Source organism: Cetobacterium somerae ATCC BAA-474, assembly GCF_000479045.1.
Classification (GTDB): Bacteria; Fusobacteriota; Fusobacteriia; order Fusobacteriales; family Fusobacteriaceae; genus Cetobacterium_A; species Cetobacterium_A somerae.
Genome location: NZ_KI518180.1, coordinates 1 through 57,671, shown reverse-complemented (window position 1 = coordinate 57,671; position 57,671 = coordinate 1). Strand labels below are relative to the sequence as shown.

Annotated in this window: 53 protein-coding genes, 1 tRNA gene and 2 riboswitches (1 of these 56 running past the window's edge); of the genes, 19 read left to right on the top strand and 35 right to left on the bottom strand. The window is 29.0% G+C overall.

Annotated elements, in window-relative coordinates:
• From eutC to HMPREF0202_RS09370, 8 genes are all read right to left on the bottom strand, one after another.
• Positions 1 to 622, bottom strand: the 5' portion of a protein-coding gene (eutC, locus tag HMPREF0202_RS09405; RefSeq protein WP_023050574.1) for an ethanolamine ammonia-lyase subunit EutC. The gene continues 257 nt to the left of window position 1, outside the view; only the first 622 of its 879 coding nucleotides appear in the window; the start codon lies at positions 620 to 622; its stop codon lies beyond the left edge, outside the window.
• A 12-nt stretch (positions 623 to 634) separates the two neighbouring features.
• The gene (locus tag HMPREF0202_RS09400; RefSeq protein ID WP_023050573.1) at positions 635 to 1,999 is read right to left on the bottom strand and encodes an ethanolamine ammonia-lyase subunit EutB; all 1,365 of its coding nucleotides are present in this window, start codon (positions 1,997 to 1,999) and stop codon (positions 635 to 637) included.
• A gap of 27 nt (positions 2,000 to 2,026) precedes the next feature.
• Positions 2,027 to 3,457 carry an ethanolamine ammonia-lyase reactivating factor EutA gene (gene eutA / locus HMPREF0202_RS09395; RefSeq protein ID WP_023050572.1) on the bottom strand — a complete coding sequence of 477 codons (1,431 nt, stop codon included), beginning with the start codon at positions 3,455 to 3,457 and terminating at the stop codon, positions 2,027 to 2,029.
• Positions 3,458 to 3,558: 101 nt separating this feature from the next.
• Positions 3,559 to 4,953 (bottom strand): sensor histidine kinase, encoded by a 1,395-nt coding sequence (locus tag HMPREF0202_RS09390; protein WP_023050571.1) that lies wholly within the window; start codon positions 4,951 to 4,953, stop codon positions 3,559 to 3,561.
• A complete protein-coding gene (locus tag HMPREF0202_RS09385; RefSeq protein ID WP_023050570.1) occupies positions 4,950 to 5,528 on the bottom strand; it encodes an ANTAR domain-containing response regulator in 579 nt (192 codons plus the stop codon). The genes HMPREF0202_RS09390 and HMPREF0202_RS09385 overlap by 4 nt, the downstream gene beginning before the upstream one ends.
• A 4-nt stretch (positions 5,529 to 5,532) precedes the next feature.
• Complete coding sequence (locus HMPREF0202_RS09380; RefSeq protein ID WP_023050569.1) at positions 5,533 to 5,952, bottom strand: EutP/PduV family microcompartment system protein; 420 nt, start codon at positions 5,950 to 5,952, stop codon at positions 5,533 to 5,535.
• 3 nt (positions 5,953 to 5,955) lie between these two features.
• Positions 5,956 to 6,297 carry an ethanolamine utilization microcompartment protein EutS gene (gene eutS, locus HMPREF0202_RS09375; protein WP_023050568.1) on the bottom strand — a complete coding sequence of 114 codons (342 nt, stop codon included), beginning with the start codon at positions 6,295 to 6,297 and terminating at the stop codon, positions 5,956 to 5,958.
• 133 nt (positions 6,298 to 6,430) lie between these two features.
• Positions 6,431 to 7,423: a D-cysteine desulfhydrase family protein gene (locus HMPREF0202_RS09370; RefSeq protein WP_023050567.1), complete on the bottom strand. Its 993-nt coding sequence runs from the start codon at positions 7,421 to 7,423 to the stop codon at positions 6,431 to 6,433.
• Between the two features lie 168 nt (positions 7,424 to 7,591).
• Here HMPREF0202_RS09370 and HMPREF0202_RS09365 point away from each other — a divergent pair, with 168 nt between their 5' ends.
• From HMPREF0202_RS09365 to HMPREF0202_RS09340, 6 genes are all read left to right on the top strand, one after another.
• Positions 7,592 to 9,358, top strand: coding sequence for a hypothetical protein (locus tag HMPREF0202_RS09365; RefSeq protein ID WP_023050566.1), 1,767 nt, complete (start codon positions 7,592 to 7,594; stop codon positions 9,356 to 9,358).
• Positions 9,359 to 9,360: 2 nt separating this feature from the next.
• Complete coding sequence (locus HMPREF0202_RS09360) at positions 9,361 to 13,878, top strand: discoidin domain-containing protein (RefSeq protein WP_023050565.1); 4,518 nt, start codon at positions 9,361 to 9,363, stop codon at positions 13,876 to 13,878.
• Between the two features lie 150 nt (positions 13,879 to 14,028).
• Positions 14,029 to 14,104 (top strand) — tRNA-Met (locus HMPREF0202_RS09355).
• Between the two features lie 128 nt (positions 14,105 to 14,232).
• Positions 14,233 to 15,252, top strand: a complete 1,020-nt coding sequence (locus tag HMPREF0202_RS09350; protein WP_023050564.1) for an ABC transporter substrate-binding protein — start codon at positions 14,233 to 14,235, stop codon at positions 15,250 to 15,252.
• 15 nt (positions 15,253 to 15,267) lie between these two features.
• The gene (locus HMPREF0202_RS09345) at positions 15,268 to 16,965 is read left to right on the top strand and encodes an ABC transporter permease (RefSeq protein ID WP_023050563.1); all 1,698 of its coding nucleotides are present in this window, start codon (positions 15,268 to 15,270) and stop codon (positions 16,963 to 16,965) included.
• A 13-nt stretch (positions 16,966 to 16,978) separates the two neighbouring features.
• Entirely contained in the window at positions 16,979 to 18,052 is a 1,074-nt protein-coding gene (locus HMPREF0202_RS09340) for an ABC transporter ATP-binding protein (RefSeq protein ID WP_023050562.1), read from the top strand.
• A gap of 78 nt (positions 18,053 to 18,130) precedes the next feature.
• On the opposite strand, the gene HMPREF0202_RS09335 is transcribed toward HMPREF0202_RS09340, so the two are convergent.
• The 9 genes from HMPREF0202_RS09335 to HMPREF0202_RS09295 form a co-directional block, all read right to left on the bottom strand.
• Positions 18,131 to 18,580: a TSCPD domain-containing protein gene (locus tag HMPREF0202_RS09335; protein ID WP_023050561.1), complete on the bottom strand. Its 450-nt coding sequence runs from the start codon at positions 18,578 to 18,580 to the stop codon at positions 18,131 to 18,133.
• 382 nt (positions 18,581 to 18,962) lie between these two features.
• Entirely contained in the window at positions 18,963 to 20,444 is a 1,482-nt protein-coding gene (locus HMPREF0202_RS09330; protein WP_040407095.1) for a bifunctional metallophosphatase/5'-nucleotidase, read from the bottom strand.
• 95 nt (positions 20,445 to 20,539) lie between these two features.
• Entirely contained in the window at positions 20,540 to 20,833 is a 294-nt protein-coding gene (locus tag HMPREF0202_RS09325; protein ID WP_023050559.1) for a nucleotidyltransferase family protein, read from the bottom strand.
• Complete coding sequence (locus HMPREF0202_RS09320) at positions 20,834 to 21,235, bottom strand: nucleotidyltransferase substrate binding protein (RefSeq protein ID WP_023050558.1); 402 nt, start codon at positions 21,233 to 21,235, stop codon at positions 20,834 to 20,836.
• A gap of 96 nt (positions 21,236 to 21,331) precedes the next feature.
• Complete coding sequence (locus HMPREF0202_RS09315) at positions 21,332 to 23,083, bottom strand: bifunctional metallophosphatase/5'-nucleotidase (RefSeq protein ID WP_023050557.1); 1,752 nt, start codon at positions 23,081 to 23,083, stop codon at positions 21,332 to 21,334.
• 124 nt (positions 23,084 to 23,207) lie between these two features.
• Positions 23,208 to 24,170, bottom strand: a complete 963-nt coding sequence (locus HMPREF0202_RS09310; protein ID WP_023050556.1) for an ROK family protein — start codon at positions 24,168 to 24,170, stop codon at positions 23,208 to 23,210.
• Positions 24,171 to 25,082: an ABC transporter substrate-binding protein gene (locus HMPREF0202_RS09305; protein WP_023050555.1), complete on the bottom strand. Its 912-nt coding sequence runs from the start codon at positions 25,080 to 25,082 to the stop codon at positions 24,171 to 24,173.
• A 22-nt stretch (positions 25,083 to 25,104) separates the two neighbouring features.
• The gene (locus HMPREF0202_RS09300; RefSeq protein ID WP_211231174.1) at positions 25,105 to 26,070 is read right to left on the bottom strand and encodes an ABC transporter permease; all 966 of its coding nucleotides are present in this window, start codon (positions 26,068 to 26,070) and stop codon (positions 25,105 to 25,107) included.
• 10 nt (positions 26,071 to 26,080) lie between these two features.
• Positions 26,081 to 27,580, bottom strand: a complete 1,500-nt coding sequence (locus tag HMPREF0202_RS09295; protein ID WP_023050553.1) for a sugar ABC transporter ATP-binding protein — start codon at positions 27,578 to 27,580, stop codon at positions 26,081 to 26,083.
• 297 nt (positions 27,581 to 27,877) lie between these two features.
• A riboswitch (cyclic di-GMP riboswitch) is annotated at positions 27,878 to 27,953 on the top strand.
• A gap of 68 nt (positions 27,954 to 28,021) precedes the next feature.
• On the opposite strand from HMPREF0202_RS09295, the gene HMPREF0202_RS09290 reads away from it, so the two are divergent.
• The 11 genes from HMPREF0202_RS09290 to HMPREF0202_RS09240 all read left to right on the top strand — a co-directional run bounded on the left by HMPREF0202_RS09290 (position 28,022) and on the right by HMPREF0202_RS09240 (position 37,372).
• Positions 28,022 to 28,732, top strand: coding sequence for a hypothetical protein (locus HMPREF0202_RS09290; RefSeq protein ID WP_040407093.1), 711 nt, complete (start codon positions 28,022 to 28,024; stop codon positions 28,730 to 28,732).
• A gap of 21 nt (positions 28,733 to 28,753) precedes the next feature.
• Positions 28,754 to 29,392: a hypothetical protein gene (locus HMPREF0202_RS09285; RefSeq protein WP_023050551.1), complete on the top strand. Its 639-nt coding sequence runs from the start codon at positions 28,754 to 28,756 to the stop codon at positions 29,390 to 29,392.
• A gap of 54 nt (positions 29,393 to 29,446) precedes the next feature.
• The gene (locus HMPREF0202_RS09280) at positions 29,447 to 30,169 is read left to right on the top strand and encodes a hypothetical protein (RefSeq protein WP_023050550.1); all 723 of its coding nucleotides are present in this window, start codon (positions 29,447 to 29,449) and stop codon (positions 30,167 to 30,169) included.
• Positions 30,170 to 30,191: 22 nt separating this feature from the next.
• Entirely contained in the window at positions 30,192 to 32,798 is a 2,607-nt protein-coding gene (locus tag HMPREF0202_RS09275) for a hypothetical protein (protein WP_023050549.1), read from the top strand.
• A gap of 14 nt (positions 32,799 to 32,812) precedes the next feature.
• Positions 32,813 to 33,364 carry a hypothetical protein gene (locus HMPREF0202_RS09270; RefSeq protein ID WP_023050548.1) on the top strand — a complete coding sequence of 184 codons (552 nt, stop codon included), beginning with the start codon at positions 32,813 to 32,815 and terminating at the stop codon, positions 33,362 to 33,364.
• 2 nt (positions 33,365 to 33,366) lie between these two features.
• Positions 33,367 to 33,813, top strand: coding sequence for a hypothetical protein (locus tag HMPREF0202_RS09265; RefSeq protein ID WP_023050547.1), 447 nt, complete (start codon positions 33,367 to 33,369; stop codon positions 33,811 to 33,813).
• Positions 33,803 to 34,123, top strand: coding sequence for a LysM peptidoglycan-binding domain-containing protein (locus tag HMPREF0202_RS09260; protein WP_023050546.1), 321 nt, complete (start codon positions 33,803 to 33,805; stop codon positions 34,121 to 34,123). Before HMPREF0202_RS09265 ends, HMPREF0202_RS09260 begins: the two co-directional genes overlap by 11 nt.
• The gene (locus HMPREF0202_RS09255) at positions 34,107 to 35,630 is read left to right on the top strand and encodes a hypothetical protein (protein ID WP_023050545.1); all 1,524 of its coding nucleotides are present in this window, start codon (positions 34,107 to 34,109) and stop codon (positions 35,628 to 35,630) included. Before HMPREF0202_RS09260 ends, HMPREF0202_RS09255 begins: the two co-directional genes overlap by 17 nt.
• Before the next feature lie 32 nt (positions 35,631 to 35,662).
• Positions 35,663 to 36,370 carry an EAL domain-containing protein gene (locus HMPREF0202_RS09250; protein WP_023050544.1) on the top strand — a complete coding sequence of 236 codons (708 nt, stop codon included), beginning with the start codon at positions 35,663 to 35,665 and terminating at the stop codon, positions 36,368 to 36,370.
• 5 nt (positions 36,371 to 36,375) lie between these two features.
• Positions 36,376 to 36,819, top strand: coding sequence for a hypothetical protein (locus HMPREF0202_RS09245; RefSeq protein WP_023050543.1), 444 nt, complete (start codon positions 36,376 to 36,378; stop codon positions 36,817 to 36,819).
• A gap of 77 nt (positions 36,820 to 36,896) precedes the next feature.
• Positions 36,897 to 36,972, top strand: a riboswitch (cyclic di-GMP riboswitch).
• An 82-nt stretch (positions 36,973 to 37,054) separates the two neighbouring features.
• Positions 37,055 to 37,372, top strand: a complete 318-nt coding sequence (locus tag HMPREF0202_RS09240) for a hypothetical protein (protein WP_023050542.1) — start codon at positions 37,055 to 37,057, stop codon at positions 37,370 to 37,372.
• Between the two features lie 16 nt (positions 37,373 to 37,388).
• On the opposite strand, the gene pgsW is transcribed toward HMPREF0202_RS09240, so the two are convergent.
• The 14 genes from pgsW to HMPREF0202_RS09175 form a co-directional block, all read right to left on the bottom strand.
• Positions 37,389 to 38,348 carry a poly-gamma-glutamate system protein gene (pgsW, locus tag HMPREF0202_RS09235; protein ID WP_023050541.1) on the bottom strand — a complete coding sequence of 320 codons (960 nt, stop codon included), beginning with the start codon at positions 38,346 to 38,348 and terminating at the stop codon, positions 37,389 to 37,391.
• On the bottom strand, positions 38,345 to 38,773 hold the full coding sequence (pgsC, locus tag HMPREF0202_RS09230) for a poly-gamma-glutamate biosynthesis protein PgsC (RefSeq protein ID WP_023050540.1): 429 nt from the start codon (positions 38,771 to 38,773) through the stop codon (positions 38,345 to 38,347). The genes pgsW and pgsC overlap by 4 nt, the downstream gene beginning before the upstream one ends.
• A complete protein-coding gene (pgsB, locus tag HMPREF0202_RS09225; protein WP_023050539.1) occupies positions 38,766 to 39,896 on the bottom strand; it encodes a poly-gamma-glutamate synthase PgsB in 1,131 nt (376 codons plus the stop codon). Before pgsB ends, pgsC begins: the two co-directional genes overlap by 8 nt.
• A gap of 10 nt (positions 39,897 to 39,906) precedes the next feature.
• On the bottom strand, positions 39,907 to 41,040 hold the full coding sequence (locus tag HMPREF0202_RS09220) for a M14 family metallopeptidase (RefSeq protein WP_023050538.1): 1,134 nt from the start codon (positions 41,038 to 41,040) through the stop codon (positions 39,907 to 39,909).
• 15 nt (positions 41,041 to 41,055) lie between these two features.
• A complete protein-coding gene (locus tag HMPREF0202_RS15345) occupies positions 41,056 to 41,199 on the bottom strand; it encodes a hypothetical protein (protein WP_023050537.1) in 144 nt (47 codons plus the stop codon).
• Positions 41,200 to 41,214: 15 nt separating this feature from the next.
• Positions 41,215 to 42,486 (bottom strand): TRAP transporter large permease subunit, encoded by a 1,272-nt coding sequence (locus HMPREF0202_RS09215; RefSeq protein ID WP_023050536.1) that lies wholly within the window; start codon positions 42,484 to 42,486, stop codon positions 41,215 to 41,217.
• A 58-nt stretch (positions 42,487 to 42,544) separates the two neighbouring features.
• On the bottom strand, positions 42,545 to 43,075 hold the full coding sequence (locus HMPREF0202_RS09210; protein WP_023050535.1) for a DUF6305 family protein: 531 nt from the start codon (positions 43,073 to 43,075) through the stop codon (positions 42,545 to 42,547).
• A 15-nt stretch (positions 43,076 to 43,090) separates the two neighbouring features.
• Entirely contained in the window at positions 43,091 to 44,794 is a 1,704-nt protein-coding gene (gene ggt, locus HMPREF0202_RS09205) for a gamma-glutamyltransferase (protein WP_023050534.1), read from the bottom strand.
• Positions 44,795 to 44,939: 145 nt separating this feature from the next.
• On the bottom strand, positions 44,940 to 45,545 hold the full coding sequence (locus tag HMPREF0202_RS09200; protein ID WP_040407089.1) for a response regulator: 606 nt from the start codon (positions 45,543 to 45,545) through the stop codon (positions 44,940 to 44,942).
• A complete protein-coding gene (locus HMPREF0202_RS09195) occupies positions 45,535 to 46,842 on the bottom strand; it encodes an ATP-binding protein (RefSeq protein WP_023050532.1) in 1,308 nt (435 codons plus the stop codon). The genes HMPREF0202_RS09200 and HMPREF0202_RS09195 overlap by 11 nt, the downstream gene beginning before the upstream one ends.
• A gap of 107 nt (positions 46,843 to 46,949) precedes the next feature.
• Positions 46,950 to 47,480, bottom strand: coding sequence for a chromate transporter (locus HMPREF0202_RS09190; protein WP_023050531.1), 531 nt, complete (start codon positions 47,478 to 47,480; stop codon positions 46,950 to 46,952).
• Positions 47,477 to 48,013: a chromate transporter gene (locus tag HMPREF0202_RS09185; protein ID WP_023050530.1), complete on the bottom strand. Its 537-nt coding sequence runs from the start codon at positions 48,011 to 48,013 to the stop codon at positions 47,477 to 47,479. The genes HMPREF0202_RS09190 and HMPREF0202_RS09185 overlap by 4 nt, the downstream gene beginning before the upstream one ends.
• Positions 48,014 to 48,016: 3 nt before the next feature.
• The gene (gene ggt, locus HMPREF0202_RS09180; RefSeq protein ID WP_023050529.1) at positions 48,017 to 49,621 is read right to left on the bottom strand and encodes a gamma-glutamyltransferase; all 1,605 of its coding nucleotides are present in this window, start codon (positions 49,619 to 49,621) and stop codon (positions 48,017 to 48,019) included.
• 16 nt (positions 49,622 to 49,637) lie between these two features.
• Positions 49,638 to 51,146 carry an ABC transporter substrate-binding protein gene (locus tag HMPREF0202_RS09175; protein WP_023050528.1) on the bottom strand — a complete coding sequence of 503 codons (1,509 nt, stop codon included), beginning with the start codon at positions 51,144 to 51,146 and terminating at the stop codon, positions 49,638 to 49,640.
• A gap of 250 nt (positions 51,147 to 51,396) precedes the next feature.
• On the opposite strand from HMPREF0202_RS09175, the gene HMPREF0202_RS09170 reads away from it, so the two are divergent.
• Both HMPREF0202_RS09170 and HMPREF0202_RS09165 read left to right on the top strand, forming a co-directional pair.
• Positions 51,397 to 52,572: a hypothetical protein gene (locus HMPREF0202_RS09170; protein WP_023050527.1), complete on the top strand. Its 1,176-nt coding sequence runs from the start codon at positions 51,397 to 51,399 to the stop codon at positions 52,570 to 52,572.
• Positions 52,573 to 52,586: 14 nt separating this feature from the next.
• The gene (locus HMPREF0202_RS09165; RefSeq protein WP_023050526.1) at positions 52,587 to 53,129 is read left to right on the top strand and encodes a GNAT family N-acetyltransferase; all 543 of its coding nucleotides are present in this window, start codon (positions 52,587 to 52,589) and stop codon (positions 53,127 to 53,129) included.
• A gap of 38 nt (positions 53,130 to 53,167) precedes the next feature.
• Here HMPREF0202_RS09165 and HMPREF0202_RS09160 read toward each other — a convergent pair whose 3' ends face one another.
• From HMPREF0202_RS09160 to HMPREF0202_RS09150, 4 genes are read right to left on the bottom strand one after another with little or no spacing between them, the layout of a single operon-like run.
• A complete protein-coding gene (locus HMPREF0202_RS09160) occupies positions 53,168 to 54,652 on the bottom strand; it encodes a sulfatase family protein (protein WP_023050525.1) in 1,485 nt (494 codons plus the stop codon).
• Positions 54,633 to 54,779: a hypothetical protein gene (locus tag HMPREF0202_RS15340; protein WP_023050524.1), complete on the bottom strand. Its 147-nt coding sequence runs from the start codon at positions 54,777 to 54,779 to the stop codon at positions 54,633 to 54,635. Before HMPREF0202_RS15340 ends, HMPREF0202_RS09160 begins: the two co-directional genes overlap by 20 nt.
• Positions 54,776 to 56,272, bottom strand: coding sequence for a sodium:solute symporter family protein (locus tag HMPREF0202_RS09155; RefSeq protein WP_023050523.1), 1,497 nt, complete (start codon positions 56,270 to 56,272; stop codon positions 54,776 to 54,778). Before HMPREF0202_RS09155 ends, HMPREF0202_RS15340 begins: the two co-directional genes overlap by 4 nt.
• Before the next feature lie 20 nt (positions 56,273 to 56,292).
• Positions 56,293 to 57,408 carry an ROK family transcriptional regulator gene (locus HMPREF0202_RS09150; protein ID WP_023050522.1) on the bottom strand — a complete coding sequence of 372 codons (1,116 nt, stop codon included), beginning with the start codon at positions 57,406 to 57,408 and terminating at the stop codon, positions 56,293 to 56,295.
• Between the last annotated feature and the right edge of the window lie 263 nt (positions 57,409 to 57,671).

Genomic DNA, 57,671 nt, shown 5'->3' with positions numbered 1-57,671 from the left:
AAGCAGCAACTCTTCCATATTTCAAGAAAAATGGTGTTCCTGTATCTATTCCATAAGCTTTTAATCCATTTAATAGTGCTGGAAGTATATTTTCAACGTTTGCTTCTACTGCTGTTGAACTAAGACCATCTGAAACATAAACTTGAACTGTTGGATTTTGTTTACATCTCTCTTTTAAAACTTTCACAGCTTCATCTGATAATCTTCTTCCTAAATCTGGTCTTGTTATATATTCATCTTTAGAGTTACATCTTGTTTGAACTGTAAATAGATTATTTTTAGCTAATATTTCATCTGAAACATCAGTAAATACAGCATCTTGTGCTGAAGCGTGATCAGCTCTAAATCTTAACATTGTTGATGTTGTATATCTTGTTCCAGCTCTTCCAATTCCAACTCTTGCTGGTGTTTTTCTTTTATACTTTAATAACTCCTCTCTATTTTTTGGATTCACTACGTCTATAACTTCTCTTAAATCAATTTTAGTTATGTCCTCTACCTCTTCCAAATTAGAAAGTGTTTTTTCAACTCTCTCTTTTACTTTTTCTAAAGCCTTTCCCTCTCCATCCATCTCTTTTAAAACTTGTGATATTATATCTTTCAACTCTTTTTCAGAAATCATTATTCTCTCCTCCTATAAAAATAGTGATGCATCTCCTGCAAGATTAGTTAAATTTCCATCCTCATCTCTGATACCTACTTTTTCTAGCCACTCCTCAAACTCTTTTATAGGTTTAACATTTAATGTTTCTCTTAAAGTTTGAATATCATGATATCCTGTAGTTTGGTAGTTTAACATAATATCATCTCCAGCTGGAACTCCCATAAAATAGTTACATCCAGCTGCTGTTAATAAAACAGCTAAGTTTTCAATATCGTTTTGGTCTGCCTTCATATGGTTTGTATAACAAACGTCAACTCCCATAGATAATCCATGAAGTTTTCCCATAAAGTGGTCTTCTAATCCAGCTCTTGTAACTTGTTTACTATCGTAAAGATACTCTGGACCTATAAATCCAACTACGGTATTAACTATAAATGGATCATACTTTTTAGCAAATCCATAACATCTTGCTTCCATTGTTAATTGATCCACACCATTATGTCCATCTGAAGAAAGTTCAGAACCTTGTCCTGTTTCGAAATACATTACATTTGGTCCAGCTGCTGTTCCATGAGTTAAAGCTAATTGTCTTGCTTCCTCTATCATATCTCCAGTTATTCCAAAAGCTTCATTTGATTTTTGTGATCCAGCTATACTTTGGAATATTAAATCTGTAGGAGCTCCTTTTCTTATAGCTTCCATTTGAGTAGTTACGTGAGCTAGTACACATATTTGTGTTGGTATATTAAATTTTTTCTTTATCTCATCAAATCTTTGTAAAACTCTAACAACACTATCTACAGTATCATCAACTGGATTTAATCCTATTAAAGCATCTCCAACTCCATAGCTTAATCCTTCTAGTAGTGAAATCATTATTCCATCTGGATCATCTGTTGTATGATTAGGTTGCAGTCTAGCTGCTAGAATCCCTTTTCCTCCAATTGTTGTGTTACAATGTTTTTTTACTTGAATTTTACTCGCCGCTCTAATCAAATCTAAATTTGACATTAACTTTGTAACTGCTGATATCATCTCTGAAGTTAATCCTCTTCTTATCCACTGAATCTCTCTATCTCCATTTTCAGTAGCTAATAACCACTCTCTTAATTCACCAACAGTCCATTCTTTTATCTCTTCATATACCTTTAAGTTTAAAGCGTCTATTATAATTCTTGTAACCTCATCTTGATCATAAGGAACTGCAGGATTCTCTTTAAACTCTTTAAGTTTTATATTAGATAATACCTCTTTTGCTGCCACTCTTTCCTTTGTACTTCTTGCTGCTATTCCAGCTAACTCATCACCTGATTTTTCTTCATTTGCTTTAGCCATAACATCATATAAATTTTCAAATACATAGTCTTGGCCAAAAAGTCTTGTGTGTAATCTCATCAAACTCACCCCAATCTATTTTTTTATTTAATAACTTAAAACTAATGTCTTTACAATTACTGGTAATACGCTTCCACTTCCAAGAGGAAGTCCAATATCTACAAAGTCACCATCATTAACTTTTATACTGTCTATACAAACTATTGGAATCCTATTTTCAGATTCTAATATTAAGCACTGTCCTAAAACTTTTCCTATGTCTTCCTCTACTATAATTACTAGTCTTTTAAATCTTTTCATCACCTCGTAAATATTTTTAGACATCTCTTGTATATCTTTATATTTAAGTCCTTTTCTACCACTTAATCCAATAGCTACATCTTGATATCCATCATCTGCTTTAAACCACTCTAATTTTTTTTCTAAAACTTTTACTAAATCTTTATAATCAAAATTTTTATCTGCATCATTTATTTTCAATATAGGAAGATTTTTTATTGGAAGAACCTCTTTAGCATAACTTATTGTACTTCCACTTATCTCAGTTGTATGAGAACCTGCTCCTACAACTGTAGCTCTTATAGTTTCTCCTAATCTCACTGTATTTATTTTTTCTTTTTCAAATTTTCTTTTTATACAAACTCCTAAAAGTGGACCGATATCATCATAGGTATAGTAATCTTTCTTTTCAGGTTCAGTGTAGATAAAATCAGCTACACCTCCTGAGAAACTAATAAACTCACCTTTCAATAGAGTTCTATAGTCTTTATCTGTTATTAGTAATCTGTAATCTTCACTTTTAAATTGAGTATTTCTTACTGCTTCTAAAAGAATTTCAGCTATTTTATCACATAAAATTTCTAAATCTCTTTCACTAGCAATCTCTCCAACTTTTAAACTCCTTAAATTCAATCTTTCAATAAGCTTTTCATATTTTTTAAAAATATATGCTATCTTTAAACTATTTTTTTCAAACTTTATTAATCTACCACCTATATCTAAACAAGTTGTGTCTTCAACCTCCCCCTTATCAAATAAAGAGATATTTGTTGTTCCACCCCCTATATCTAAATTATAGATACTTGTATTATTCTCTTCTGAAAACTTCATAGCCCCTGAGCCTTTTCCAGATATTATACTTTCTAAATCTGGTCCAGCTGTTGCTACGACAAAATCTCCAGCCATTCCACTTAAAGCTTTTAGTACCTCTCTAGCATTACTTTTTCTAGCTGTTTCTCCAGTTATTATCACAGCTCCTGTACTTATCTTATCTCTAGGAACTTTAGAAGCTTCATACTCATCTTTTAATATTTTTTTTAAAGCTTCTATATCAATTTCGTAAGAATTTACAAGTGGTGTTGTATAGATTTTACTTCTATAAAAAATCTCTTTGTCCACAATTTTTATTTGAGGAACTCTTGCTCCAGAAGATAGATTTTCTAAAGTTATTTTCGAAAAAACTAACTGAGTTGTAGATGTTCCAATATCAATTCCCACACTTATAATCTCTTCCTTCACTAAATTTACCTCCTAATTAGAACAAAAAAAGCTAAAGAAATATAGTTACCCACTATATTCTTTAGCTTCTTTGCTATTTTAAAATATACAACCTTGTATATTTAATATTCATTTTTTATTTCAAACTTAACTGTTGTACCTTTTCCTACTTCACTATTAATCTCAAAACTACCTTTTAACTGCTCTTTTATTATTTTTTCCACTATCATTAGTCCCAAACCAGAAGATGATATCTTTTCTTGAGGAATTCCGACCCCATTGTCAGAAATTGTAATTCTTGAAAAGAAGTGATCTTTCTGAATAAATATTTTTACCTTTCCAGCTACATCGTCTGGAAAAGCATAATCTACTATATTTTGGATAATTTCATTTATAACTAAAGCAATCGCTGTAGCTTTCTCAGATGAGATATTAAAGTTATCTCCAATAATAGTAAACTCTATTTTTTCTTTTTTGTCAATAGTTTTTGTTGAATAATTTTTGTATATTAAGTCAACTATTTCTCTGATATTAAGATTATCGAATCCTTTTTCGGACAAAACCTCATGTGTTATAGCTATACTTAAAATCCGACTGATAGTTTCATCTAAGATTTTTTTAACCTCTCTATTTTTAGATCTTCTACTTTGAATCCTTAATAAACTAGCAATTGTTTGCAAATTATTTTTTACTCTGTGGTGTATCTCTTTGATTGCCACAGATTTCAAAATTATCTCTTGCTCTTTACTTTTCTCTTGGGTTATATCTCTAACTATCATAATCACATTTTGCCTTTTTTTATTTTCTAGAGTTGCGAAATAACTAACTGATAAAACCATATCTAATATACTTATCTCAACTACATCTATCTTTTTATTTTGTAATATATTATTAAACTCCACGCTGTTGATAACTATATTTTGAAATGTTTCACCTACAATATTTTTTCCAAATCCCATTTTTTCATAGATAGATTTAGCTACTCCGTTGGCATAAGTTACAGTTTCATTATTATTAAATATAACTATTCCATCTTTTATAAGCTCTGGTATTGTATATCTACTTTCTAAAAAGTTACTCATTAACTCCTCTGGAGTTTCTACATCTCCTATTTTTAAAAGAGTTTTCTTTTTATCAGAATGCTCTAATATCAAAACACCAATGATTTCATTACTCTCATTTTTTATAGCAATTACATTTTGTAAAACAGTTTCTCCCTCTTGAGTTATAGCTTTATAATTTTTAGATGGCATTCCAGTTTGTAAAGTTCTTAAAACAGCTGGTTCATTTTTATAAAGAGCTACCTCTCCAGCTATATTTTTAGAATACATACTTCCTGTTTCAGGTTTTGAATGATGTACTACTAAAGCTTTCTCTCCATCTTTTGTAGGACAGTCTATAAATGTGTCCACACCTAAAACGTTACTTAAAATTATAGCTGTTTCCTCTAATTTTTGTATTTTATCTATATCTTGCGTTGTTAGAGTAGCACACATTTTACAATAAGTTTTTATCATAACAGCTCTCCAGTAGTATTTATAATTTCAGATAGCTGACAGATTGATATTCTCTTTTCCATGCTTATTTTTCTAATTTTTGTATATGCTTCATCCTCAGTTAAAGAGTATTTACACATTAAAATACCTTTGGCTTTCTCTAACATCTTTCTCTCTTTTAGTTTTCTTTCACTTAACTCTAAAGCATTTTTTAGTTTTATTTTTTCACTATAATTTTTATACAACAAATCCATCTGTGACAAAAGAATCTTTTCATCTAATGGTTTTATTAAATACCCTGACACATCATATTCAGTAGCCTCTTTTATATAGTTTTCCACGCTATAAGCTGTTAGCATAATTATGCAATTTTTATACTCCTTTTCTTTTAAAATTTTTGCCACATTTGTTCCTAAAAGAAAAGGCATCTTCAAATCTAAAAGTAAAATATCTGGAGTATATCTAAGCGCTAGTTCAACAGCTTCTAGTCCATCCTTAGCTTCCCCTAAAACATCGTATTCATTTTCTTTTAACATCTCCACAAGATCCATTCTTATCAATGAATCATCCTCTGCTACAACAACGGTTTTTCTCATTAACTCACCTCAAAAAAGTTTTTAAGCACTCCACTCCCTTTAAACTTTTCAAGTCCATAGGAAAGATCTTTTCAACTCCTGCATTCTCTAGTATCTTTTCGGCATCTTTACAATTTTCCTCTAAATCAATTTTAGTTATTGCCCCCAAGACTTTTTTTCCTAGAAACATACTTGCAAAATTTGGTGGATATAGATTTTCCTCATCTGTTGCTGATTGAATTAATATTATGATATCTGCATCTATAGAAACAACATTTAAAGCTTTATAGTATACTTTATTTTCTAAATACTCTCCTGGTGTATCAATTATCTTTCCAATATAATCTACCATCTGTGTTTTTTTGTACTCAACTTTTTGATTATTTAAAATTTGAGTTAATGTTGTTTTTCCACTTCCAGTTTTTCCTACTAACATTATTTTCATATCTTAAGACCTCGAAATATTTGTAATCGAAAAATTTAAAGATGTTTTTAAGTATTCCATAATTGCTTCTAAAGAACTTTCTATACTTGAAACATCTCCTGTTATAACTAAAGTTCCACTAAATCTGTCTAAAAATCCTATCTCTATTGCTCCTGATTTTGTTGCTATATCTGCTGCTATTATTGCTGCTTCTCCTGGAGTTATTGTCAATATCCCTATAGCATTTTTATTTTCAACATTTAGCCCCATTTTTTTATAGATATCTATATTTGGATGAGCTATTAGATGTGCTAGTGTCACTTGCTTTCCTGGTACATACTCCTGAATCATTCTAACTTTTTCCATAGTTATACCTCTTTTGTTTTTATTTTACTTCATTTGTTTACAATTAAATCACAAATGTCTATTTTTTTCAAGGATAAAAAAATTGCAACTTCTATAAAGTTGCAACCTACATAGTTTTTATATCAAAATATTTTTAGCTTTTAAATTCAAATTGATTTTTTTTAGGAAACAATCCAAATAAACCTCCAGTATGAACAAATAAAATATTTTTAGAGTTTTTGAAACTTCCTTTTTTTATTTCTTTATGAAGTCCAAACATAGCTTTCCCAGTGTACACAGGGTCTAAAATTACTCCCTCTTTTTTTGCTAAATCCCATATAAAATTTAATTCCTCTTGAGTACTTAAAGCATACCCATCTCCTACATAACCATCAATTATATCCATATTCTCAGAGTTCACTTTTTCTAAATCTTTTTTATTTAAATATTCTTTACTCTCTTCAATAATCTCTTTTACTTTTTCTTTGAAAAATTCAGCAGTATCGCAAACATTAAATCCTACAACTCTTCTTTTCCCATCTAAATATATATCATTTCCCATATGAATTCCAGCATATGTCCCACCAGAGCCTACAGCTACTACAACAGTATCAAATTTTGTATCTGATTTTTCCTCAAACTCTAAAACCTCTTTAACAAAATTTATATACCCTAAACTTCCAACTCCATTAGATGCACCTTCAGGTATTATATAGCCTTTTCGTCCATCTTTTTCTAGCTCTTTTACTATACTTTCCATTATCTCTTGTCTACTATTACTATATTCATCTGATGTTATAAATCTAATATCAGCTCCTAAAAGTCTATCAACAAAGTAGTTTCCATCTACCTCAGGTTCCTCATTAGTTCTTAAAACTAAAACTGATGAAAGCCCTGCTTTTATGGCTGCTGCTGCAGTTGATCTAGCATGATTTGATTGTATTCCACCACAAGTAATTAATGTATCACATCCCTGGTCTATAGCCTCTTTAATTGAATACTCCAACTTTCTAACTTTATTTCCAGATACTTCACTTCCTGTTTGGTCATCTCTTTTGAAAAAAATATTAACTCCCAACTCTGCTGAAATTTTTTCTAATTTTTCAATCTTTGTAGGTAAATTTGCAATATTAATTTTGTTGTTCATTAAATTTCCCCCTTTTTATTATAAGTTCTGATTTTTTAAGATTATATCACATTAATTTTATATAGGTAAAAAACTTTATTTAAAATAAAATTTTTACTATTGACTTAACAATACATTGAATGTAAAATTATTTCATAATAGTTTAAGAAAATACAAAAGGAGTGAACTGTGAATAATAAAATACCTAACGATTCAATTACAGCATCAGCAAATTTATCTCATTTTGGTAATAATGAAGTTTCTTTAGTTCTTGACGGCAATTTAGAAACTGTTTATGCTTCTAATGGAAGTTATCCTACTAGTTCTTACGGTGATATCTATTTTAAACTACCTCAACACAGAGTACTTGAAAAAATAGATTTTTATACAAGTAATCTTAGAGGATGGGGACTCATTCAAAGTTTTGAAATTCTATATAAAAATAATATATCTACAGCAGACTGGATCTCTGTATTTAGATCATCTAATTGGGAAACAAGCGAAGGTTTAAGAATAGCTGAATTTTCTCCAGTTTTTGCCAATGAAATTTGTATTCGAGTTCATGGAAGTAACGGAAGATTTATTACTATGAATGAAATAAGTTTTTATAGTAGTTTAATGCAAGAGCTTAATATGCTCACATTTTTCGATGAAATCAATGGTGATTTTATACTTTCAGATTTTTTAACTTTAGCAATAATTGATGAAGTTCAAAATGATATAAAAGATTTTCCAGAGTTATACAGTGTTAGTGAAATAGTTAAATACCTATTTTTCTCTAAAATGACTACAATTAAATATAATGAAGTGGCAATCTCTAAAAACAACGCAATCACTACTGGTGAGTTTTGTAATACTTTAAAAATTGTTAAAACAAGCAAACTTAACTCTTTAGGAATGTTTGTTAAAAATAGTAAAAATGTAATATTCATATCTAACTCTGATTGTGAAATAGTTTGTTTTGAAGATAGAAAAGATTTTCATTACAATAAAACTATAAAATTAGCAAGAGGAATAAATAAAGTTTTTATCCCTAAATCTGGAGAACTTTTTCTAATAGGTGACCTTAATGAAAATATATATATTAGAGGGTATGGATTTAATGAATCAAGTGTATTTAAAATGGGAGAAAGTAAATTCACACAATTTTTAAACTTACAAAATGGTAGAAAAAATATGTTTATAGAGGGTAAAAACTTTATTGCTAATATTGATACTAATTGGATTAAAAACAGTTTCGATGAACATCGTTTTTTAGATGCAATTATCACTATTGATGCTTACTATGACTACTTATATGCAATCTTAGATACACCTTTATATTTTGATAAAAATATAATCAAAAGATTATTATGGCAGGGAGATTCTGAAGAAAGAGTTGGAATAAAAAATACAGATATTGGAAGTATTTTAAACTTTGGTGGAGATGCAAGTTTATTTTTCAAAAATGGAATTCACAATTTTGCAACACCTTTAATTTGTAGATTAACTGCTGAAGAAATGGTTTCTAATGAATTTTTCTCTAAAGAGTTAGGTGACCTTTTAAAACTTGGATTTTATAAAACTTTTGAATTTAAATACAATAAAGTTTTGGCTCTAACAGGAGAAGATAAAAAAGATATATTTATAAAAATCATGCTATATTCAAATTCTGATAGATTTATAACTAGACTTTTTAGAAAATACTACACATATGAATTTTCTGAAAATGAAAATCCTTTAGATAAATTAGCTCTTTGGTTAAGTGAGTTAATTTGTAGAAATGTAGCTTCTCTTTTCATACAAAAAGGATATACTCTTTCACAAGACACTATTAATCTTTGCAATAAATATCCTAATCTATTTTTAGATATAGATAATATAACTTTTGAAAATCATAAGGAATTTTTTAGAAGAGAAAGAGAGTTGTTCAATCAATATTACTTAAATAGAATACAGCAGGAGGCGACAAGATAGATATGGATTTAAAAGAGTTCGTTCCAGAATTGATTTTTATTAGAAATGGTAATGCACCTAGTTCAAAAACTTTCACTTTAAAACTCAACGATTACTCAGTGGTTACTAATTTAATTTTAGAGAGCCAAAACAATATTTTTCCTTCATCTTTAAATATTCAATTTAAAGATTTTTTAAATAATACTATAAATCTACATGCTAGAGAAATTAGTGAAGAAGGAAATATTCAAAAATGGGAACTTGATCCTGTGTTAACAAGAGAGGTTAAAGTTTTAATAGAAGATGACGAAGCCTCTATTATAAATGTTACTCCTGTTATTGTAAACGGAAGAAAGTATTATAAAAATGAAGATGTTGATACAAGAATAAAATTAAATGAAGTAGAGATTAGTTCTGAAAACCAAAATAAAGAGTTTTATTTTAAACTTCAAGAATCAAGAATTGTAGATAGGATAGAGTTTATTCCTAATGGAGAGTTCGAATTATTTTATTCATCTGGTGATAACCAAGATTTTGTAAAAATAACTGTTGAAGCTGATAGCAGTAGTGGAACTTATAAATTTTTACCTATTATGATGAAAAAACTATTTATAAGAAGTAGTAATCCTCTAACAGTAAACTTTTTAGAGAATACAAATATATTCATCTTTAACTACATCTCTTATGAAATAGACTCTCTTTTCACAGATAATACCTTTACAGCATTAAATGAAGGTATTACCTATAACACAATAAAAGCTATTAGCTCTAAAGTACATACTACTGAAGAGTATATTTTAAAGTTAAATTTAGCTAAAAAACTACTAACTGGAAAAGAGGATGGAAAAACTATGATATACAGAAATGATAAGTTTGAAATGTGGAAAGAGTTTTCTCTAAGCGAAAACCTAGCTCATGGTTATATTGAAGTTGAATATACTGATAACTATGGAAATATTTTTACAAAAGTTCCTCTATCTATTGATGAAAATAAAGTTACATTTAAACCATTTTTTGCAAAAGATATAACTTTTAAAATATATGGAGCAAACCAAGAAAATCTTACTATTACTGGTGCTCCTTTTAGAGAGGATTATTACTCTGAAATCGATGAGGATACTAGAATAGATAAATCTACAATTACAGCTACATCTGGTTGCGGTCATTATGCACATCTTGTAGCTCAAAGAGCTGTTGACGGAGATGAAGCAACTCAGTTTCATAGCAATCCATTTACATCTATAGGTTATGGAGATGTATATTTTTCTTTTAGCCAAGAAAAAGTTATTGATAGAGTTCATGTTTTAACAAGACCTAACTCTTTAGGAAGAATTCAAAACTACACTTTACTTTATAAAGAAAGCTCAGAAGATGAGTGGATGGAAGTTGCTCAATGTTTAATGGATGGGATTTCTGGCAACTGGAGAAACGTTCACTTTAAACCAATCTTAGCTAAAGAACTTTGTGTTAGAGTTACGAAAGGAAATGATGATCATGTTTTAATATATGAAACTGAATTTTTCCGATATAATCGTCTTTACGATACTTTAATGGAATGTTTTACAGATGAAACTAAAACATCTTTAGTTGATAAGGTTGACTTAGAATATTTAAGATATTTAAGAACACTTTTGGCTAATACTGCTGAATATAACTCTATTTATAAAGAGATTGAAAACCTTTATTTAGAAAGCATTGAACCTAACGTATTTAAAGCTGAAAATCTAAAAGAATACTCTGTAGTTACAGGATTACAATTTGTTGCTTTAGAAAATATTTTAAGAGCGGATATTAGATATTTCGATAAGCAAGAAAAAGCATTTAAGCTAAAAAATATTGAGATTACTCATTTAGAAAACAATCAAAAAGTTGTTAATTTTACAGAAATATACACAGATAACTTTGAACTTTTAATCTATGGAACTTACGAAATTTATGGTGTTGAAGCAATTATAGAAAATATTGAAAACTACTCTTTCAATACTGATGAAGATACAAAATATAATAATGACAATGTAATAATTGATTATTATGCAGTAGATAACGTAATCTATAATATGATTAAATTCTCTGAAAAAAAATTAATTTCGAAATTTTTAACAACTTTTGAAGATAGATTCTCAATTTATTGTGAAAACCCATTGACAAAAGAAAGATATCTTTACAATGAAAATAATCAGTTTAATTCTAGAATTGAACCTATGTTTATTTCAGAGCTTTTTATTAAAACTGCAAATCGTAGAATAAGAAAAGATGAACTTTCTACTTATATCCATAACTTTTTAGAAGACGATTTAAATGAGCTTTTTGTTGATAAAACTTTTACATCTCTAAAGGATGATGTAACATTTGAAAAAATACTAAAATTAGAGGAAAGAGTTCTCGTAACTCAAGAGTATATAGATAAAATTCAATTGGCTAAAGATTTATTCAGAGAAAGGGTTTTTTATAAAGATATCGATTATTCTAACAATGATTTAAGAGTTATTAATCATCTTAAACTTAAATTAAAAAATAATATTAACACTTTATATGGAGTTGAAATACTTTATGTGGATAGCTTAGGAAATAATAGAGTTTTAAAAACTATAAACTATACACTAAAAGAGAATGAAATTGATATAAATTTCTCTTCTATATACACCCAAGACTTCAAAGTTAGAGTTTTTCTAGAAGAGATTGAAAAATGGAAACCTCACTATATCGAAATTATTCCATGTACTCAAAGTGATTATTACGTAATAAACGACTTATTTACTGAAATTCCACAAAATACAATAAAAGGTATATCTAGATGTGGTTCACATAAACCTATTGAAAATGCTCTTGATGGAGATTTAGAAACTAATTTTTATGGAAGCAGTATAGGAGATGTTGAATTTATTTTTGAAACGCCTAAAGTTGTGGATCAATTTAGATATGTTTGTAAATCTATAAACGGTAATATAAAAAGTGGTGAAATTTATTATAAAGAAACTAGCAGTGACCAATGGAGATTTGCTACTACCTTCTCAATAGGTAACTCTGCTAATGATGAAGTAAAAATTTTAAAAATTCCACCTGTTTTAGCTAAAGAGGTTATGATAAGAACTTTAGAATCAAGTAGTAACTCAGTATCTCTTTATGAAGTAAATTTCAAAATTTACAATCCTATTCATGCTAGAATAAAAGATATATTTAATGATGATTTTACAAAAGTAAAACCTGGAATCGGAATTAAAGATATTGAAGAGATTGAAAAATATGTAACTGAAGACAAAGAGTTAATTGTAGCTTTAGAACTAGCAAAAGTTTTTATAAATAATAATAGCTCTAATCCTTTTGATGTTCTTTCAATTAAAGCTTTAGAAAAAACTAATAGTTTTTACTTTAATCGAATAAATGCAAATAGTACTGGAAATCTTTATATGACTCCTCACTATTTAAAACCAAACCAAGATTATATATTTGTCTTTAACAGAACTATTACAGGAACTTTAACTAGCTTCTTAGGAAAACCAAATCCTAACTGTAACTTTAATTTTAAACAAGGAATAAATATTATAAATCCTGGTGACCAACAGGGACAACTATTTTTACAAGGTTCTAGAGAATCTGAAATTAGAATGTATACTTTAAGTGAATTAGATAACGGATTAACTTATCGTTATGGATATGATTCTTTTAAAGAGTTTTATCAAAAATCTAAAATAGAGAGTATTATGCCTGAATATCACAGTTGCAATTTAGCTTATATCGAAGGAGTTAATACAATAGCTGCTTTTGACATCGATTGGTTAAAAAGTAATATTAAACCTGAAAACTTTTTAGACGTTCTAAGAACTAGAGATGAATATATCGACTTTTTATATAATTTAGTTGGAGCTAATAAAGCGTTTGATGAGCCTATCCCTTACAAAAGATTAATGTGGACAGGATTAAGTACAAATAATCCTCACGCTGGTGTTGGTACTGGAAATGGATATACAGCTTATAGTGGAGGCCCTTTAGCATTTAATCATTTAACTAAAGAAAGATATGCACATCACTGGGTTGTTGGACACGAAGTTGGACATGAGCTTGATAACAATGGTTATTTAATGGGATTATTCGGTGAAGTTTTCAATAACTGGTTTGCTGAATCTGGAATATTAGAGTATATCCATGGCGGTGGATGGTCTAATGACAACATCATCACAAATGAAGAAATCTCAATATATGATGCTGACTATTGGGGAAAGCTTGCTTTCTGGTTTAAAATGAGATATTTCTATAATGATAAAGAGTTTATAATAAAAATGAATGAGTATATGCAAGCAAATCCTACAACTTCAAATGAAGATGCTGCTTCTAAACTTGCTATGTTCACTTCAGATATATTAAATAGAGATACTAGTGACTACTTCTTACGTCATAGTTTCCCAATTTCTCAAGAAGCTATCGATGTTTGTAAAACATATCCACCTTTTGCTATTCCTATTTGGCAAATAAATTGGAACAACAAAGAGGAGTTTATAGCTGAAGAAAATAGATTATTCTTAGAAAAACTTATAACTGTATAATTTTAAAATAAGCTTTAAAAGAGTTGTGGAGCAGTATTTCTTCATAACTCTTTTTCTATATTAGTATAATTTTTTAAAACAATTTAATTTATTTGTATTTTTTTATTGACACACTCTAAGTTACGTGTTATACTTATTTAGTAAAGATAACGCGGGATAGAGCAGTTGGCAGCTCGTCGGGCTCATAACCCGAAGGTCGTTGGTTCGAGTCCAGCTCCCGCCACCAAAATTTAATATATGAACTTTTAACTGTCAGTTTTGGCAGTTTTTTTATTTTTTGTAATTTTTACTCTTGTTTATTGACAAAAATTGAGGTATATAGAGATTATTATAAGTTTTTTTGGGAGGTATATTATGAAAAAAATTTTTACACTTTTAATCTCTTTACTTTTATCTATTGGTATTTTTTCAGCCGAAGAGAAAGAGACTGGTGAACTGCTTATTTATGCTGGACTTATGGAAGACCACGCAATTGCAGCTGCTAAAGAGTTTGAAAAAGAAACTGGAATCAAAACAAAATTCGTTAGAATGAGTAGTGGAGAAATTTTAGCTAGAGTTAGAGCTGAAAAAAATAATATGACTGCTTCTGTTTGGTATGGAGGACCTATTGATGCTTTTGTAGCTGCTAATGAAGAGGGACTTATTCAACCTTATAAATCTCCAAATGCTACTGATATTGGTGATAAATTTAAAGATCCAAATGGAGTTTGGACAGGAATCTATGTAGGGTATTTAGGTTTTGTTGCTAACAAAGAAGTTTTAAAAGAACTAGGAGTTGAAATGCCAAAATCTTGGCAAGATCTTTTAAAACCAGAGTATAAAGGTGAGATTGTTACAGCTCATCCTGGTTCATCTGGCACTGCATATACAATGTTAGCTACTGTTATTCAACTTATGGGACCTGAAGAGGGAATGAAATATATGCAAAAACTTAATGGACAAGTTAGACAGTATACAAAATCTGGAACTGCTCCTGGTAGAATGGTTGGTCTTGGAGAAACTGCTATTGGAATCACTTTTTTACACGATGCTATAAAATATAGAAAAGAAGGATATGAAGATATTATAATGGCTGCACCTGCTGAAGGAACAGGTTTTGAAATTGGTGGAGTTGCTGTTTTAGCTAATGGTCCAGATCAAGTTTCAGCTAAAAAATTTGTGGATTGGTCACTATCTAAAAAAGCACAAGAGCTTGGACAAACTGTAGGTTCTTATCAATTTTTAACAAATACAACTGCTGTTCCTCCTTCTGAAGTTGAAGAGATTAAAGGAGCAAAACTAATAGAGTACGACTTTGATTGGGCTGGTAAAAATAGAAAAAATCTTTTAGATGAATTTAGTAAAGCTACAAAAGCTGAAGTTCCTACAAAATAGTAAGGAGATAACTATATGAATGTACAAAATAAAACAAAGGTTCAATTAAAAATTTCAAATGAAATCAAAAGTTTCAAAAAAGTTTTTAATGACCCTATTCTTTTCTCTACAATTATTTTTGTAATAGTTATTATATTACTTTTTACAATACTTCCTTTATTCAATATTTTAAAGGAAAGTTTTACTGCTAATAATACTTTTTCTTTCCAACATTATATAGAGGTTATGAACCTTCCTGAAAGTTTAAATATCATCAAAAATACCATTTTATTAGGTATCGTAACCTCTATTTTTTCTACTGGAATTGGATTTTTCTTTGCCTATGGTATGACTTATTTAGAACTACCTCTGAAGAAAATTTTTAATAGTGTCGCTATTCTTCCTATAGTTTCACCACCTTTTGTTGTAGCTTTATCTGCCATTTTACTTCTTGGAAGAAGAGGTTTTATAACACGAGGAATTCTAGGAATAAAAAATGCTGATATCTATGGTTTTCACGGATTAGTTTTAGTACAAGTTTTAACCTTTTTTCCTGTTGCATATTTGATGCTAATAGGCTTATTACAAAGAATTGATCCATCTGTAGAAGAAGCTGCTAGGGATTTAGGTGCATCTCGGTGGGATGTTTTTAAAACTATAACCTTTCCTCTAATGATTCCAGGAATTGCCAATGCTTTTTTAGTTATTTTTATTCAAACTATAGCTGATTTTAGTAATCCTATGGTTATTGGTGGAAACTTTACAACTGTTGCTGTTCAGGTTTATCTTCAAGGGATAGGAAACTATGATATGGGAAGTGCCACTGCTCTTTCTATAATTCTCGTTTTAATATCTCTTTCTATATTTGTAACTCAAAAATATTACATAAGTAAAAAGTCTTATGTTACTGTAACTGGAAAAGTTTCTAGAGAACGTGAAAAAATAAAGGAAAAATCTATAACATTGCCTATTTTTATAATTATGTCTCTTTTAACTATTTTTGTACTTATGATGTATATCACAATACCTATTGGTTCTCTTGTTAAACTTTGGGGAATAAACTACTCTCCATCTTTAGATCATTATAAATATGTTTTTGACTTAGGTATGAAACCTATTATTGATACAACTATTTTATCCTTAATATCTACTCCTATAACTGGAATCTTAGCTATGATTATTGCATTTTTAATAATTAGAGGAAAGTTTATTGGAAAAGGATTTATAGAATTTTCTACAATGATGGCCATTGCAATTCCTGGAACTATAGTTGGACTTGGTTATGTTATCACGTATAATACCAAACCTTTTATTTTAACTGGAACTGCAACTATCTTAATAATAGCTTTTATCATGAGAAATATGCCAATTGGAATTCGTTCTGGTATGGCTGCCCTTCAACAAATTGATCCATCTATTGAAGAAGCTGCAATGGTTTTAGGTGCAAATAGTAAGAAAGTATTTACTTCTATTACTCTTCCTATGGTTAAACCTGCATTTTTTAGTGGATTAGTCTACGCATTTGTTAGAAGCATGACTTTAGTTAGTACTGTTATATTCTTAGTTTCTGCAAATTATAATCTTCTAACAGTTGCTATTATGAATCAAATTGATGTAGGAAAAATAGGTGTTGCTTCAGCATATTGTACAATTTTAATCATCGTTGTTTTCTTGGTTATTGGAATTATGAAAATGGTCTTAAAACAGATGGGAATCGATGAAATTACAGAATAATAGGAGATAGAATATGGGTGCTAAAAGAGTTAAATTTGAAAATTTAAATAAAATTTTTTTAACAGATGATGATCGACAAGTTAAAGCTGTAGATAATTTTAATTTAGATATTAATCCTGGGGAGTTTGTTTGTTTACTTGGGCCATCTGGTTGCGGTAAAACAACTACTTTAAGAATGCTTGCTGGTTTTGAAATTCCAACAGATGGTCATATCTACATTGGAGATGAAAATGTTGAGCGAATAACTCCTGATAAAAGAGATACTACAATGGTTTTTCAGAACTATGCACTGTTCCCTCACATGAATGTTTTTGATAATATCGCTTATGGATTAAAGTTACAAAAATTATCTAAAATAGAGATTAATGAACGAGTAAATAAAATACTTTCTCTTATGAAAATGGAGGATTTTGCCAACAGAGTTCCATCCCAAATGTCTGGAGGTCAACAACAAAGAGTTTCTTTAGCTAGAGCTTTAGTAATGGAACCTGGAGTTTTACTATTTGATGAACCTCTTTCTAACTTAGATGCTAAACTTCGTATACATATGAGAGACGAGATTAGGAAAATCCAACAAGAAGTTGGCATAACATCAATATATGTAACTCATGATCAATCTGAGGCAATGGGACTTTCAGATAAAATTGTTATAATGAAAGATGGTAAAATTCAACAAGTTGGATCTCCAATAGAGGTTTATCAAAGACCTATCAACGAATTTGTTGCCAACTTCATTGGAAAAGCAAATATTTTTCCAGCTATTGTTTTAGAATCTTCTGAAACTTTTACAATTGTTAAAATTTATGAAAAAGAGTACAAGGTAGAGCACAATGAAAAATTAGAGATAAACTCTACGGTAAAAGTTCTAGCAAGACCTGAAACTATTTTAATTGGTGCTTCTGAAATGAATGGACTAGTTACAAGAAGTATGTTTATGGGAGGACATCATGAGTATGAGATTCTCATTGATTCTAACTTTAAAATTGAAGTTTCTTTAAATAATCCCATGAATAAAAAAATATATAAAGTTGGAGAAAAAATAGAGTTTGGATTGGATATTAATTCTCTTCATATAATTAAAGAGTAGTCATATTTTCCTCTCATAAAAAGTAAAAGGTGCAGTTCAAAACTAAATGAACTTGCACCTTTTTAATTTTTTTAATTCTTATGAGAACTGAGCATCACATAGCCCACAACCTGAGCAAACATGCCCATTGTAAGAGAATGCGATTTTCTGAGCTTTTTGTTTTTTTCTTAACTCTGCCACATGTCCCTCTCCCTCTCCATTAACATGATATTTTAGCATTTCAACTAAATTATCCATACACGAAGATAACCCTTTTATTGGAGCTCCTGAACATGGATTATCATCTAAAAGAGCGATAACTTTATCTACTTCCATTCCAGGTAGCAATTTAGATATTGCATTTAAGTTTCCTGGACATCCTTTCACTGCTGAAAATGATGCTATTTTCCCATCTTTTACCTCTACAGTCATCTCTTTAGAGCAGGCTCCATAAGGTACCTCTGTAAACTTAACATCTTTTTTTACTTCTGCATTAGCAAAAGTACCCATCATTAAAGCTCCAGCTAATAAAAATAAATTTCTTTTCATAATTTTTCCCCCTTGTATTTTTATATTGTTAATATAGCTATATAGCTCATTATTTTCAATATGTCAAATAAAAAATTACTGTTTTTCCTTGATTTGTATTACATTTTATATATACCCTTTCTATATCATTTATATAGCTTTATATATCATTTTTTTGTCTTCTTAACTCTAACTAGGTCAATTTCAAACGAACGCCTTAAATCTCATTTAATAGCGTCATTTTTCTGTACTTTTGTTTTCAAAATAGTAACTCTACATTTTCATACCTATTTTTAAGTCTTTTTTTATATAAACTCCATATTTTAAATACTTTAGTCTAGTTTTTACCTCTTTCCTCTTAATTTTGATTAAAAAAAATTGCAGATTTTACTCTGCAATTCCTTTATTTTACAACTATTCTTCCCTCTAATTTAGGGTTTAACACCTTTATTTTTTTCACATAATCAATAAAGATATCTGAATCAATATTTTTTTCTGAATCTATCTCTACTACTCCCATAGTATTTTTTAACATTTGAAACCCGTCTCCTCCATTTTTTATGTATAAAGGAAGAGCAACTGTATAAATAGTTTCTAATTGAATAGGTTTACCATTTATAGTAACATTGCTTACTCTTGATCCCACTTCATTTTTGGGGTTATAACTATATTCCATTCCTGAAACCTGCAAAAATCTTCCAGCTTTCTTATCCACACTACTAACTCCATGTTCCAATGCTTCTACTATAGTTTTTCCACTATATTTAAAAGCACCAACTTTATTTGAAAATGGAAGAATTGATATTGCATCTCTTAATCTAAAATCTCCAGATTCTATATTTGCTCTAATTCCTCCACCATTCATAAATGCAATCTCTGTATTAAAGTGATTTTTATAAGCATCTGCTATTAGATTTCCTACATTACTTTCCTCATATCTAGCATGATGATTCTCTCCAAATCCTGAATCTAGTTTTACATTGTTTTTTGCAATAACAGTTCCTAAATCTCTATCTAATTTTTCTTTATAAAACTCTTCCAATTTTAACATCTCCTTATCTGAAGGAACAGAATTATCCACTGGCAAAAATTCTAGATTTTGTTTTATTTTTCCATCTTTATTTTTAAATATATCAATTTTTACAATAGATCCCATATTTCCTTGTGGAGAGACAATTGGCTTTTCTCCTACATATGTCACAAAATTATATTTTTCAGATTTTTCTTCTGCTAATACTGCATTTATTTCTGGATATTTTTCTAAAATCTCTATATTAAGCTCTGGTTCTGATTGAGTTAAAAGAACTATGAAATCAACTTTTTCTTTTTTTAGTTTTTCTAAATTTTCTCCAATGCTTTTTATTATATCCTCTTGATAAATTTCAGTTGTTTGAATTGTTGTTTCCATTCCATCAGTAGTTCCTAGAAATCCAACTTTAAAATCTCCTATCTTTTTTACAATATACTCTTTAGAATTATTAAAAGGCTTTCCTGAGCTTTCTTTTAAGTTAGTACTTATCCATTGAAACTTAGATTTATTAACTAAGTTTCTAGCTTCAGTTACTCCAAAATCAAACTCATGTTGTCCAAAATTTGAAATATCTATAGGCATTTTATTAAAAGCTTCAATCATTGGAAATCCATGATAAACAGCTCCAAATAAAACTCCCCCTCCTAAATCTCCACCTTGAAGCACTATAGTATTTTTATTTTCTTTTTTTACAGAATCAACTAAAGTTTTAGCTCTAGCAACTCCTCCTCTCTCTCCATGCTTATCTACAACTGGATAAATCACATGAGAGTCATTAAAATATAGTAGTGTCGCTTTTTCTTGAGCAACAACCAATGACGAAATAAGTAAAAAACTAAGTAATAATTTTTTCAAAATATACCCTCCAATAAAATAATTAAATTTAAATCTGAAGTATTATATCATATATGTCAACTATAAAGCAAAAAGCTGTAGATTTCTCCACAGCTTTAACCATTAATAATTACACCTTCACTATCTATATTCTCTTTAAAATCTTGATTGCTTATAGATATATAATTTACAACATCCACAGTATATATTATGCTACTTTCCTCAAAATAATCTCTTATTTTATACATAATTTTATCTACATCACCTTTTATCGCAATATCTATATCTGAAACTCTACTGTAATCTCCTCTTGCTCTAGATCCAAATATAACAATCTCATCTATCTCAGGAAATAGATAATACAAAACTTTTATCTCATCTAACTCTCTTTCCTTCAAACCAAACTTCATTTAAAAGTTCATCTCCTTTAAAAAGTGAAATAACAAATCTAATTCTTTAAAATATTTTTTTGTTATTCTTAAATATATATCATCTGCCATTGATTGACTATAAATATGTGATGTTAAATTTCTATCATCTATCATCTCTATCCAAATCTCACCATTTTTTATAATTCCAGCTTTATATGCTTCTCTCATAACACTTTTTGGTGTATTCACACAATCTATTCCTTCATTCACTAGATATGTTTTTAGTATTTTCCAAGATAACTCTAACGTGAATTCAAATCTTTGAATTACTCCATCCTTTAGTGTTGATAACTCTATTTTTTTACTATCTTTTATGGCTTCATCTAATCTTGAAACAGCGTTTTCTAAATCTTTAATTTTTTCACTCCATCTCTTTCCCATAAAAACATCACCCTATTCTAACTTTTTTATATATTGTATCATATCTATCTTGCTTAAGCAAAAAAGCTGTAGATTTCTCCACAGCTTTAATATTTTTTATTTATTTTTTATATCCTCAACAGTTATTGATCTTATATTTGTAGCTCTTCCCTCTTTTGGTAGAGTTATTTTTCCTTCATTTATAAGTTCAACTGCAATAGCTTGATTTTTATCTCCTGGTAGTCCTATTATTTCCCAGTTATTATCTGGCAATCCATCAATTACCTTTTTCTCTTGGACATATTTCATAGATAGTTGTTGAATAGTCCCCTCTGTTTTCCCATAAGCAGTTTTAGAATCCCATAAAATAGGTATATTTCTATTTTCAAATATTCCACCTTTTTTAGCTAACATATCAAATCTATATGAATTCATTCCAACTTTAACTTTCATATCATCTGTTATTGGAGTTCCATCCATAAGTTTTAAATCTTTTATTCTATTTCCTTTTTCCTCTCTTAAATCAATCTTATATTGTGCTCCACCAAATTGATCATATAAGCTATATTTAAAAGCTCTTTTATCTAAATCAAAACTTATTGTTAAATCTCCAGGTTTTAAAGTATTAAAATATTCAGCTGACCACTCCATATAATTTTTTAGGTCTTTCCCTGTAAATTCATATACAGTAATCTCTCCACCTGTATAACGATAGTTATAAGCAATATCTTTTTTCTTTACCTCCCCTGCATCCCATTTAGAGTCATCTCTATCTAAAGAAAGTGCAACAACTTGTGCATCACTATAATTTAACATAACATTATGTAAAAAAGTGGCAAGTCCTGTATCCTCTACATAGATGCTTGGAATTCCTTTAACCTTATCCTTTGGTACAAGAGGATTACTTGCTTTTCCTATAACTATGTTAGCTTCCTCTCTTAACTTTTCATGATAAGGAGCATATATTTTATCTACTCTTTCACTATTTTCAACACCTTTTAAAGAAACAGTTTTAGCCTCTTTTGATACAAGTTTTGATTTTTTATTAGTATCAAATTTTAAATCAACTATTGATAAATCTTGTCCATATTTATAAGGTGCTGTTATTACCACACCATTTTCAACTATACTTGAAACCTCTTTATGTGCATGCCCTGATAAGATAACATCTATTTCTGGAATTGCATTTGCTATATCTTTTACTCCACTTCCAGGAACACCATTCTCATTATCATATCCCATATGAGCAACTAAAACTATAGCATCAACTTTTCCTTTTAGTTTTTCAACCTGTGCTTTTATAGCTGGAATTGAATCCATCACTTCTAAATCTTTTACATTTCCTGTATCTGCTTCAAACTTTGTAATAAGAGGAGTTGTTACACCAATAAATCCAACTTTAATTCCATCTTTTTCCATTATTGTAGATCCTTCTAAAAACTCTTTCCCATCTTTTTTATAAAAAAGATTTGAAGCCAAAGATTTGCCTTTAAAATCTTGTGTGTACTTTGATAAAACATCTAATCCAAAGTTAAACTCATGATTTCCCGGAACAAATACATCATACTCCATTACATTCATAACTTTTGCTACTGGATTTGGAAAAACTTTTGAGAACTTTTCAACAGAGTTATCTTGAATTGCATCACCAACATCAACTAAAATAACATTGTTACTCTTTTCTTTTTCTTTTGACACATATGTATCTATTTGGCTAAAACTTCCAGAAACATATGAATCTCCTGAATATTCCCAAGGAATAATTCTTCCATGTACATCTGAGCTAGATATTATTTTTATATCCACCTCTTTAGCCAATAAAAACGATGTTGTTAAAGTTCCTATTAGCACCACATTTTTTAATCTCATTTAATCTCCTCCTGATTTTGTATTATACAGATTAACACTATTGTAATTCTTTTTTTTATTAGTAGCAAGTTTTTGTTAAGAAATTAAAAAAATTGCAGCATAAAATCTGCAATTTTTTATATTTTCAATACTCTCCACTAGCTACTATTATAGCTGCTAAATCTCCAACATTTTCACTTAACTCTGCTGGTACAATTTTACAACCATTTAACGATTGTTTTATACACTCTTTTTCTAAAATTAAATCGACAATAGGTTTAAACAGATTTTCACATCTACTATAGATACTTCCAATTACGATTGCTTCAGGATTTAATATATCTATTAATATTGAAAGACCTTGACCTAATCGCCTTGCACTCTCATCTATTATTTTTTTAGATAATATCTCTCCTTCAAAGGCCAATGTTAATATATCTTTAGCTTCTATAGAACCTCTTTCATACTTTTCTTTTAATGGGCCAGAATATCCTTTACCTAACTCTTCTTTTAAAAATATTTCTCCAAGTTTTACTATTCCGCCACCACTACAATATCCTTCAAAAGACCCAGCTTTACCAAATCCAACTGGTCCTGTAGTATTTAATCTAATGTGCCCAACCTCTCCTGCACAATCTTGTTTTCCACAATACAATTTATTATCTAGTATCAGTCCTGCTCCCATTCCAGTTCCAAAAGTTAAAAAAACTAAATTTTCAAAACCTTTACCTGCTCCTAGTTTCCATTCAGCTAAAGCACAGGCATTTGCGTCATTTTGTAAATATACTTTTGTATTAAAGCTGCTTTTTAAAATCTCTATTATATTAACATTGTCCCATCCTGGAAGATTAGGGGGAGAAAGTATCACTCCCTCCCTACTATTTAGTGGACCTCCACAACTTATACCTATTCCTAAAATATCCTCTTTAGTTATAGCCATCTCTTTCAATTGAATATCTATATTCTCCACTATTCTTTCTATACTTTTTAAAGGTAATTTAGTTTCTGCAGTTAAAAACCTTTTTTTATTAAGTATATTAAAATTTTTATCAGCAACAACTGTTGCTATTTTAGTGCCTCCTATATCTATTCCCACATAGTAATTCATCTATTTTAAATCTCCTACTGTTACAACTTTAACTCCAGTATCCACATGCTTTGGAACCTCTTTACCATTTATATTATCATAAGCTGCCGCTACTCCATCATATCCCATTTTCTCAGGATTTTGAACCATAGAAGCCTGAATAGAACCATTCTTTAATCCAGTTATAGTATCTTTAGAGAAATCAAATCCTACTAACTTAATTTTTCCAATATTTCCACTTTCCTCTAAAGCTCTCGAAATTCCTACTGTTGATCCTTCGTTAGAACCATAAAATGCTACTAAATCTGGATTTGCTGTCATCATATCAGTAGCTTGATTTAATGCTACAGCTTTATCTCCATTTGAATATTGAATTCCTGCTACTTTCATATTTGGATATTTCTCTTTCAATCTATCTTCAAATCCAGAAGATCTAGCTATAGCTGTTCCTGCTCCTGGCTGAGCATTGATAATTCCAACTTTTCCTTTTTCATTAACTAATTTTGCTAAAGTATCAGCTGCTAAAGCTCCTGCTGCATAGTTATCTGTAGATAGGAATGTTACATACCCTTCTGCATCAACTGGAGAATCTATTATAACAACTGGTATTTTCTCATCAATAGCTCTTTCTACAACAGGTCCCAATGCAGATTTATCAGATGGTGCTAAAAGAATTGCATCTACTTTCTGATTTATAGCATCTTCAACCATTCTTGTTTGCTCATTTGGATCAACTTTTCCCGCTGGAGCTCTAAATATAATATCCACATCCCCTAACTCTTTAGCTTTAGTTTCTGCCCCTTTTTTTACTGATAACCAATGCTCATCCATTGAATCCATAGTTATTAAAACAAACTTCTTTTGTGCAAAAGCACCTGTAGCTAACCCTAAAAATAGTGATGATAATAATAGTAACTTTGAAACCTTTCTCATTTACTCCCTCCTCAATTAACTTTTATTTTCTTTTAATTCTATCAGCAAATACTGCTAATATAATAACTATTCCAATTAAAATCTCTTGTAGAAATGCTGAAACACCCATTAAATTTAATCCATTTCTTAAAACTCCAATTACTAGAGCTCCAATTAGTGTTCCTGTTATTATTCCCTCTCCTCCAGCTAAACTTGTTCCTCCAATTACAGCTGAAGCTACTGCAAATAGTTCATATCCCATCCCTGCACTTGGTTGTCCTGAAGCTATTCTAGAGGCTAATATTATTCCAGAACACGCTGCTAAAAATCCTGAAAATACGTAAACTTGAATCAATGTTTTTTTTGTGTTTATTCCTGATAATCTAGCCGCTTCAATATTACTTCCACATGCATATATATGTGTTCCAAGCTTTGTTTTAGAAAGAATAAAACCAAATATACCTGTTAATAAAAACATAATAATTACAGAAAATGGGACATCTAAAACTTTTCCATTTCCAATATATCTAAAAGCTTTTGGTAAGCCACTAACTGGTATTCCATTAGTTATTACAAGAGCCAATCCTCTAACTATACTCATACTTCCTAAAGTTACTACAAATGGTGGTAAATCACCTAAAACTATTAGTAATCCATTTATAAGACCAGATATAATTCCAGTTATCAATCCTAACATAATAGCTATTATCATTGGAACTCCATTAACTAAAGCAAGAGATGTTACTATTCCAGCTATAGCCATATTTGATCCAATTGATAAATCTATTCCAGTTGTTATAAGTACAAAAGTTTGACCAATAGCTATTATAGCTATAATTGATGTTTGTAACGCTACTGTCATCATATTGTTCATTGTAAAAAAATATGGTGATGCCATTGAAAAAAATATCATCATTGCCACTAATCCACTTAATACTGATAAAATCTGAAAGTTTTCCTCTCCAACTTTTCCCCTAACCTCTTTTAGTACTCCAATTTTTGTACTCACTTTACCCTCCTTAATCATTAAATTTTGTAGCGTAGTGCATTATCTCCTCTTGAGTAGTCTCTCTTGTATTTAAATTTGCACGAATTTTTTTGTTACACATAACTACTATTCTATCTGTAACTCCCAAAATCTCAGGAAGTTCTGAAGATACAACTATTACTCCTATTCCATCTTTTTTTAATTGATTTATTATCTTATAGATTTCAATTTTTGCATTTACATCTATCCCTCTAGTCGGCTCATCAAATATAACAATTTTAGGATTATTTAAAAGCCACTTTCCTATTACAATCTTTTGTTGATTTCCTCCACTAAGATTTTTTACTTTTTGATAAACTGTAGGTGTTTTTATAGCTAACGCTTCTACCATTGAGTCACTTTTTTCTAAAAGCTCTTTTTTTCTTATTTTACCTAAAATTTTTGAACTTATTTTATCTAATATTGGAAAACTTATATTTTGAACAACACTCATATTTATGGCAAGACCCTCTTTTTTTCTATCCTCTGCGATATAAGATATACCCTCTTTTATAGCTTCCATTGGAGATGAGATATTAACTTGATTTCCATTTATATAGATTTCTCCTGAACATTTTCCATAAGCACCAAAAATACCTTTACAAAGTTCTGTTCTTCCTGCTCCAACCAATCCAGCAACTCCTAAAACCTCGCCCTCATAAAGTTCCATATTTATATCTTTAAAATAGTTATTTTTAGAATAATTTCTTATCTCTAAAATTTTATCTACTCCTCTTTTCATATCTATTCTTGGAAATTTTTCATCCACACTTCTTCCAACCATAAAAGCTATTATTTCATCTAAAGTTAAATTATTAAATTTATCTGTTACAACCCATTTTCCATCTCTAAATATAGTAACCCTATCTGTTATCTCTTTTAATTCATCTAATTTATGTGATATATAAACAATACCTTTTTTAGCTTTTTTCAACTCTTTTATAACTTCAAAAAGTTGAGCAATCTCTCTTTCACTTAAAGATGAAGTTGGCTCATCCATTATTATAATATCTGCATTCTGTGATAACGCTTTTGCTATTTCTACAATTTGTTGATTTGATATTGAAAGGTTTTTAACTTTTTCCTTTGGATTTATATTAGATTTCAATGTAAACAAAAGCTTTCCAGCTTCCTCTTCCATTTTTTTTCTATCTAGACGAACTCCATTTACAAACTCTCTACTTAAAAATATATTCTCTGCTACTGAAAGATGAGGACAAAGATTTAGCTCTTGATAAATTATCCCAATACCTAGCTCTGCTGCGTGTATCGGTGATTTTATCTCCTCTTTTTTTCCTTTTATATAGATTTCTCCGCCATCTTTTTGATGAACACCTGAAAAAATTTTCATCATAGTCGATTTTCCTGCTCCATTTTCACCTAAAAGAGCATGAACCTCTCCAGTTTTTAATGAAAAATTTACTCCATCTAAAGCTACAACTCCTGGAAAAATTTTTCTAATATCTTTAGCTTCTAATAGATAACTTTCCATTCACTCCTCCCTATTTTTTATTTTCAGTATCTTTATATACTTTATTAAGACTATTTTGTCAATTTTTTATATATGGAACTATTTATTATTTTAAACAAATTCACAGTTTATAGACAGGATAAAATTTTAAATGAAGTGGAATTACAATTAATTGATTTTATTCATAATAATTTTTGCGGAAAATAAACTTAAAATTATTATGTTTATTTTTTTATACTAGAAAATTTTTTATAAAAACTTAAAAAATTTTCTAATAGAATTTATTTATAAAATCATCTATAATAAAATTCCACAATAAATAAAATATGGCAAACTCAAAGAAATTTGAGGACGCAAAGCTATAGGGCCTGTAAAATGGTAGCCAGTTGCACAACTTGTATTAATATACAATAAGTGCAACTTTTTTTTTTACAAATTTTTTAACTTTATAATGGGGGGAGCATGAAAAAATTAATTACACTTTTTTTTATAATTTTAAACATCATTTCTTACAGTTTTCATATAATGCCTGATGGATTTGAAAAAAGAATAGATAACGGTGAGGGTTATCAAGAATTTTATTTTCCTAATAATGGATTAGAAACTCTAAGATATAAATTTGCTGTGTCTCCTGGGAGTAGTATAAGAGGAGATATGAGTCAATGGGTAGAGTTTTATCCAAAAATTTTAACAGTTAAACCAGGAGAAACTGGGCTTTTAAAAGTTTTTGCTAAAGCACCTAAAGAGGTTAAAGATGGAGAGTATGGATTTCATCTAGATAGTTCATTAATATCAATTCCTAATATAAAAAAAGATGGCACAGGAATAAAATCTAATGTGGGAATTAGAATAAATGCCTCTTTAGAGATGATTGGATATGTTGGAAACTTAGAACCTTTAATAAAAGTAGATAGTTATAAAATCTATGAAGAGAATGGAAAGACAAAATTAGATATTGCTCTTAAAAATCCATCTAGTCAAAGAGGTGTAGAGTTTGGGGTGCAGGTTAAGGGTAAAAATAAAACTACAGTTAGAAATACCTTAGGACGTATATATGCAGGGGAAAATAAAAAAATAACTTTAGAGTTAAATGGAATGAAAAAGAATCATCCATATGAAATAGAGATATATGAAGATATAAACTATAGGACAATTAACAAAATAAAAATATAGATAACATAGGGAGGAATAAAAATGAAAAAGGTTTTATTAGGATTATTAGCATTATCAGCAACAATTATGGCATCAACAGGAGAAGCTGGGAGTACTGGAGAGAATCAAATTGATATTACAACAAAGGCATTTATAGTTGATTCGGGACTTATTATAACAGAAAAAGATACGGAAAATGCTGCTGCAATTAGATCAATTGAATTAGATCATGGAACAATCTTAAAAACAAATCCTGCTGCTTCATCTGTAGATAGAGATATTTATATTAAAAAAAGTAATGGGGGCGCATTTCCAACTAGTAGTATTTTAGAGATATCTCTTGCAGGAAATAGTAATTTAGTAAATAGCAGTTCTAAAATTCCTCATACATTAACAGCTACTATAGGTACTGGTGCTGGTGTACCTACTGGTGCTACAAGTTCTAGCAATGTCTTAAAAATAGGAGGTACTGAAACATCAGTTACAAAAACTAACCAATTTGCTACATTACAAGGAGCAACTGCTGTAAAAGTTAGCTTAAATTCAGAGATTGCTGCAGGAGTAATTAGTAATCCTACTCTTACTCTACTAGAGGGAGCTTACTCTAATACATCAACACTAAGTGTTAAATTTAGTAAGGTACCTGAAGTTGATGGAACACCAGCAGGTAGAACAAGATAACTAAAAATTTAAAAGCCTCTAAGAACTTTAGAGGCTTTTTTAAGGAGAGAAACTATGAAAAAAAATATTTTCATTATACTTATGATTTTATTCTCTAAAGTATACTCATATGTTAATATCCATCCTGTGAACTTTGATAAAAATATAGGAGGGGCTGGAGAGATTGAAGAATACTATTTATATAATGGAACTAGTTCTTCAATTAAATATCTTTTTTCTGTAGAGCGTAGTAAAAATGAAAAAGATATGACCAGCTGGGTTGAATACTACCCTAAAACTCTCAATTTAAAGCCTGGACAAGAAGGTATTTTAAAAGTTTTTATAAAAGCTCCTAGAGGAACTGAAGTCGGGGAATATACTACAGTCTTAGGTGTTAAAGAGATGCCTGTTATAAGTGAAAAAGAGATAAAAAGCAAAAGTTCTACTCTTAAAGTTTTAACAAATCTTAAAATGGAGATTGTAGGATATGTGGGGGAATTAAAAAGTAGTTTAACTTTAAAAAATTTAGCAGTTAAAAAAGAAAACAAAAAACTAGAGTTTTCTGGAAAAATAAAAAACATGGGAAATAGACGTGGAACATTCTCATTTTATTTAAGTGATTCAAGAAATAAAAATAGTTTTTTATTGGGGAACAAAAGAGTTTTAATAAATGAAGAAATAGATTTAAAAGAGTTTAATCAAGAGATTAAAGATGATGCTATTTTTAAAAAAATTAAAAATTACAATACTTTATTGATAAAAGAAAATGAATCTGTAATTATGAAAATCAAAATTTAAAATCTATTTAGGGGGATAGAGAATGCAAAAAACATATAGTCGGTTTCTAATGAGTCTTCTCGGAGCTGGGTTGATTCTATTTACAACTACATATTCAATGGACTACTCCTTAGAAGATTTAGAGATTTTTAAAGCTCAAAACCTTATAACAGAAGAGGAGTATCAGATTTTAAAAGCTGAGTTAGAAGGTACCTCTTTTATAAACGATGAGATGGTTTATTCTGTTATAGTAAATGGACGAGTTAGAGGAACTCATTTAAAACTTTTAAAAAAAGATAGTTATGATTATATCCCACTAATAGAATTTTTAAATATCATTAGATTTAAAAATTATGACTTTGAAAAAAATAGAATTTCCATGAAAGTTGGAAAAGAACTACATAAAATAGATATAGATTGGGAACAAAAGGTGGCAACTTTAAGTGATCCCAATAGAAAAATACAGTTTAATGAATCTGCAATACTTAGAGAGGGTAATGAGATTTATGTTGAGATAGAATTATTTAAAGAGATTTTCACAAACTCTTTAGAAATCGATACAAAAAAATTGCTTCTTAAAACTCAATTAACATTTAGTACTCCCTTTGAAATTGACACCTCTTTAGAAAATCGATTGGATAACGAGTTCACAAGAGAAAATAAAAATGAGATTATTTATACTAATAAAAATAGATTATTTGACATTGGATATATGAGATTCAATGTTCAAGGAGAGTTATCAAAGAGTAAAGGTGAAAATTTTGAAACAGGATGGACTGGGGACTTAGAATATCAAGGTAATCTACTTTATGGTGAACTTACTACGTCTTATGATGTAAAAGAAAAAATGTTAGGTGATACTTACCTTTACTATCCTGAAATTTATAAAAATCATTCACTTGAATTTGGAAGTTATGGAACAGTGGAAAGAGAGTTAGGTCTTAGCTTAAAAAAAGAAAAAGGATATTTTTATGTGGGAAAAGACATTGTTATTAGAGAAAATGTTCCTATTGGTAGTAGAGTAGAGCTACTATATTTAGGTTTTCCCATTGCTGTTCAATATGCTGAAAATGGTATTGTAGAGTTTCAAAATTCAGAGATAAAAAATGATAGAGAATATACTTTAAGAGTTTATGAACCAAATGGAAAAATATACACAATAGATATCAATACAGCTGTTGATTTTAGACAACAAAACAAAGGTGAGATTGAGTATGATTTCAAAATAAGAGAGGACCATGATTCTAGAAAGTACGCTAGCGAAGGAAATATATACTATGGTCTAACTGAAAATCTTACTTTAGGAACTGGATATATTAGAAGTATTGATACTTCTAATGAAAAGATTGACTATTTAGACCTCTTTAATGCTGAAGCTGTTTATTCTAACTATGTTTTTAGAATGCCCTATACTTTAGTTCTAGGAGGAGAAAAAGGAAAAGACCAAAGAACAAAAGAGTACTTAGAGGCTCAAATACAAATAAACAACGTTAAGCTGAGAACAGAATATCAAAATTTTGGATTATACTATGATCTTGAAACAGTAAGATCTTATACAATAGAATATAATCCAGGAAATGGTTATTCAATTGATAGTAACTACTATATAAATGACTATTATAATGAAGGTACTGAAAAAAACTATGATATTGGGGTTTCAATTTATAAAAACTTAATGAGAGACCTCCTTGTTACAGGGGAATATAGTACTGGAAACAGTGATGGAGATGAATATTCAATCAATCTTTATTACACTGGGCTACATTATGTTAATACTAGATTAAATAATAGATGGAGTGACAATGGAAAAGATTTCGAAAGTGTTTTAACTCTTATGAATAAAAATCTCTGGGATGCTCTGGATTTTTCTATAGAGTTTAGCTATTCAAATAGGGATGAATCAAGATTTACCTTTAGATTCGATCTAAACTATGACAACTGGTTAAGTGCTGGAATGTTTGCTGGAAAAAATGGTGAACAAAACTATAAACTTGGAGTAGATAAAGTTGTTGATTTAAAAGATATAACTAGAAATGTTGAAAGTATGAATTCAAGTAGAGTTAAAGTTATAGCTTTTGTAGATGAAAATAGTAATAATATATATGATTCTGGAGAAAAATTAGTTGATAATGTAGAGATTAAAATTGGTTCTCAAACAGAAGTTACAGGTGATGAAGGAGAAGCATATTTCTTTGGGGTTCCAAATGGAATTTTATATGATTTAAATCCTAAAATTAGAAAACCATCATACTCTTTGGGAAGTAATAAAGTAGCAGTTCGTGGAACAAATACAGGAACTATTGAAGCTTTTATTCCTTTAAAAGCTATGGTAACTTTATCTGGAGTATTTATCGTTGATGAAAAATTAAATCTGAGTGATGATGATATAAAAGACATTTATGATAATACAATTATCAAAATAAAAGATAAAGAGGGAAAAATTTTAGAAAATACAATTCCAGATGAAAGCGGAATTTTCTATGTGAGTGGATTATTAACTGAAAGTTATAGTGTAGAAATAACTTATCTTGGAGATAAATTAAATATTCCACCTTTAATAGAAACAATAGATTTAAAATATATCGAGGCAAAAGACAATGAAATTGTTCTAAAATTTAGAGAAAAAGGAATAGCACTTTTAAAAAATTAAAATAGGGGTAAAATATGAAGGTTTTATTTATACTTTTTTATATATTAACACAACTGGTAGTTTTTTCATCTGAGGGAATAATGACACTTCCTTCAGATGAAACAATGGGACCTCCAGTTGCTAACTCAAATCTATCAATGCCTATGATTCCACTAATTCCTGCTTCACCAGTGGAAAAAGTTGATGAAAATGAAGATGTTTGGGTTTTAGAAAAAATCTCTACTGTTATGATGGAGAGTAAAGTTAAAGTTATAGTACCTTTAGAAATTATATCAGATGTTGAAATCAAAGCTATGGTTATTGATAATCAAAAACTTGATATTCCATTTGAAATTGAGATGAATAAAGAGCCTGAGAAAAAAGATTACTATATGCTAAAGTATTCTCAAAAAGAGTTAGATTTAGATAATGATGGAAATATTGATACTAGAATATACTCACCTAAATATATAAATAAAAAAGTTGTCGATGATAATATTTTAAGTATTGATGGTTCAAACATTACAAAAGAGGGACTACATAGAAAAAGAGTTTATATAACAGTTGAAGTTAGGGATGGGAAATAGATATGAAAAAATTAATTTTATTAGTATTTCTATTTAGTATTCAAAAGTTAACTTTTAGTGAAATAAAGGTTAGAATAGCTGAGCCTATGAGATTTAAAAGCATCAATACTACTCATTTAGACAAAGATAAAATTCTAGGAAAGGGAATCATTGAAGTTTTTACAGATAATAAAGAGGAAGATTTTGGGAAAAAAATAATGTTTGAATTTCCAGAGTATAATCTTATGACTAATCGTAGAAAATGGCTAAAGGTAGAAAAGCTAGGAATGGAATCATCTAAAAAAGAGATAATCATAACTAAAGAGAGAGAGCAATTTGCTTTTTACGCTGTTTTAGATAGAAAAGATATTAATAAAGGGGAAGTTATTGATATTGAAGGAGAATATGTAGGATATATTCCTATTATTGTATCTCAATATAAGAAAAGGGGGAACATAAATGATATATAAAATTTTTATGGGAATTTTTATTTTAAATTCCTTTGTTTTAGGAAATTCTCATTTGAATTATGATATAAAAATAAAAGAAAAAAACACATTAGTTATTGGAATAGGCAAGGGGGATCCTTCGAACAGTAAAAATTACTATGTCATTAAAGGAAAAGAGCATTTGGAAGAGGTTGCCAATTCGTATAGAATACCTTTAGAAGAGCTACTTCGAATAAATAATCTAAAAAATAGTAGGGATATTTATCCAGGACAGATATTATACTTTGAGGAAAATAAAAAACAAAACGGGGAGAGTGAGGGGGATAAATAAATTTTTAATTAATTTCAGTTTCTTTATCTGTATTTTCTTAACTAGCTTTTCAAAAAATGAAGTTACAACAATTGAAGCTCTTCCACAAAGAGAGAAAGCTAATTTAGATATTGAAGTTCTAAAAATAAAAACAGAAAAAATAACTGGGGTAATATATGAGAACGAAAATAAAATAATTTTTGATTTTAAAGATTTAAAAAAAGCTGCAGAAAAAAAGAAGATTGTAACTGATAGCAATAACTATGAGATTTTTATTTTAGAAAATTTAGACAATGCTGCAACTTATATGAAAAAAAATGAGAAGTTTAAAATGAATAGAGTTTTCGAACAAGGAGTTAAATTAAGAAATGGTGAAAAAATCAAACTAAAAAATATAAGTTATAGTCTAATTGAACAAAACAGAGAAAAGGTTTTAGAGGTATCCTATGATTTAAAGCCTGAAACATTCTATTTAGGAGTAATTAATAACAAAACAGGACTAGTTGAAAAGATTTACAGAGCTGAGTTTATTGAGAATAAGGAATCTACGTATAATGACTTTAATACATACTTTAGATACACTAGTAAATTAAAAGATTATACAATAGATGAAAATATAATTACATACGAAAACGGATATTACACTATTTCTCTGGGAACTATTTCTTTAGAAACGATAGGTAGTACTAATGGTAGTGCAAAACTACTTTCTGCTATAGGAATAGGAAGTATTTCAGAGTGGGGATACACCGTAACAAATAGTTCAAGCGACAATACTAATGTTAATGGTCCCGAGGAAATCAATAACATTTATCTAAATATTAATGAAGAAAACTTCAAAATTTATCCTTATTTGAAAGAGATTAACACTCCCTTCTTTAGAAAAAAATTAACTGGTAACTTAGGAATTGATGATACTGAAAGATTTGTGACTTTAGCAGCAGCAACAATTAGTGGCGAGTTGAAAATAGCTATTCCACAACAAGTAATAAAAAAAATTATAGAATATGCTTATCTTCCTATTAATAATGGAAATGATACTATTGATATACCATATACTGGAAATAATCTTAATATATCTTTAATTCCTAGTTCTACAGGTCCTGGACATTCAGAGAAAAACATAAATATTCCAAATGATAAATTTGGGAATACATTATCTATTGAGTATCCACCAATAAAGTTTAGAAAGATAAATACTCCAACTTTTGAAATTGTGTCTAAAGAAGTTTTAGATTTTGGAACAGTTTTAAAAGGTGATGACTCAAAAGCTGCTACTTCTAAAATAGTTATAAAAAATTTATCTAGTAAAGAATTGACTCTAGTTCCAGCTATGGATAAAGTAGAGCTTGAAAATGAAAATAAAAGTTCTAAAATTATAGCTAGCAATTTTTCAGTAACTCCTGAGCAAAAAGAAACATCTACTGGAAATAGCTATTTCATATTAAATAGTACACTTACAAACACTAGTGAAGCTATCGAAGGTGAACATACAGGACAATTTTATTTAAATATAGAACTAAAATAATTATAGAAAATACATCAATACTGGGGGACAATATGAATAAACAATTGGAAAATCTTTTAAAACTTAATTTAGAAGATATTTTAAAAGTTGCTTTTCAACCGATATATTCTTTAGACGGGGAAATAAAGAGTTATGAGGTTTTATCGAGATTTTATAATAAAGATAATGATGTTATTTCTACAATAAAAGTGATAAAATTTTTAGAAAAACAAGACACTATACACGAACTAGATTTTTTAATTTTAAAAAAAATTGAAAAATATTTAAAAGATGGAAAAAAAATAGCAATAAATATTTCACCAATAACAATTTTAATGGACGAATTTCTTGAAAAAGTAAATCTATTAAAATGTAACTTATCTAATCTAGAAATTGAATTAACTGAAAGAGGAGATTTTAACTATAAAAAATTAATTACTAGAATCAATCAGCTAAATAAATTAGGAATAAAGGTTGTCATGGATGATTTTCCTATGAAAAACTCTAGTCTGGAAACTCTTTTAAAAACTCAAATTAATAAAGTTAAAATTGATCGAAGTTTATTAAAAGATATTAATTGTCCTTTAGGAAAAGAGGTTTATAAAGGAATTGTATCTCTATTAAAAACAATGAAACACGAGATTACAATTGAAGGAATTGAAACTAAAGAACAATTTGATTTTATTAAAGAGATTGGTGTTAATTTTGTACAAGGTTACTATATGGGAAAACCAATTCTAGAAAACGAGTTAGCTCTATAAAACTTATGGCTAAAAGGAGAGTGTTCCACATAAAATTATTATTTATATATTTAATTTTTTCTACTATCATATTATCAAGTGAATTTAATTTATCTATAACTCCTACAAAGATAGAGTTAGATTTAAATAATAATTCTGTTAAAGATATTTATCTTATAAATAACGGAGATAAAACAGTTAAACTTCTAACATATTTTGAGACTCCAGAGGAGTTTCAAAATAATAGTTTAGAATCTATGCTTCAATGTTTTCCAAAATTTATAATATTAAAATCAAAAGAGGAAAAATTAATAAAATTGGTATATAACAAAATAGATATCTTAAATAAAGGTGAAAATTATAAAAGTTATATAATTTTTAAGGAACTTCCTAATGATTCTAAATCTCTTTTAGATGAAGAAACAATAATATTAAATGAAATAGGTATAGGAATCATTGGAAAATATTAATTTAGCTGTATTTCTTCTGCTATTGACAAATGAAATAACAATATAGTACAATTTTATTGTAGGTTAATTTGGAAGAATTAAAATAAAGGCAAAGCATGGGAAACTGTGTGACGCAAAGCTATAGGGCCTTTAAAATGGCAGCCAGTTGCAGTATATAAAGAAGTGAATACTACTTTATTTTAATTTAATTTTAATTTAATTTTAGTTTTATTATTAAATTTTAAGGAGGATTAAAATGAAGAAATTCTATTTCTTTAGTTTTTTTGTGCTAAATTTTATTTTTACTCTTGGTTCAAACAATAATGCAAATATTGATATTTCTACAAGATTAAATTTAATAAACCCTAGTAAAATAGAAATTAAGAAAATGTCAAATGAAGATGTTCTTAATTTTAAATTAGATAACTCTAAAGAGGAACAAGTTAAAGTTTATATTAAAGAACTTAATAATATTAAGTCATACAATGAAAAAGATATAAGTGGAAAATTAGTTTTAAATTCAAAACAAAATAATTTAAAAGGTAAAGTTACTGTAAGAGTAATGTATAACTAGTAATAAAAAAATCCATTCAATAACGAATGGATTTTTTATTTTTATAAAATATCTTCAAAATATACCCTATAAAGGCAAATATAATCCCAAAATAAAATATAAGATTTTGAGACTTTTCATATAGTTGCTTTGTATTTTTAACATTAGAAATTCCATTAGCAAGAGCTATCTGTTTAATATTTAACATAGTTAAAGTTGGAATTCCTAAACTTTCATAATACTTTTCTAACTTAGTAGAAACTAAATTCCCACCAATATTTATAAAATACTTTGGATTTGGATATTTTTCATAGTAAGCTATTCTTTTCCCTATGTTGTCATTTAAATCTTTAAAATCTAATTTTGGAATATCTATCTCATTTAATCTCTCTACTAAGTGCCCTTTCACATCTTCATCGAAATTTAATCCTTCGTCTGCATCTCCACCTAACGTATAAAGCTCTACACTATTTTTTATCATATTTTTAGATTTTAAAAAATTTATCATTTCTAAAAATGTAAACTCTTCGTTATTAGCACCATACATTGATGAACCTATGGAGTTTATTATAACTCCCCTTAAATTGAGAGTATCTAAGGCTGATATTAAAGACAGATTAAGACCTGGAAATGAACTCGACATATTTACATATACAACATCATCTTTTTTCAATCCTTTATTTTTCAATTTTTTCACAAAATAAGCTGCAAACTCTGGGTTTGTAGATATTCTCTTACTATCTAAATCTCCTAATGTTGTTGTTATTCCTGTGAACTCTTCTCCTATCAAACCACTTTCTAAAATATCTAATTTCTTATCAATATTAATTGCTCTGTTTATCTTTTCACTGTATATCTCTTTAGAAAGTTTTACCATTAAATTTTTAGCTTCTAACATCTCATCAAAACCTTCATGCTTATCTCCAAACTCCATATCCCCTAAGATTAAACATATTCCAACTAAAATTGCTAATAAATATAATGAATATTTTTTCATATAAAACTCCCACTTATTATAATAATACTTTTTATAACTCCTGTTAATATAAGAAGTGCTGGCAAAGTCTTTTTTACTCCATTTCTATCTAAATCTTGAGCTAAAATTGCAGGTATAAGAAGTCCTATTACCTCTCCTCCAATTAAAATCTCAAAATCTAACTCTCCTATAAATCTTTTAAGTAAAAAAGTTATTATAATATATATTGCAAATCTACGTCTTCCATATATTATGAGATATTTTTCTAAAAACCTCACAACTATTAATACAAAAAATGCAACTAATATTGTTACAACTATTCTTTTGTAGTCATTTGAAAAAAGTGCAAAATAACCAGGAACTATAAGTCCACCAGGAGATAGTTCACTTACTTCATAAAATAAAATACTTAATAATACCCCAATTATAACTATAGTTTCATTCATCTATACCCCTACTTTCAATCTCTTTTAACAACTCTTTTCCTTTCCCACATATATTCCCCACTGCAAAAATAACTGAATCTTCAGCTAAAATATCGAATTGCTCTATGTTTTTCAAAACTTCAACTTTATTCATATTTTTATTAAGTTTCTTATAAAAAATATTTATGCTCTCACCTGAGATAAATATTTTTTCAAATTTTTTCTCATGCTTTTCAACAAAATTTACAAATTGCTCTAATCGACTTAATCTATCTCTTCTATTATTAACCATAAGGTATTTTTTTCTAGTCCATAACTCTTCACTCTCAAAATTTTTTATAATCTTCTCACTAGAATCAGGATCATTGGCTGCTAAAAGATTTATAAAACTTATTTTTTTACCTTGAGAGTTTAGAAATTTTATCTCTTTTAAAACTCCAGAGTCTTTTTTATATTTTTTCATTCTTTTTAATGCTACTTCTCTATCTACACCTAAACATTCACAGACTTTCAAAGCTACTGCTACATTTTCTATAAAGTCTATCTCTTTATACTCATCTTTTAATTCATCCATGAATAAAACTTTAGTTACTTTTAATTCAGCTTTCTCTTTAATTATACCTAAATTTTTCTCTTCTCCAGTTACTAAAATTCCATTTTTAGGCATCATATTACAAAGTGAGTTCGTAATTTTTTCTAAGCTCTCACCCATCTCATCTAAATGATCATATCTTACATTAGTTATCACACCTATATCTGCTTTTACAATTTTTTCCTCTGATATCTTTTGCAACTCTGGCTTCACAGCCATACACTCTAAAACTAATATATCTGCTTGGCACTTTGCAGCTTTTTTTATAGTTTTTATCTGCTCTCTTATATTTGCTTTTCCAATTCTTTTTATATTTTTTTCTTGATTATCAATATCTATATATTTTGGTTCTGTTCCAGTGACCTTAGTAAATACTCTTTTCTCTCCATCTCTTAATCCTGCATCAATAAGTCTAGAAACTGTTGATTTACCTCTTATTCCATTTACATGAATAACTATCTTTATTTTTTTTCTAGCTTTTTCTAAAGATATCTTCTCATAAATTAATTTTATAAAAAATATTCCTATGAAAGTAAAAACAACAGTTTCCATAACTCACCTCTTAATTTTTTGTCACTTTATTCAAGTAATTTCCTATTCCATTCTCTCTTATCTCTAAAATTGTGGGAACATTTTCTATTATAATCTCTTTTTCAGGTTCATTTTCTCCCATCACTTTTATAAGTTCTACAACACTTCCAACATGTCTTGATACTCTTTCGTCAAGAGGATGCCCTTTCTCATCAAATGGTACAAATAAACGACCTAATTTTTGAGCTTTTACATATGTTGGATCAACACCAGTTACAACTAAAGCTTCATTAGTTTTTCCTCTCAATCTACCTTGAGCTGGGTTAGCTGTTTCCATTAAAATTGCATATGTATCTGTAAAATCTCCTAACTCTCTATGAGTTAATCCTCTTAAACTAACAGGAGATGGCTCCAATCCTATTGCCACATCTTCAAACTCTAGATTCATTACTGTATTTGATGCAATTCCCATCGCTCTATCATGAGCAACTATTGCATTTATAACTGGATACTCTGGTGAGGCTTCATGTAAATCTATTGTCATGTCTATCTTTTCATTTTTTATCAGTTGAACTATTGCATAAGCAGCTTTTTCTGTAGACGTTCCATCAGGCCTTCCAGGATAAGCTCTATTTATATTTCTAGTTTCATTTCCTGATAACTGTTGTCCAGAACTTGCGTGTATATACACATCTGGGTCTGGCCATTGATCTAGTGGATTAGTTGCACGTGAACCATATCTAAACCATCTATCTCCATCTTTAGTTTTAATTGTAAACCTTTGAGGCGATCCCTCTTGAGGGTCATTATGTGTATATCCACTATTATTAGTTCTTGGAATTACATAAACAGTTCCCTTATCAACTTTAGCATTTTCTATAAATAATACTGCACTTAAAAGTCCTGACGGTTCATTTCCATGTGTTCCACCTAAAATAAGTGTAGATCCCCCCTTCTCTTTACCTTTTAAAACATAGATTTCAGTATCCATATTAGTTCCTTTTATATCTGGAAAATACTCACTTAACATCTTTACTTGTGTAACTCCCTCTCCTTTTACAATAGGCTCAGGCTCTCTCATTTTTTTAAACTCTTTCCCTGCTATAAAAGCTATCAATAAAGAACAAGCTAAAAGTATAGCTCCTGTAGTTTTATTTCCTTTCATACAACAATCTCCTCTTTATTTTATCATTAATAATCTCAATATTAAAGGAATTATAACTAACGCCGCATTTAACTGATTAAAAAATCTTTTCTCTTCAAAAAGATTTAATACAACCATAATTAATATATATAGCGTTATTCCTAAATAAATAAACATCATTTTTATCACTCTCCTCTAATATATTATCGAAGCTATCTCTTTAGAGAAAACTATAAACAGGATAGAGTAAACTATAATTACCAAAGCTGGAACGATTGATTTTTTTAAAACTAATGAATAGTCTTTTAATCCAACTACCTGAGCAGCAAATATTCCCGCTAGAGCTGTTGGTGGCATTAAATCTCCTAATCCAGCTATAAAAGAGATTGATGATGCTGTTATTATCTGGTTTTGTGCTAAAAATACCATTAAGAATGGTACTCCTAAAACTGATGCAGCTCCAAAAGATGATACAGCTCCAAATAATGGAATTGTTATTGCCATAGCCACATAGATCATTGCTGGTGGTAAACTTAAACTATTTACAACTATAAATCCTCTAACTCCAGTAAGAGTCATCACTTGAATAAACATTCCAACTCCCATCAGAATTCCTAAAACTGGCAATGTTTCTTTTATCGCTTCTTTTGAAACAGCTATAAAGTTAACTTTTTTACCACAAAATAAACCAACTAAAGCACTTATTAAAAATATTAAAGGCATTCCTAAATTAAATATAGTTGGCATAACTTTTCCTAAAACCATTAAAACAACACCTAAGATTATTGGTAAATAAAGTTTCCAACCATATTTTTCAATATCTTCTAGATTTATTTTAGATTTTATCTCATCATAATTTATTTTTTTTACATATTTTAATCCCAAGTAAAGCACCGTAAAAATAGCTACTGGAATTGTTAGTAAAAGAAGAGGAATTGTAAATCCAACATAAGGCATATCTATTCCTCCACCAATTATCATTGCTGGTACATTTACAGGAGGTGCAATCATTCCTAGTATTCCACCTATTGCAATAATTGTTGCAGTTTCAACAATTGGTATTCCCACTAACATAAGTATTGGAGCTACTATGCTTCCTGCTGTTAATACTGCTGCCGTTGAAGATCCTGTTATCATTCCTGGAAACATACTAACAATCATTAAAAAAATTAGTAGAACCCATGGTGTTGAATGAAACTTTTTTAATATCGATGCACTTAAAGCATTCAATGTTCCAATCTCTTGAATAGTTTTCATAAAAATCATAGCTGTTGCTATTACAAGAATAGTATCAATATATCCAAACATCCCTTCAACTAAGTGTCTCACATGGATTCCATTACCACTCATTAAAGTTCCTGTTACAGCTGACAAAACCATAGCTATACTCACAGGTAACTTCAGTTTAAAACATGAAAATGTAAAAACTATTATCATTCCTAAAAATATTATCAATTCTTGCGACACTTTTTCCTCCTTTGAATAAGAGCTGCTAAAAATTTTTAGCAGCTCTTCTATCTACTTATTAAAAAATCTCTTTTAGAGGCTCTACTGCTCCACTTATTTTAGGAACAAGAACTAAAGGTATTTTCTTTTCTTCAGCTACTTTTGTAAATAGTTGATCTTTATTTCCATCTTCAACTACGATTAAATAATCACACTCTCCAACAGTTGCGTTTACAAATTTATCAGATAACTCTCCTCTTCTTTGCTCTCCACCAACATGTAATCCAACTATTTTTATTCCTTTATCTTTAGCAGCCTTTAGTAGTTGCTCAGTTCTAGCTAACTCATCTTCTACTTTTATTCCAGCTGCTCCAAGTCCTTTTGAGCTTCCTCCAATTGCTATTACAACTGTCTTATCTGCTCCCAACTTATCCCCAGTGATATTTTTATCTAAAGTTGCTTCAACTCCAGCTTTTTTTAATAACACACTTACCATTTGTACATCAGCACTTTGCCCTACTGAAGTTAATAACACAGGTTTTTCAAATTTTTCTCCAAAAGCTAGTACTCCTAAAATAAAAAATAACATTGTTGTAAAAAATTTTTTCATATATATCCTCCTCTTTTAAATACCTACAGCTTTTCCATCTCTTCTTGGATCTGCTCCACCCTCTAATGTTCCATCTTTTTTATATAGAACTCCTTGAACTGATCCCATTCCTCTATCCCATTCTGATGTTTCATTTACTTCATGCCCTAAAACCTTTAATTTATCTACAGTTTCAGGAGTAATTCTCGTTTCAACATTTATTTTATTAGATGTATTATCAAACATTCTTGGAGCATCAATAGCCTCTTGCATTCCCATATCGTGATCTACAACTTTGCTTATTACCTGAGATACTGTACTTATAATTTTTGTAGCCCCTGGTGATCCCAATACCATGAATGGCTCTCCATTTTTCAGTACAATTGTTGGTGACATTGAACTTAAAGGAGTTTTTCCTGGAGCCACTGAGTTTGGATGTCCCTCTCCTGTAACAAAATCATCCATCTCATTATTTAAAACAAATCCATATCCATCTGCCACTACTCCGTTTCCGAAAATTCCATTTACAGTTTTAGTTACTGAAACCATATTCCCTTCTTTATCTGCTATCGAATAGTGAGTTGTATCATCTGACTCATATTGCCACGGATCATGAGCAATACTTTCTTGTGATTTAGACATATCAATTTTTTGTGATAAATCTTTTGCATATTTTTTAGATGTTAACCCCTTTAAAGGTACTGGAGTATAATCTGTATCTCCCATGTATTTTGCTCTATCAGCATAAGATAACTTAAATGCTTCAGAGAAAAGGTGTAAATACTCTGGAGAGTTTACTTCCATATCTCCAACGTTAAAGTTTTCTAAAATATTTAATATTTGTACAACTACTGCTCCTCCTGAACTTGGAGCTGGTGATGATATAACCTCATACCCTCTATAGTTTCCTACCACAGGTTTTCTAATTCTTGGTTCATAATTTGCTAAATCTTCCATTGTGAATACTCCACCATACTTATTTAAAGTTCCAACAATAGATTCAGCTACTTCACCTTTATAGAATCCATCCTTACCATTTTTTATTATTAAATCAAGTGTTTTAGCCATATCTTCATTTTTAAAAGTATCCCCAGTTTCATAAGGAAACCCATCTGCCGTTAAAAAAGTTTTTCCAAACTCAGGATATTTAACCATTAAATCATATTTATTTTTCATATCTCCTGATAGTGTTGGTGTTACAACAAAACCATTTTTTGCTAAATCTGCTGCTGGTCTGATTACATCCTCTCTTGACATAGTTCCATATTTTTCTAAAGCATACAATAATCCTGCTACCTCTCCTGGAACTCCAGCTGCTTTTCCACCTTCAACTTTTTCATTATCCACTACTTTTCCATCTTTATCCAGTACCCACATTTTTGGTGCTGAATTTTTCGGTGCTCTCTCTCTAAAATCAATAAATACTGTTTCTCCAGTTTTAGCAATTCTTATTAACATAAATCCACCTCCACCTAATCCAGATGAATTTGGTTCTGCAACACCTAAAGCAAACCCTGCTGCTACTGCTGCATCAATTGCATTTCCTCCCTTTTTTAAAACATCCATTCCAATTTTACTAGCCTCATACTTACTTGTAGAAACTATTCCAACTTTCCCCTCTGCTCCTCTACCAGTTCTAATCATATTCCCGTTCTCATCAAATGGTTTAAAATCAGCTTTTAAACTGCTAAAAGAAAAAAATGTTACTGCCACTGCTCCTAATAAATATCTTTTTTTCATAACTCACTCCCCTTTCATTTCTATCATTTATACCTTATGAAAATTCCAATGTAAATAAAAGACCCATTTTTCTCTTTTTTCTCTTTGTTCTCACAAAAAAATAAACCCTCTTTGTTACTAACTGCAACAATTCGGGTTTAAATCTCTATTTTAGTTTATACTCTTTTTTAGGTCTTCCAATTTTTCCATAAATATTATTTAAAATAACCTTCTCCTCATCTAAAAGGTAGTTCATATATCTGTTTACTGTTTTTGTGGCAACTCCCGTTAAATTAGATATTTCATCCACATCTATATACTCCTTTTTATTACTTAAGCACCCCAAAACTATATTAAGAGTATTTTTATCTATTCCTTTAGGGAGAATCTCTTCATCTTTTAAACGCTTTTTATTATTCAAATGAACATTCACTCTTGAAAAAAGATCAAGCATTTTTATTGGTTTAATAGCAAAATCATTCGCACCTGCTTCAAAAAAACTTTCTGCTACAATCTCCTCCCCTTCCACTGTTAAAGCGATTATTGATACGTCTTTATCCAATGCCCTTATCAATTTTACACCAACAGCTCCATTAATATACGGCATATTATAATCTATTAAAATTATATCAAACTTTCTATTTTTTAATATCTCTAAAGATTTTTCTACGCTATTAGCAGTCTCTACACTCCATCCCTTATATATAAAAAATTCAGATATTGCAAAACATATCTCCTCTGAATCATCTATAATTAACATATTATTCCCCATATTCATCCCCCTTTAGAATGATATAAATTTTTGTTCCATTTTTTATTTTTTTTACAAAATATATTTTCCCTTCCATTTCTTTTATAGTTTTTACAACAAAAGACAGTCCTTTACCCGATGAGTTTTTTGTGGATACTCCCTCTTTTATTAACTCATTTATATTATCAATATCAATTCCATCACCACAATCATCAATTTGAATAATTAATCTCTTTTTATAATCTTTAACCATTATATTTACAACTGATGAATTAGCTTCCCAAGAATTAACAATAAGATTTATTATTACCCTCGATAGTAAAATTCTATTTCCTTTTAGCTTATAATCTTTTTTTAAATAACTTTTATAGGTTATTCCCTCGATATTTTTATGAACTGATAAAAAAGAAAAAATAAATCTCATCATCTCTTCAATTACTATTGGCTTCTCAGATTTTACAGATAATATTTCACTAATCATAACATTTGTTTTTTCTATTGAATCTTCCATCTTTTTTAGGTAAAGTTTTTTTCTCTCATCCTCCTCTTGAAGAGTAAGAGTTTCTAATAGAGCTCCCACTGAAAAAATTGGTGTTTTCAAATCATGAACCAATAGTTGAACTTCTTTTAAGTGTCTATTTTCCATCTCTGATCTAGATCTTGCTATTCTTTCCTCTTGTCCTTTAAAAAAATGTAGTAATAAAATTGAAAACAGAGTGAAAAAACTAAAAAAGCTAATGCAAATTAACGTTACAATTACGTCTGCTTCCATAAAAATTATGGCTTTATTTAAATCTGATGTAATCTCTCCAACACCTAAAAAATTAAAAAATCTACTTACATCTAACCATTGTAATCCCACAATAAAAGATAAAAAAACTAGATATTTTTCTACATACGTTATATTTTTCAAATCAAATTTTACATAATAACAAAACCATAATACCCCTAAAATACTTGTTTTCCCAACAGGAAGTTGAATATCATAGAAAATTTTAATTAAGCTATAAGCAATTGGAATTATTGGCAGTATCAATAACACCTTTTCAAAATTCCTTTTTCTACCATTTTTTATTATCTCTATTGAATCAAAAAGTAAAAAAATTGCTATGTACATTGGTATTGATCTTAAAGTATTCATAATAACTAACTTTAACATCCCTATTAAAAGGTGTTCTTTATCCCATAACTCCAATGCTTTGGTTATAGAATCATAAATTTTAAAATTTTGATGTGTTAAAAAAATTGGTAATATCATTCCCAAAAAAAGTATTATTAAAACTAATTTTATTTTTTTCTCTTCTAATTTAATCTCCACATACCCACCCCACTTAGTATGCCTTATTATATCATTTTTTTTATTACTCGAACATTTTAATTTCCATAAACAAAAAACTGCAGATTTCTCTACAGTTTTTTATGGATTTATTTCAGCAACGTTGCTCCCACTATTCCTGATATGATAACTATAGGGATTGGGCCTATTTTATATTTCAAAATTGCCACTAGCGATACTAATAAAATTATATAACTACTATAACCATATAGAGTTTCTCTATTCATTAAAAGAAAAGCTGCTCCTAATATCAAACCTACAACAACTATTCTTAAACCTTTAAATGCATTTTCTACCCACTTTAAATGTTTATATTTTTCTATTAACTTTATCAATATGAACATTATAATTATTGATGGTAAAACAACACCTGAAGTAGCCATAACAGAACCTAAGATGGTATTACCACTAGCTTTATACCCTATATATGTAGCTGAATTCACTGCAATTGGTCCTGGAGTTACTTGAGAAATCGCCACTATATTTGTAAATTCACCCATAGTTAACCACTTGTGCCTTAGAACTACCTCTTGAGATATCATCGATAGCATTGCATAGCCTCCACCAAAACTAAATAATCCTATTTTAAAAAATGTAACAAATAGATTTATATATATCATTTTCTCTCTCCTCTATAATATAGATTTCCACCAAAAATTCCTAAAAGTATAAATATAATTGGGGATATATTGAAAAGAGCTATTAATGTTGCTATAGCTATTGGTATTATTACATTCTTATAAGTAATTCCAGCTTTTTTAGCCAAAGATAAAGCAGGTGTTAAAATTAAAGCTATTACAGCGGGCTTTATTCCTTTAAAAGCTGCTATGACATATGGATTATCTTGAAAGTTCTTAAAAAATATAGCAATTATTAGTATTATTAGAAAAGATGGTAAAACAGCCCCTAAAGATGCTGCAACTATTCCTTTAACTCCCCTTAATCGCTTTCCTACATAAACTGATACATTTACTGCTAATATTCCTGGAGCAGATTGACTAACTGCTAAAGCATCTAAGAATTCATCCTCTGTTAACCATTTTTTATTTTCTACTACCTCTGCTTTTATAAATGGAATCATTGCATAGCCTCCACCTATTACAAACATTCCTATTTTAAAAAATAACATAAATAATTCATAGTAAAATTTCATCAATTACCACAACGCTATAGTTCCATCTGTTCTAGGTTCAGTCCCTGCACAAAGAGCCCCATTTTCCAGTAACCAAATTATTTGTCCTCTTCCAAACATTAAACTGTCGTGTACTACTTTTATATCATGACCTTTAGCTGACAATTCTAAAGCTATATGATTTGGAACTGCTGCTTCTAACTCTATAGTTTTTCCTCCAACCCACTGCCATCTTGGAGCATCCAATGCAGCTTGTGGATTTAGCATAAAATCTATTGTATTTGTTACCATTTGAATATGTCCTTGTGGTTGCATAAATCCACCCATTACACCAAACGGTCCTACAGATTTTCCATCTTTTGCTAAAAACCCTGGTATTATTGTATGATATGGTCTTTTGTTCGGTCCTAAACAATTTGGACTTTCTAAATCTAAATTAAAATTGTTTCCTCTATTTTGTAAAGATATTCCTGTTCCTGGAATAACTATTCCAGATCCAAATCCCATATAATTACTCTGAATATAAGATATCATATTTCCCTCTGTATCAGCTGCAGCTAAGTAAACTGTTCCTCCAGATTTCGGATCTCCTACTTCTGGCATAATAGCCATCTCGCCAATTAAACTCGCCCTTTTTTTGGCATAATCTTTAGATAATAGTTCCTCTATTGTTACTTTCATATGCTTAGGATCTGCTACATATTTTTGAGTATCTACAAAAGCTAACTTCATACTTTCAATTAATTTATGATAGCTATCTGAATTTTCTCTTTCTTTCAATTGAAAATTATTTAAAATATTAAGTGCCATTAAAGCTGAAATTCCATGGCCATTAGGAGGAATCTCATATACATCATAACCTTTGTAGTTTACAGAAATTGGTTTTACCCATTCAGCTTCATATCCTTCTAAGTCCTCTTTTCTTATATATCCACCATATTTTTTAGAAAAAGCATCTATTTTTTCAGCAATCTCTCCCTTATAAAAATCCTCACAATTAGTTTCACCTAATTTTCTTAATGTTTTTGCATGGTCTTTTAGATATATAATATCTCCAATTTCTGGAATTTTATCATCTGGAGTAAATGTTTCAAACCAGTGTTTAAACTCCTCTCCTTTTTCTTGTTTGTATAAATTATAGGCTCTTTTCCAAAGTTTACCAACATTTACTGGCAAAGAGTATCCATTTTCTGCTAAATCAATAGCTGGTTGCAATACTTTTTCCAGCGGTAATCTTCCAAATCTTTTACTTAATTCTGCCCATGCTTTTGGAATTCCTGGAACATTTACTGGAGTTAATCCAAATTTTGGCATCTCTTTAAAACCTTTATTTAAAAGTTCTGTAGCTGATATAGAAGCTGGTGATGTTCCACTAGAATTTAATCCATATATTTCATCTTTTATACTAATAATTGCAAAGGCATCTCCTCCTATTCCACAACCAGATGGTTCTACAACTGTTAGTGCTGCCGCTGTTGCAATTGCTGCATCTATTGCATTTCCTCCCTGTTTCATTATATCTAATCCCGCTTGAGCTGCTAAAGGTGACCCTGTGGCAACAACTCCATTTTTAGCATATTGTACATTTCTTCGTGAATTGTATGGATATATTGTTGGATTGAATTTCATTTTGCTCCCCCTTTTATTAATTTATTTTTAATGTGTTAAATTTTAAATATCCCAATGCATCTGCTTTATACCCTTCTATTCTATTACTTACACCTGAATTATACATAATTACACTTACTGGAAGAAATGGCAAATCTTTTGATACCATATCTTGCGCCTCTTTATAATAAGCTAATCTTTTATTTTGATCTATTTCATTTTTTCCAGAGTCAACTAATTTATCAAACTCTTTATTAGAATAAAAAAATCTATTTCCAATACCATAATTTACTGTATGTAAATTTGCAGTAAATCCGTTATCTGCATCTCCTGTAGAATTAGACCAACCTAAGAAAAATAGTTCTGATTTTTCTTGATTTGAAGTTTCTTTTAATAAAGCTCCCATATCTAAAGTAACTATTTTTAAATCTATACCAATCTCTTTCAATTGATATTGAAATATTTCTGCAAATTGTTTGCTTATGTTAACATTTCCAGTTGCTAATGTTAATTCTAAATTTCCATCATATCCTGCTTCTTTCAAAAGAGCTTTAGCTTCCTCAGTATTATAGTTTGGAACAGTATTTTCTTTATATCCAAAAACCTTAGGTCCCAAAATAGATGTTGATCTTCTACCTTTCCCTTCAAATAGAACTTCTATAGCACTATCCATATCAATCCCTTTAGCAATAGCTTGTCTTACTCTAATATCTTTTAATTTAGGATGTGTTGTGTTAAATCCTAAATAATTTGTTCCCAAAGATTCAACAGTATAGATATTAATATCTCTTTCATTTTCTAAACTTTTCAAACTAGAGGCAGATAAATCAAAAGCAATTTGAGCTTCACCTGTTTGTAAAGCAATAACTCTATTATTATCCTCAGGAATTATTTTTATTTCAACTTTTTCAATTGTTGGCTCAATTCCAAAATATTCAGAATTTTTTTCTAAAACTAATTTGCTTCCAACTTCCCAATCTGTTAATTTATACGGCCCTGTTCCCACTGGTTTAAATTTTTTATCTTTATTATTTTCATAATCTTTTTTATTTACAATTGAACTAGCTGCATGAGCTAATGTTGTAAAAAGTGTTCCTGATGGCTCATTTGTTTTTATTATTACTGTTTCTAAATCTGGCGTTTCTATGCTTTCAATCATATCAAAATAGTACCCAACTTTTAGAGACTCTTTTGCTTTTTCCAAGGAATACTTTACATCATCAGAAGTTAAAGTCTCTCCATTATGAAATTTGATATCTTTATTTAATTTGAACTCTACAGTTTTATCATCTAAATACTTCCAACTTTTTGCTAAACTAGGTACTTTTTCATTGTTTTCATCACTTTCTAAAAGAGTATCAAAAACATTTTTTATAACTCTTCGAGAATAGACATCTGTTACAGAATAAGGATCTAAAGTTATCGGCTCAACTGCCATTGTATAGACAAGAGTCTTTATTTCCTTTTTATTTTCTGTTTTTTCTCCGCATGAACCAAATATAAATACTAAAAGAATCATTAATAAATTTTTTAATCCCTTGTTCATATAACTGACCTCCCCTTTAAACTTTGATATTAAGAAGCATTATACGTCTTTAAAAACAATTGTCAATAAAAATAAATTTAAAAAAACATTTTTCATCCATTTTTATAGTATTAAAGTCTTTAAAATAGATACATATATTATTTTTAAATATACTTTATTCATTTTTTATATTTAGTTTTATTTTTTTTTCATGTATAATATCAAAAATTTATAACTATTTTCTTTTTTATTAGTACAACAGGAGGGGTTTATGAGTGAAATGCTTTTAATGCTTTGCATTACTGTTAGTTTATTTGCAATTGGGGATATCTTAGGGGTAGCTACAAAGGCAAAGGTATCATCTATCTTTGTGGCTTTGATGTTATTTTTAGTTCTTTTTATGACTGGAACTATACCTGAGGATATTATTTCTAAAGCTGGTCTTAGTCAAGTTGGGAGATGGGCTAGTCCTATATTAGTTTTTGGAATGGGAACTATGATTAATGTAAAACAACTTATTGATGAATGGAAAACTGTTCTTTTAACTCTTATATCTATGGTTGCTGCTTTAATTGGAGTTTTTTTAGTTAGTCCCATAATTGGAAAAGAAGCTGCTATAGTTAGTATTCCTATTATGAATGGTGGTATTATTGCAACAAATATTATGGTTAGTGGAGCTATGGAAAAAGGGTTTACTATTGCTGCTGCTTTTGGAACTTTAGTTTATGCTGTTCAAAAGTTTGTAGGAACTCCACCTGCATCTTTTTATGGACTTAAAGAAGCTCGAGAAATTTTAAAAGAGTATCGTAAAGGAAAACTTGAAAATATTGATTCAATGAATGTAAACATGCAAAATTCTCAAAAAAAGTTAGGTTTTGCTCATAGAAACAAAAACTATTTTACTCCATTTGTTTGCTTTACTATTGCTGCTTTAGCTGGATATATAAGCATACTTCTTCAAGAGCTTACTGGAGTTAACAATAGTATTTGGGCTCTTGCTTTTGGAGCAACACTTTCATATTTCAATTTAGTTCCAGATAAAATTTTAGATCATGGTAAATCATCTGGTTTTATAACAATGGTAGTTTTTGCTGCTATTATCCCATCTTTGGCTAAAATAGATCTTGAGCAAGTTATGACTTTAAGTTGGCAATTAATTGTGGCTTTTATTGGAGTATTCGTTGCAACATATATTATTATGTTTATCTTACCTACTTGGAAATTAGTTGGTTCTAAAAACTTAGCTATGGGAATATCTATGAGTCAACTTTTAGGTTTTCCAGCTACATATTTAATTGTTAATGAAATAGCTACAGCAGTTGCTGAAAACGAGGAGGAACATGAAGTTATTATGAAAAAAATTGCTCCTTCATATGTAATCGGTGGCTTAGCTTCTGTTACAACACTTTCTATTGTTATAGCAGGTTATTTTGTTGAATTTTTATAATTAAGAGGTGCTATATGAATATTTATAAAGATAAAAATAGCAATTTTGTAACTTTAAAATTAGCTGAAGCAAGTGATGCTAAAGAAATTATAGATTTTTACAAAAGAGTTGGAAAAGAAACAACTTACCTAAGCTTTGGAGAAAACGAGTATTTAGTGACAGTTGAACAACAAACTTCAATAATCAAAGATATTTCTAAATCAAAAAATAATATCATGATTCTTGCACTAGTCGACTCACAAATAGTTGGCATTGGAACTATCTCTTCAAGTAAGAGAAAAAAAAGTGAACATGTTGGAGTTTTAGGCATAGTTATTAGTCAAAACTATTTTAATAATGGAATTGGATCAATACTAATGAAAAATTTAATTGATTGGTGTAAAAATAATAAAATTACAACTAAAATAAGTTTATCCGTTCGAAAAGATAATTTAAAAGCTGTTGCTCTTTATGAAAAATTTGGGTTTCGTATAGAGGGTGTTTTAATAAATGAAACTTTAATTGATGGAGAATATTTTGACATTTTAGCTATGGGACTAATCTTAGCAAAAATCTAAAAAATAAAAGTTGCAGGAAAACAACCTGCAACTTTTTACTATTGTATTTTACTTTCTAATTTTATCTCAATTACTTTTTCTCTTAACTCATCATCACTTGTAAAGATATACTTAGAACTATATCTTCCAAAAGCATCTTTATCATATTTTCCCCATTTTCCTGCAAGTTTTTTTTGACCACCACCATATACAGGTAATGTAGCTCCATCTATTTCTGGATTTACATGTTGAGAATACCAGCTTAAAAGTTCATATCTCATCTCTTTTAAAATCTCTGAGTATTCTCTATTATCTATTGCATTTATTTTTTCATCGGGATCTTTCTGTAAATCGTAAAATTCATATGGACCATCAGGATATCTATGTACATATTTAAATCTATCATTTCTTATCATTCGTGTTGGACCATATTCGTCATATATAACAATATGGCCTGTTTCTTCAGTATTTTTATTTTCTAATATATTTTTAAAACTTTTTCCTGGATATTTTATATTTTTATCTAAATGATCATCTAATTTTAAATATTCCAATATTGTATGTCTTATATCATAATGACTTAACAATTTATCTACAACTTCTGGAATAAATTCTCCTTTTTTATACATTATAAATGGTATTTTTACTGATGTATCGTACATATTCAATGGACTTGTTCCATTTCCTTTACCAAAAATTCCATGATGTCCCATATTCATTCCATTATCACTTGTGAAGATTACCAGTGTATCTTCTAATATTTTTTTATCTTCTAAAAATTTTAAAACTCTACCTATATTTAAATCCATTGAAGTCAATGATGCAAAATATCCTTTTAAAACATCTTTTCTCTCTTCTTCATTTCCTTCAAAAGTTTCAGCTATTTTCCAAGGGTGATACGTCTCTCGTGGACAAGATAAAAATTCACAGTTTTCATATAAATCTAATAACTCTTTTGGATGATTTTTAGAATTCCATGGCGAATGAGGAGCTGTATAATTTAAACTCAGAAAAAATGGATTTTTATCATTTGAATGTTTTTCTAAAAATTCAAGTGCATAATCTGTTATTTTATCAGTTATATACTCCTCTTCATAAACTAACTCTCCATCTTTATACATTGGAGCATTATAGTAGGGGCCTCCTCCTTTTTGGTGAGAATACCAATACTTAAATCCATTTTGAGGTTTTTCTGCAGCTCCCATATGCCATTTTCCACTCATACAACAAGTATAATTATTTTTAGATAAAATATCTACAAATGTATTTTGTCCTTTTAAGTATTCCTCTGTTGTTGTTCCATTCTCCCATTCATCTAACCAATCTAATATTCCATGTTGAGATGGAATTCTTCCTGTAAATATAGATGCTCTTGCAGGTGAACACACTGGAGATGCACAGAAAAAATTCTCAAATTTCTTTCCTTCATGAGCCAATCTATCTAAATTTGGAGTTATTGCATCTTTATTTCCATAACTTCCCAAAGCCCAATAACCTAAATCATCTGCTATAACAAAAATAACATTATTTTTCTTCTCTAGCATTTATTCCTCCCAGCATAGTTTTTATATTTTTAAACCCTTTCACCCCTACAATCCCTATTGTCACAACATACCAAACTAATCCAAAGCATATTAAAAATTTCCAAAATCCAACTAAAATATTTGTCATGCTATCTCCTCCTCTAAAACTCTGTCTTTTTCTTTAATTGATATTTTTAAAAGAGAACCAACCACCATGGCAATCCAAGCAAAAATAAATGATGCTATCCCTGAATAATATGGTCCTATTGCATCAGTTATTGGGCTAAGAGTTGGTATTTGCTGAGCAACTAAAAAACCACCTGGTATTAAAGCACCAACTATTATTGTTGCAAAAGCTCCCCAATCATTAGCCTTTTCCCAATAACAAGCTGCTATTAGAAGAGTTGATACACTCACTGAATAAATTGTTGCTGTTAATGTCATATAAATCCATAAATCTGATTTTAATGGATACCATAATCCATATAATAAAAGAAATACACCTATTATTCCTATTAAAATTCTATTTATAAATATAGCTCTTTTTTCTGACCAAGAATTTTTATGAAATATTACTAAAATATCATTATATATTACACTTGCCCATCCTAAAAGATATGATGAATCTGTTGACATATCAGCTGCAAGCATTGCTGCTACTAAAAGTCCAATTATTCCACTTGGTAGTAAAACTGATAACATTTTTGGCATTGCGTATAACGGATTTCCTCCTACAGCATCTAACTTTACTAAAACTAACGCTGTAACACCCCAAAGCACTGGAATCAATGATCTTACAATATAAAATATACTTGTTTTAGTATACATTTTTTTAGCAACTTTTTCATCTTTAGCTGAAAGAACTCTAGAAACCATTGTTTGCCAAGTTAAAACTGTTGCTGTTAATACTAATGTTGTATATAAAACATATTGCCAACCTAGTTTAGGATGTACAAATGGATTTATTCCTCCTGCACCATATTGCGTTATAACTGTATCAAATAGTTTATTCCATCCAACTTTTATAAATACTGTAAATGTAGTTAAAATAAGTCCAATACTCATAAGTAAGAACTGCATATAATCTGTTACTAATACCGATAACATTCCACCTAATATAGTATACAAAGCTACAATTATCAATAAAACTGTCATTGTTATTTCTAAATATTTTGGATTTAATCCTGCTACATAAACTAAAAATTCTCCTCCTGTTCTCAAAAATACTCCCATATTCAAAAGTCCACCTAAAACAATTACAACTCCAGAAGCCCATCTAACTCTACTTCCAAATTTTTTTTCAAAAAATTCTGGAATTGTCACAACACCTGCTTTTCTAAGAGGTTCAATACAAAATCCTGTTTTTCCTACAATAAACATAACTATTGTCATTATTATTCCTACAGTTGCTCCAGCAAATCCATAACGATATCCTAATTGACTTGCTGCCATACATGTTATTATTCCAAATTCTGTTGCTGCTAGTGATGCCATCCCCACATGTAAATCAACACTTCTTCCTGCAACTAAGAAATCATTAACATTTCTAACATATTTTTTAATAAAAATCCCCACAATTAAACTTAGTAGAATATAAAACCCAACCAATCCTCCATCAAGAAACCAATTAAAATTTGTCATCATACCCTCCTTCTATTTATCTACTTATTAAAATAATAATCTAATCCAAAAAAAATTGCCCCTTCTAAAATAGAGTTTTTTTCATATCTTGATTTTAATAAACAGATTTTTTTATCTTTATTTAAAAGATTATTATTCAATACTCTTTGAACCTCTTTCCAAAAAAAATCTTTACACTCTGTTATTTTCCCCGTTATTATTATCCCTTCTGGATTTAATAAATACTCAGTCCATAAAATTCCATGAGATATTGCTTTTACCAAAGAAAGTATTAGTTTATAAAAATACGTTTCTCCTTTATTAGCTCTATGTATTATTTCTTCATATACAAGAACCATTCCTTTTTCTTTATAAACTCTTTCTACTACCCGCCAATTAGCAAGATATGTTTCTAAACATCCTTTATTCCCACAACTACATATTGGTGCATCTTCAGAATAATCATATGGTGCGTGACCAATTTCACCAGCTTCAAATTTTGTTCCACTGTATAACTTTTCTTCCACAATAATTCCTGCACCAACTCCTTCATCTATATTAAAAACTATAAAATTTTTAAATTTTTTTCCTAAACCATTTCTTTTTTCTCTGAGAGCCATTAAATTTGTTCCGTTCTCTAAAATTACAGGTATATTAAATTCTGTTTCTAATATTTTTTTTAATTGAATATTTTTCCAATTATAATAAACTGATAAAATAGATACTCCATTCTTACTATCTACAACTCCATTCATACCTAATGCTATAACTTCTATTTTATAATTTGTTATAAATTTTTTAATTAATTTTAATAATTTTTCTAAAACTAATTCCCCTGATAATTTTTCTAAATTTATTGAATCAAACTCTAATAATTCACCTAATGGATTTCCTACACCTCCTCTTATCTCTTTGTCACTTAAATGAATTCCAAGCACTCTTCCAAAATCTTTTTTGAAATTTAATTTTATTTGAGGTTTTCCAACTAATCCTTTTAAAGTTTCTTTTTCCTCAATTAAAATATTTTCTTCTATAAATTGTTTGATGTATCTTCCAATTATAGTTTTTGATATTCCCAAAATATCTGAAAGTTCTTTTCTACTTTTAGGTCCATTTTCATATATTGTTGTCAATATTTTTTTCTTATTTAAGTTCATTTCATCCCCTCTACATCTTAAGTATATTTTTTTATTCTGTTTAAGTAAATATCATTTTCTTCAATTTTAACTCATTTTTATATTTTTAGTAAACATTTAAAAATTTTTTTTAGATAAATCATTGTTTTTTAGACACTTTCCTCGATATATTTAGTAAACATATTAGATTTTTATTTAAATTTAATTTGAGTATATATATATTTCTAGGAAAGTGTCAAAAAAACAATGATTAAAAAAAAAAATTTAAAAAAAATTTTAAAATG

What these genes read in the sequence shown, in the direction of transcription:
- HMPREF0202_RS09400 (WP_023050573.1), bottom strand. Translation starts at nt 1,999, where the DNA reads ATGAGATTACACACAAGACTTTTTGGCCAAGACTATGTATTTGAAAAT.
- HMPREF0202_RS09390 (WP_023050571.1), bottom strand. Translation starts at nt 4,953, where the DNA reads ATGATAAAAACTTATTGTAAAATGTGTGCTACTCTAACAACGCAAGAT.
- HMPREF0202_RS09385 (WP_023050570.1), bottom strand. Translation starts at nt 5,528, where the DNA reads ATGAGAAAAACCGTTGTTGTAGCAGAGGATGATTCATTGATAAGAATG.
- HMPREF0202_RS09380 (WP_023050569.1), bottom strand. Translation starts at nt 5,952, where the DNA reads ATGAAAATAATGTTAGTAGGAAAAACTGGAAGTGGAAAAACAACATTA.
- eutS (WP_023050568.1), bottom strand. Translation starts at nt 6,297, where the DNA reads ATGGAAAAAGTTAGAATGATTCAGGAGTATGTACCAGGAAAGCAAGTG.
- HMPREF0202_RS09370 (WP_023050567.1), bottom strand. Translation starts at nt 7,423, where the DNA reads ATGAACAACAAAATTAATATTGCAAATTTACCTACAAAGATTGAAAAA.
- HMPREF0202_RS09360 (WP_023050565.1), top strand. Translation starts at nt 9,361, where the DNA reads ATGGATTTAAAAGAGTTCGTTCCAGAATTGATTTTTATTAGAAATGGT.
- HMPREF0202_RS09350 (WP_023050564.1), top strand. Translation starts at nt 14,233, where the DNA reads ATGAAAAAAATTTTTACACTTTTAATCTCTTTACTTTTATCTATTGGT.
- HMPREF0202_RS09345 (WP_023050563.1), top strand. Translation starts at nt 15,268, where the DNA reads ATGAATGTACAAAATAAAACAAAGGTTCAATTAAAAATTTCAAATGAA.
- HMPREF0202_RS09340 (WP_023050562.1), top strand. Translation starts at nt 16,979, where the DNA reads ATGGGTGCTAAAAGAGTTAAATTTGAAAATTTAAATAAAATTTTTTTA.
- HMPREF0202_RS09335 (WP_023050561.1), bottom strand. Translation starts at nt 18,580, where the DNA reads ATGAAAAGAAATTTATTTTTATTAGCTGGAGCTTTAATGATGGGTACT.
- HMPREF0202_RS09325 (WP_023050559.1), bottom strand. Translation starts at nt 20,833, where the DNA reads ATGAAGTTTGGTTTGAAGGAAAGAGAGTTAGATGAGATAAAAGTTTTG.
- HMPREF0202_RS09320 (WP_023050558.1), bottom strand. Translation starts at nt 21,235, where the DNA reads ATGGGAAAGAGATGGAGTGAAAAAATTAAAGATTTAGAAAACGCTGTT.
- HMPREF0202_RS09315 (WP_023050557.1), bottom strand. Translation starts at nt 23,083, where the DNA reads ATGAGATTAAAAAATGTGGTGCTAATAGGAACTTTAACAACATCGTTT.
- HMPREF0202_RS09310 (WP_023050556.1), bottom strand. Translation starts at nt 24,170, where the DNA reads ATGAATTACTATGTGGGAATAGATATAGGAGGCACTAAAATAGCAACA.
- HMPREF0202_RS09305 (WP_023050555.1), bottom strand. Translation starts at nt 25,082, where the DNA reads ATGAGAAAGGTTTCAAAGTTACTATTATTATCATCACTATTTTTAGGG.
- HMPREF0202_RS09295 (WP_023050553.1), bottom strand. Translation starts at nt 27,580, where the DNA reads ATGGAAAGTTATCTATTAGAAGCTAAAGATATTAGAAAAATTTTTCCA.
- HMPREF0202_RS09290 (WP_040407093.1), top strand. Translation starts at nt 28,022, where the DNA reads ATGAAAAAATTAATTACACTTTTTTTTATAATTTTAAACATCATTTCT.
- HMPREF0202_RS09285 (WP_023050551.1), top strand. Translation starts at nt 28,754, where the DNA reads ATGAAAAAGGTTTTATTAGGATTATTAGCATTATCAGCAACAATTATG.
- HMPREF0202_RS09280 (WP_023050550.1), top strand. Translation starts at nt 29,447, where the DNA reads ATGAAAAAAAATATTTTCATTATACTTATGATTTTATTCTCTAAAGTA.
- HMPREF0202_RS09275 (WP_023050549.1), top strand. Translation starts at nt 30,192, where the DNA reads ATGCAAAAAACATATAGTCGGTTTCTAATGAGTCTTCTCGGAGCTGGG.
- HMPREF0202_RS09270 (WP_023050548.1), top strand. Translation starts at nt 32,813, where the DNA reads ATGAAGGTTTTATTTATACTTTTTTATATATTAACACAACTGGTAGTT.
- HMPREF0202_RS09265 (WP_023050547.1), top strand. Translation starts at nt 33,367, where the DNA reads ATGAAAAAATTAATTTTATTAGTATTTCTATTTAGTATTCAAAAGTTA.
- HMPREF0202_RS09260 (WP_023050546.1), top strand. Translation starts at nt 33,803, where the DNA reads ATGATATATAAAATTTTTATGGGAATTTTTATTTTAAATTCCTTTGTT.
- HMPREF0202_RS09250 (WP_023050544.1), top strand. Translation starts at nt 35,663, where the DNA reads ATGAATAAACAATTGGAAAATCTTTTAAAACTTAATTTAGAAGATATT.
- HMPREF0202_RS09245 (WP_023050543.1), top strand. Translation starts at nt 36,376, where the DNA reads ATGGCTAAAAGGAGAGTGTTCCACATAAAATTATTATTTATATATTTA.
- HMPREF0202_RS09240 (WP_023050542.1), top strand. Translation starts at nt 37,055, where the DNA reads ATGAAGAAATTCTATTTCTTTAGTTTTTTTGTGCTAAATTTTATTTTT.
- pgsW (WP_023050541.1), bottom strand. Translation starts at nt 38,348, where the DNA reads ATGAAAAAATATTCATTATATTTATTAGCAATTTTAGTTGGAATATGT.
- pgsC (WP_023050540.1), bottom strand. Translation starts at nt 38,773, where the DNA reads ATGAATGAAACTATAGTTATAATTGGGGTATTATTAAGTATTTTATTT.
- pgsB (WP_023050539.1), bottom strand. Translation starts at nt 39,896, where the DNA reads ATGGAAACTGTTGTTTTTACTTTCATAGGAATATTTTTTATAAAATTA.
- HMPREF0202_RS09220 (WP_023050538.1), bottom strand. Translation starts at nt 41,040, where the DNA reads ATGAAAGGAAATAAAACTACAGGAGCTATACTTTTAGCTTGTTCTTTA.
- HMPREF0202_RS15345 (WP_023050537.1), bottom strand. Translation starts at nt 41,199, where the DNA reads ATGATGTTTATTTATTTAGGAATAACGCTATATATATTAATTATGGTT.
- HMPREF0202_RS09210 (WP_023050535.1), bottom strand. Translation starts at nt 43,075, where the DNA reads ATGAAAAAATTTTTTACAACAATGTTATTTTTTATTTTAGGAGTACTA.
- ggt (WP_023050534.1), bottom strand. Translation starts at nt 44,794, where the DNA reads ATGAAAAAAAGATATTTATTAGGAGCAGTGGCAGTAACATTTTTTTCT.
- HMPREF0202_RS09200 (WP_040407089.1), bottom strand. Translation starts at nt 45,545, where the DNA reads ATGGGGAATAATATGTTAATTATAGATGATTCAGAGGAGATATGTTTT.
- HMPREF0202_RS09190 (WP_023050531.1), bottom strand. Translation starts at nt 47,480, where the DNA reads ATGATATATATAAATCTATTTGTTACATTTTTTAAAATAGGATTATTT.
- HMPREF0202_RS09185 (WP_023050530.1), bottom strand. Translation starts at nt 48,013, where the DNA reads ATGAAATTTTACTATGAATTATTTATGTTATTTTTTAAAATAGGAATG.
- ggt (WP_023050529.1), bottom strand. Translation starts at nt 49,621, where the DNA reads ATGAAATTCAATCCAACAATATATCCATACAATTCACGAAGAAATGTA.
- HMPREF0202_RS09175 (WP_023050528.1), bottom strand. Translation starts at nt 51,146, where the DNA reads ATGAACAAGGGATTAAAAAATTTATTAATGATTCTTTTAGTATTTATA.
- HMPREF0202_RS09170 (WP_023050527.1), top strand. Translation starts at nt 51,397, where the DNA reads ATGAGTGAAATGCTTTTAATGCTTTGCATTACTGTTAGTTTATTTGCA.
- HMPREF0202_RS09165 (WP_023050526.1), top strand. Translation starts at nt 52,587, where the DNA reads ATGAATATTTATAAAGATAAAAATAGCAATTTTGTAACTTTAAAATTA.
- HMPREF0202_RS09160 (WP_023050525.1), bottom strand. Translation starts at nt 54,652, where the DNA reads ATGCTAGAGAAGAAAAATAATGTTATTTTTGTTATAGCAGATGATTTA.
- HMPREF0202_RS15340 (WP_023050524.1), bottom strand. Translation starts at nt 54,779, where the DNA reads ATGACAAATATTTTAGTTGGATTTTGGAAATTTTTAATATGCTTTGGA.
- HMPREF0202_RS09155 (WP_023050523.1), bottom strand. Translation starts at nt 56,272, where the DNA reads ATGACAAATTTTAATTGGTTTCTTGATGGAGGATTGGTTGGGTTTTAT.
- HMPREF0202_RS09150 (WP_023050522.1), bottom strand. Translation starts at nt 57,408, where the DNA reads ATGAACTTAAATAAGAAAAAAATATTGACAACAATATATGAAAATGGA.